The following is a 57,671-nucleotide window of genomic DNA, read 5'->3' as shown; positions in this document are numbered from 1 at the left end:
GCCTCGTCGCGTGCCTCGGCGGCCTCGTCGGGGTCGGACCAGGAGGACTGGGCCGGGTCGCCGACGACGGTCCAGGTGGCGTGCCGGCCGCGACGGCCGACCATGCGCCACTGCATCGGGGTGAGGTCCTGCGCCTCGTCGACGATGACGTGCGCGTACTCGGTCCGCTCCTGGGCGAGCCGCTCGGCGCGCTCGCGCTGTGTCTCCTCGCGCACCGGCATCAGCTCCTCCAGGCCGGTGAGGTGGTCCAGCGGGTCGTACTCGCGCCGTTTGCGGGGGCGGAGCGGGGCGCCGAGGATCGCCTGGAGTTCGTCGAGCATGGCGATGTCGTGCACCGAGCGGCCGTCCCGCTTGAGCGCGCGGGCGACCTTGCGGATCTCGCCCTGGTTGAGGACGCGCCGCGCCCAGCGGCCGAGCCGCCGTTCGTCGGCCATCGCCGTCAGGACCGCCTCCGGGGTCAGCTCGGGCCACCAGGCGTCGAGGAACGCGATGAACGAGTCCTCGGTGGTCACGTCCTCGTCGAAGGAGGAGCGCAGCTCGGCGGCGAGCTCGGGGTCGCTGTGCCGGCCGACCGCGCCTGAGCGCTCCCACAGGGCGTCCAGGAGCAGCTTGCGGGCGCGGGGGCGCAGCAGGTTCACGGGGGCGGTGCCGCTGAGCGCGCTCTGCCGGACGCGGTCCAGGTCCCCGGCCTCCAGCTCCAGGCGGCGGCCGAAGGCGACGACCCGCAGCCGGGTGGGTGTGGCCGGCGGCGCGTGGGTCTCGTCGGGCTCGTCGAGGGTCGGCTGCGCCGGGGCCCGGACACCGCTCTCGAGGGCGCCGCGCGCCGCCCTGCGCAGCACGTTCAGCATCCGGTACGACCCCTTGGCCCGGGCCACCGCCGGGGAGTCGTACAGGGTGGCCTCGGCGCCGTCGACGAGGGAGCCGATGGCACGGATGGCCACCTGGCCCTCCTCGCCGAGCGAGGGCAGCACACCCTCGGTGTACGCCACCAGCAGGGGCGTGGGCGAGACGATCAGGATGCCGCCCGCGTACCGGCGCCGGTCCTGGTAGAGCAGGTAGGCGGCCCGGTGCAGCGCGACGGCGGTCTTTCCGGTGCCGGGGCCGCCCTCGACATAGGTCACGGAGGCGGCGGGGGCGCGGATGACCATGTCCTGCTCGGCCTGGATGGAGGCGACGATGTCGCGCATGGTGTGGCTGCGGGCCTGCCCGAGGGCGGCCATGAGGGCGCCGTCGCCGATGACGGGCAGTTCGTCGCCGTCCAGGACCGCCTTCAGTTCGGGACGCATCAGGTCGTCCTCGACGCCGAGGACGCGACGCCCCTTCGAGCGGATCACCCGGCGCCGCACGACCCGCCCCGGGTCGACCGGGGTGGACCGGTAGAAGGGGGCCGCGGCCGGCGCCCGCCAGTCGATGACCAGCGGGGCGTAGTCGGAGTCGAGGACGCCGATCCGGCCGATGTGGAGCGTTTCGGCGATGTCGGCGGTGTTGTCGGGGCGGACGGCCCCCTCGGCGGGCTCCACGGCGGTGTAGGCGCCGTCCGGGCCCTTCTTGCCGTCCTTGCCGGGGAGGAGGTCGATCCGCCCGAACAGGAAGTCCTCGAACTCGTTGTTGAGCCGGTTGAGGTGGACTCCCGCGCGGAACACCTGCGCGTCCCGCTCGGCGAGGGCGCCGGGCGTGCCGACCTGGCCGCGCTTGGCCGCGTCGCTCATGAGGAACTCGGCCTCGTGGATCTTCTCCTCAAGGCGTCGGTACACCCGGTCGAGGTGTTCCTGTTCGATGCTGATCTCTCGGTCCCGCACCGAATCCGGCGCGGTTTCCTGAACCGATCCGACCGCGGTTTCCTGCTGTGCCTGGACGGCCACCGGGCCCCCTTCTGACGTGCTGGGCAGCCGTCAACCGTACGCGAAGGGGGCCCGCTGAAGGAAGTTACGCGTCGATCTGGACGAGCTTCTTGCCGTCGAAGGTCATGACCTCGAAGTGATCGATCTCGTTGGTCTTGAAAGCGGCGCCGCCCACGACGTACAGCGGGTTCTTGGCCTGCTCGGTCTTGGCTCCGGGGAGGCCGTAGCCCCACTCCGGGACCGACCAGGAGGAGACCGTCTCGCGTTCGCCGTTCTTGCCGACGGCGATCAGCGAGCACTTCTCCGGGCCCGACACGTTCTTCAGCTCGACGCCGATCTCCGTGCCCCACGCCTTCTCGCCCATGGCGACGGTCGCCGAGACCTTGCTCGCGGAGTCGGTCGCGGAGACCCGGTCGGTGAGCGCGGCGAAGGTCGTCTTGGCGGTGTTGGCGGACTTGGTGGCGCTCGCCTCGGTCCCCTTGGTCCCGCTGTCGCCGCCGGTCGCCGCCAGCACGGCGAGCGGACCGCCGATGATCAGCGCGGCCGCTGCCGCCACCAGGAAGAAGGAGCGGCGGCGCTTGACCGCGCGGCGCTCGGACACCTCGTCGACCAGCCGTTCCGCGAGCCGCGGGCTGGGGCGGGCGGAGAGGGACTCGCCGATCGCGGGGGTGCCGGTGCCCGGCAGGTCCGCGAGGGCGGCCAGCATGGGTTCCATGCCGGCGAGCTCGTCGAGCTGCTGGGCGCACCACTCGCAGCCGGCGAGATGCATCTCGAAAGCGGTTGCTTCGGCGTCGTCGAGAATCCCGAGGGCGTAGGCGCCGACGGTCTCGTGTTCGCTCGGGCTCGGAGATCCCGTAGATCCCTGCATGGGTCCAGACATACCCGAACCACCTGCTCCGAATCCCCCGTAAACGCTCATCACGCCGTCACCCCCCGCTCCTCCAGAGCCAGCTTCATCGACCGCAGGGCATAGAAGACCCGTGAGCGCACGGTGCCGCTGGGGATGCCCAGCGTCTCGGCCGCCTCGTTGACGGTACGCCCCTTGAAGTACGTCTCGACGAGCACCTCCCGGTGGGCCGGGGTCAGGTCGTCGAGCGCGTCGGACAGCGTCATCAGCCACAGCGCCTTGTCGATCTCGTCCTCCGCAGGAATGACCTCCAGCGGCGACGGGTCGACCTCCTGCGGCCGGGCCTGCCGGCTGCGGTGGCCGTCGATGACGATGCGGCGTGCGACCGTCACCAGCCAGGGGCGTACAGATCCGGTCGCACGATTGAGCTGACCGGCGTTCTTCCAGGCACGGATGAGCGTCTCCTGCACGACGTCCTCGGCGCGCTGCCGATCTCCGGCAACCAGGCGCAGGACATACGCAAGCAGGGGTCCGGCATGCTCCCGATACAGAGCACGCATCAGCTCCTCGTCAGGTTCCGAGGGCTGGGACATGCGATGTCGGGCCCTCGATCCACGTTCATTGGCCACGGCCGCATCCTTGCGCACGCCCACCTCCGGTGTCCGGGGGATCCCCCAGTCGGTCGCTCGACGACGGGTACGCAGACGGGGTGTTGGGTGTTCAAACCACGGAGACATTTTTCTTCCGGGTGTCATGACGAGGGGGACATGGCGGCACATTCCAACCGCTTTTTCTTTACATTTCCACCACACCGACAAGATCGCGCCGACTGCCCGGGCGGCGGCTCAGGTAAACGGCGTGTAATCGAAATCACTTCGACGGTCGCTCTCCGGCCCCTCCACGAAAGCCGCATACCAGGCAGGGGAGTTACGGCCGTGACGCGAGCGCGGCCCGTCGGCGGTGCCGCGCCACCCGTTCGCGGTTCCCGCACACCTCACTGGAACACCAGCGCCGCCGGCGTCCCCGGGACATGTCCACGTACACGATCGGACAGTTGTCGCCCGCGCACTGCCGCAGCCCTCCCCGGGCGACGGGATCGGTGAGCAGCTCCACCGCGTCCCGGGCCACGGCGGCCAGCAGCGCGGCACACGCCGGCGGCCCGGCCAACTCGCGCACGAGCCCGCCGTCTTCGCCGCGTACGGCACGGGGGGTGGGGGGCGCGGCCCGGGCGGCGTCGTTGACGCGGGCCAGGGCGGGGTCGTACGACCCCGTGTCGTTCCGGGCGAGCCACCCGTGCACCAACCGCCCCGTGTTCCGCCGCAGTTCGCGGAAGGCGGGCGGCCAGGAGGGGTCGGCGTGGGTCAGCGGGGTGCCGGCCGGGACGAGTCCGCACCCGCGGATCCACGCGCACAACGGCGCGACGGCGTCGAGCCGTTCGACGGGGTGCGCGGTCGCGAGCAGGTCGAGACAGATCCGCCCGGCGTCGAACCGGAGCTCGTCCATGCGCGTGTCACCGCCAACCGAGGGGCACTGCTCGGGAAACCGTCCCTTCACAGTGCCAGCGCTGGGTGCCAATATCCAGCCCGTCCGGGGGTGCCCCCTCTGGGGGAGCTCGAGGACGAGGCCGTTTTTTTCAGGCCGTAGCGGGGGGCCGGGGACGGCAGCCCCCGGGAGAAGACGGGCGGGGACGCAGAACCCGCCTAGTCATCCGCGTACTTCGCGTCCGCGGCCGGGTCCAGCGCCAGCCGGTAACCCCGCTTCACCACCGTCTGGATCAGCTTCGGCGCCCCGAGGGCCGTCCGCAGACGGGCCATCGCCGTCTCGACGGCATGTTCGTCCCGCCCGGCGCCTGGCAGCGCCCGCAGCAGATCGGAACGCGGCACGACCCACCCCGGCCGCCGGGTCAGCGCCCGCAGCAACGACATCCCCGCCGGTGGCACCGGCTTCAGACAGCCGTCGACCAGCACCGCGTGCCCCCGGATCTCCACCCGGTGCCCGGCGATCGGCAGCGCCCGGGCCCGCCCCGGCAGCTCCTGGCACAGCAGCTGCACGAGCGGCCCGAGCCGGAACCGCTCCGGGGAGACGGTGTCCACGCCCTGCGCCTGGAGCGGCAGCGCGGTGACCGGCCCGACACAGGCCGGCAGCACGTCGTGGTGGAGGGCGGCGAGCAGCTCCGGGAGCAGTCCGCGCCGCTCCGCGCGCGACAGCAGGGACGCGGCGGCGGGCGCGCTGGTGAAGGTGATCGCGTCAAGGCCGCGCGAGACGGCCGCGTCGAGCAGCCGGTCGAGGGGCGAGACGTCCTCCGGCGGCATCCACCGGTAGACGGGCACCCCCACGACCTCCGCGCCCGCGGCCCGCAGCGACTCCACGAAGCCGGGCAGCGGCTCACCGTGCAGCTGGACGGCGATGCGGCGCCCCTCGACGCCCTCCTCCAGGAGCCGGTCGAGCACCTCGGCCATGGACTCGCTGGACGGCGACCACTCCTCCGTCAGCCCGGCGGCCCGAACGGCGCCCTTGACCTTGGGACCACGGGCGAGCAGCTCGACTCCGCCGAGCCGGGCGAGCAGCTGCTCGCCGAGCCCCCAGCCGTCGGCCGCCTCGATCCAGCCGCGGAACCCGATCGCCGTGGTGGCGACCACGACGTCCGGCGCCTGGTCGATGAGTTCCTTGGTGGCGGCGAGCAGTTCACCGTCGTCGGCGAGCGGCACGATCCGCAGAGCGGGCGCGTGCAGCACCACCGCCCCGCGTCGCTGGAGCAGCGCGCCGAGCTCCTCGGCCCGGCGCGCGGCCGTCACGCCCACGGTGAAGCCCGCGAGGGGGCCGTGTTCGACGCCGCCCTGAGGGCCGGTGTCGGATCGCTGCTGTTGCTCGTACATCACTCTCGTCCCGCTCGAGTCCCGTTCGCACCTACATGCCGACGAGCCTGTCAACGGTGCGTGACAGGCTCGGTTCGGCCACGTGTCGCCGGTGTTACGTCACACCTTGGCGTAGCTGAGCTGCTGCTTCGCCTCGGAGGCGGCACTTCCCGCCGTGGTCCGGCCGGCCGGGCGGCGAAGGTATACGGCCCAGGTGATGCCGAAGCACACCGCGTAGAAGGCGAGGAAGACGACGAAGGCACCGGTTCCGGAGCCGTAGGAGAGGAAGGACTGCCGGAAGGCCAGGTTGATCCCGACTCCGCCGAGCGCGCCGACCGCCCCGATGAGCCCCATGGAGGCGCCGGAGAGACGTCGGCCGTAGGCGGCCGCCTCCTCGCCCGCCAGGCCCTTGGCGACCGCCTTCGCATGGAAGATGCCGGGGATCATCTTGTACGTCGACCCGTTGCCGAGACCGCTGAGCACGAACAGCACCACGAAGACGGAGACGAAGAGGGGCAGCGACTTCTGCATGCTGGCGTAGACCAGGCCGGCGGTGGCGGAGGCCATGCCGACGTAGTTGTACAGGGTGATGCGGGCGCCGCCGTAGCGGTCGGCGAGCCAGCCGCCGACGGGCCGGATGAGGGAGCCGAGCAGCGGGCCGATGAAGGTGAGGTAGGCCGCCTGGAGGGGCGTGCGGCCGAACTGGTTCGTCAGGACCTGGCCGAAGGCGAAGCTGTACCCGATGAACGACCCGAACGTCCCGACGTAGAGGAAGGACATGATCCAGGTGTGGCCGTCCTTCGCCGCGTCGATCGCGGCGCCGGTGTCGTTCTTCACGGAGGCCAGGTTGTCCATGTACAGCGCGGCAAGGGTGGCGGCGACGAGGATCAGCGGGATGTAGATCCCGAGCAGCACGCGCGGTCCGCCGCCTGCGCCGATGACGGCGAGGCCGATCAGCTGGAGGACCGGCACGCCGATGTTGCCGCCGCCCGCGTTGAGCCCGAGCGCCCAGCCCTTCTTACGGAGCGGGAAGAAGGCGTTGATGTTGGTCATCGAGGAGGCGAAGTTGCCGCCGCCGATGCCCGCCAGCAGGCCGACCAGGAGGAACGTGTCGAAGGAGGTCCCCGGCTTCATCACCGTGAACGCGGCGGTCGTGGGGATCAGTAGCAGACCGGCCGAGATGATCGTCCAGTTCCGGCCCCCGAAGATCGCGACGGCGAAGGTGTACGGAACCCGGACTACCGCCCCGACCAGCGTCACCATCGACGTCAGCAGGAACTTGTCGGCCGGGGTGAGGCCGTACTCCGGGCCCATGAAGAGCACCAGCACGGACCACATGGTCCAGATCGAGAAGCCGATGTGCTCGGAGAGGACGGAGAAGAGGAGGTTGCGGCGGGCGATCTTCTCGCCCTTCTCGTTCCAGAAGGCCTCGTTCTCCGGGTCCCACTCCTCGATCCAGCGGCTCCCCTTCTGCACGGGGGACGGGGGTGCGGGGGCTGTGTTCGGGGCTGTCATGACGCCTCCACGGTGCTCCGGGGCTGGGGTGTTTCGGGGGATGAGCGGTGATGAGTCCCGAAGGTAGGGAGGGCGCGTTTCCGTGCTGTGGCTGTGGGTGACCGGAAAGGAACGTTGCTCTCACCTTGCGCGAAGGGCCGGTGAGAGGTTCTGGGGAGGGCTGAGCGCAGAGGCGCCTGATCGTGGGGGCCGGGAGGCGGGGACGGGTACGGGGGCCGGGGCTGCTGCGGTCGGGCCCGAGGCTTGAGCCGTTCACTTACGCCACCGGGGGCTCCCGCACGCTTCCAGCCCCGCGCGTATGCGGTCGACGCGGTTCGGCCTTCCCCCGTACGGGGAGTTGGCCCGGACTGAGTTGCCCGGGACCCGGCCCGTTCCCCCGAGACGTCGCTTTCCGCAGGGACGCGCCCCCCCCGCCCGGCCCTCGGACCGGGGGTGGGGGGGCGCGTCGGACGGGGCGCGGGGCGCCCTTCAGTGGCAGACGAACTCCTTGTTGGCGGTGCTCCCGCTCAACGTGCAGATCGGACCCCGGACTGCGCCGGTCGGGTCGTGAGAGGTGAGGTCCCAGGTCCCCGCGTTGCGGCTCAGGACCGCGTACCCGAAGACCCCACCCTGGGTGATGGAGTGGTTCACGGGCTGCGGCGGCGTCCCGACTGATTTCCCGATCACGGCGGCGTCGTTCGGCCCCTGCTCAAGTGGGTCTCCACCGGATAAGCCCACCGTCAGCTGCGGTGGCCGCGTGGTGTTGAAATCGATCATCTGGTAGAGGTGCGCATGGCCCGACAGCACCATGCGGATGTTGTCCGCCAACCGCCCCAGGGTCGTACCGGCGACGGCCTTGTCGAGGACGGGCGTGAACGTTTGCACCGGAGGGCCGGCCGATCTCACCATCCACACCGGCTTGTGGGTGAGGACGAAGTAGTCGTGACCGGGCTGCTGCCCCGCAGCCCGGTTCACGGCTTCGAACTGCCGGGTGTAGATCGCCTGCTGCATGAGGCTTCCGCTGTCGGCCGGGTCGGCGAACGAGGAGTCCACGGAGAGAAGGTGCAGGACGCCCGCCCTGATCTCCACGGGATCGGGGTAAAGGGAACACGATCCGTTGCTTCGGAGTTCGTCGGCGAGGTAGCGGAACCACGCGGCCCCCGCGCCGCCCGTCGCAGGTGGGGTACGGCAGTCTTCGTGGTTGCCTCGCGTCAACGCGACCGGCGCCACGGCCAGCAGGCTTTCCGCCGGTCTGAAGAAGTCGGCGACCACACAGGCCCAGCTGAATCGGTCTCCCGCGGTCGTGCAGCCCGGATTCGCGGCCGCGTCGGTGGCCTGAGCCGGGTCGTCACGGTAGAGGTAGTCGCCGACATGGACCACGAGATCCGGATGCGTCACCGTGGCCGCACCGTGTGCGATCCGCGGGAACGGCCAGCCGGTTTGGTGGTTGGCGCAGTCCTGGTTGGGACCCGCCGTCGTGACGCGGCAGCCCGTGTCGCCGATCACGCCGATGGTTTCGGGACGTGTGCTCGCGGTCCAGTTCGGCAGGGGAAGCTCACGGTTCGCGGGGTGCACCACGGCCGCGGCGACCGTCGACTGCGCGAGCACCGCGTTACGGGCGCCGAGGGGCACGACCAACTCGCACACCGTGGTGGGGAACTGCGGCAGCATGGGACGGCTCAGCAGCCGCATCCGGTAGGCGGTCCTGAAGGTGCCCACGGTGTACCGCACGGAGGGGCACGTACCGGAGTTGTCGGTGGTCACGTAGCGGATCTGGGTACCCCGACCGGTCAGCTGGGTCCATGCCCATGCCTCACCGCCGGGGGGCCCGGTCCCTGGCGGAGGGGTCGGCCCCGGCGGCTGCGGACCTTCGCCGTAGGGCGGGGTCCCCGGCGGAGGGGTCGACCCCGGCGGCTTCGGCCCTCCGCCTTCGGGCACGGGCCCCGCGAGGGCCGTCCCGACCGAGAGAGCCGCGGCCAGCACTCCCGTCATGGCGAGGACGATCGTCCGGCGCATCGTGCTCACGTTCCTCCATCCCGAGCCCTGGGCTCCGACCCATCCGATTGACGGGCATACCGGGCAATCCTCACCAGGGCTCTCGATGGACGCACTCCGAACGAGGCGAACGGCGTACCGCTGCGTAGACGCGCGCACAGGGTGCTGTTCGGAGCCGAGGGTGTCGTTCAGCCCCGGTGCGTGCCGGCGCCGACCCGGCCGTCCGGCCACAGCCGGGGCCGGCGGCGGGCCGCCAGGTCCTCCACCCAGCCGAAGCAGACGACGCAGAGCGCGGTGAGCAGCCAGATGGCCGGCAGCTGCGGCCACGGACTCTCCAGCACCCACGGGGTGTTGGCCTCCAGCCACGAGATGCCCCACAGGCGGTCCCACAGGGCCTCGACGACTCCGATGCACACGTTGTGCCACAGGTAGATCGTCACGGCACGGGAGTTGAGCAGGGTGATCAGCCGGTCCCAGCGGCGCAGCCGGCCCGGCCACTCGGACCAGGACGGGCTGATGTGCAGAAGCAGCAGGACCGCGGCGAACGACCACAGGGACTGGGCGAACGGCATGTCGTCCAGGTCGTGCCCCTCCTCGAGGTGGTGGGCCAGGGCGTACCAGAGGCCGACCGCCGCCACCGCCGGGGCCAGCGACGGGACCACGTAGCGGGGCAGCCGGCGCAGGATGCCCTCCTGGTGCGCCATCCCCAGCAGCCAGCACGCGCCGAACGCGCCGAAGTCGCTGAGCTGGGCCTCCAGCCGCCAGCCGGGCACCGAGAGCGCGCCGAACTCCAGGGCGGCGGACAGCGCGACGGGCGCGAGGATCGTCGGCCAGGGCAGCCGGCGCAGGGCGCGCAGCAGCAGCGGGGAGAGCAGCACGAACCAGAGGTAGGCGCGGAGGTACCAGAGGGGTACGCCCATGTCGGTGGCCCAGTCGTCGCCGATCAGCCCGTGCACGCCGGGCAGCCCGTCGCCGTACGGCGGGTCGCTGAGCGGCAGGATCCAGTAGCCGAGGTGCAGCCACCACCAGCCGGGGCGCCCGTCCTCGTCCGGGCCCCAGCCCGCCACCAGCATGCCGGTCACACCGATCGCGCCCAGCAGCCACATCGGGGGCAGCAGCCTGCGCAGCCGGCCTCGTACGACTTCCGGCGCGGGGCGTCTGGCCAGCGAGCGGGCCATGAGGTTGCCTGCGAGCGCGAACATCACGCCCATCGAGGGGAAGACGACGGGCAGCCAGGCCCAGCCCATCAGGTGGTAGAGGACGACCCGGAAGAGGGCGATGGCACGCAGGAGGTCGAAGTAGCGGTCGCGTCCGCCGCCCTTCTTCCGCGAGCCCTCCCGACCGGGACCGCTCTGCCCGGAACTCCGCTGTTCAGAACCCCGCTGCCCGGAGCCCTGGTGTTCAGGGCCCTGCTGTTCAGAGCCCTGAACACCAGGGACTTGCTGCCCAGAACGCTCTCGCTCCGTACCCTGCCGCTCCGGCCCGCGGTGCTGGGCCGGCAGCGGGGGCGGGGGCAGTTCGGGCAGCTCGGACGTGGTGTCCGTCGGGTGGGTGCTCATCGGGCCGCTCCTCCGTCCGCGGTCGCCGCCGGCGCACCGGGCGGTGCCGCCACCTGCCCCATCCGGCGGAGTTTCTGCCAGCGCAGGCGGCCGCCGGTGAGGGCGGTGATCCAGGACTGGAGCAGGACGATGTACATCAGCTGGCGGTACAGGATCTGCTGGAGCGGCAGGGAGATGAGGGGGGTGAGGCGTTCGCGGTCCAGGACGAAGGCGTACGCCGCGCAGCCCGCCTGGACGGCGAGGACGCCGAACCAGGCCGCGATCGTCCTACCGGTCGGGCCGAAGAGCAGGCCGTAGACGAGGAAGAGGTCGATGAGCGGGGCGAGCAGCGGGGCGACGACCATGAAGAGGGAGACGAGAGGAAGGCCGACGCGGCCGAAGCGCCCGGAGGGGCCGGTCTCGACCAGCGCCCGGCGGTGCTTCCAGATCGCCTGCATCGTGCCGTAGCACCAGCGGTAGCGCTGGGACCACAGTTGCTGGACGGACTCGGGCGCCTCGGTCCAGGCGCGCGCCTTCTCCGCGTACACGACGTGCCAGCCGTCCCGGTGGATGGCCATGGTGATGTCGGTGTCCTCGGCGAGGGTGTCGTCGCTCATGCCGCCGACCCGCTCGAGCGCGGAGCGGCGGAAGGCACCCACCGCCCCGGGGATGGTCGGCATGCAGCGCAGGACGTCGTACATGCGGCGGTCGAGGTTGAAGCCCATCACGTACTCGATGTGCTGCCAGGCGCCGATGAGGGTGTCCTTGTTGCCCACCTTGGCGTTGCCGGCGACGGCGCCGACCTTCGGGTCGCCGAAGGGCTGCACCAGTTCGCGGACGGTGGCCGGCTCGAAGACCGTGTCGCCGTCCATCATCACGATGAGGTCGTGCCGGGCGTTGGCGATGCCCCGGTTGAGGGCGGCGGGCTTGCCCGCGTTGAGCTGGCGGACGACCCGGACGCCGGGCAGCCGCAGGTCCTCGACGATACGGGCGGTGCCGTCGCTGGAGCCGTCGTCGATGACGACGATCTCGATCGGGTGCTCGCTCTTCATCAGCGAACGCACCGTGCTCTCGATGCACTTGGCCTCGTTGTAGGCCGGAACGAGCACCGAGGCCGGTTCGGTGACGGGCGCGTCGGGCCCCCAGACGAAGCCCTCGCGGCGGGTACGGCGGGTGTGGATCGCGGAGAGCAGGAGCATCAGCCCGAACCGGGCGAAGACCAGGACGCCGATGACGGCGAGGCCGACGACCAGGACGCCGGTGATGTCGTCGGAGGCCTCGACCAGGAAGACCCAGGCCCTGCCCTTCCACAGGTCGATCCCGGTGACGGGGGTGTGCGCGCTCGGGGCGTGCAGGGCCTCGGTGAGGTTCTCGAAGTCGTATCCCTTGCCCTGGAGTTCGGGGAGGTACGTGTCGAGCGCCTGGACCGTCTGGTGGCGGTCGCCGCCGGAGTCGTGCATGAGGACGATCGCGCCCTTGCCGCCCCGCGGTGTGGCGTTGCGGATGATCTGCCGCACACCCGGCTTGCGCCAGTCCTCACTGTCGGCGGTGGTGAAGACGGTGAGATAGCCCCGGGTGCCGACGTACTGCGTGACCGGCCAGGAGGCGTTGTCGAGGGCGTCCGCGCTGGAGGAGTAGGGCGGCCGGAAGAGCGACGTCCGGATGCCCGCGGCTCCCGCCAGGGCCAGCTGGTTCTGGGTGAGCTCCCAGTCGATGCGCTTGTTCGACTGGTAGGAGAGGTCGGGGTGGTTGAAGGTGTGCAGCCCGATCTCGTGCCCCTCGTCCACCATCCGCCGGACCAGGTCCGGGTAACGGGAGGCCATGGTGCCGGTGATGAAGAAGACGGCGTGCACGTGGTGCTTCTTCAGGACGTCGAGGACCTCGGGGGTCCACTTCGGGTCGGGGCCGTCGTCGAAGGTGAGGACGATCCGGTGGTCCGGCACGTCCAGGCTGGTCTGCTGCCCGTGGCGGGTGTCGACGACCGGCCCGCCCCCGAGGACCGACTGCGGCACCTTGTCGGTGGCGGCCTCGGGGCGGATGCGGTAGTCGGCGAGGATCTCGCTGTGCACGTAGCCGCGCAGCATCAGCATCGCCATCATCGCGAGGAGCACGACGAGCGGCAGCAGATGGCGCAGCCGGAGCGAGACCAGCCGCCTGCGTTCGGGAGGGGGCGGCGCGGCGTGCGCGGAGCCGCCGGCGGCGTGGCCCGGCGCTCGGCCCCGCCCCTGCCTCGGGCCGGACCGGCGCCCGGTGGACCGTCGCCCGGCGCTGCGCGGGCCGCCGTCCGACTCACCTCCCGAGGGGTCCCCCGTCGTCGGTGAAGCGGACGCGGCGTGACCGCCGGAAGAGTGCGCGGGCTGCCCGACGGCGGACCGTCGGGTCGAGCGCCGGCTGGTACGTGGTGCCATGAGAGGTCGTTCTCCGGGGACGAGATCGGGCGAAGGTATGCGCCACGAGGCGAGCGGCGAGGAGCGAGCGTCTGGAGCTCGCTGACAAAAGCGGGAGGGCCGAGGCCCTCAGCAGGCCCTGCGGGCCAGAGGCGCGGCGGCCACGGCCGCGACCGGCGAAACGGTGCTGTCGAGGCCGCCGAAGCCGACCACCGACGGCGGTCTCCACCCCACACCGGCACCGGCACCGGCACCGGTGACACCCACGGGGTCGCGGGGCGCGTACGGCCCGTGCGGCCCGACGACACCCACGAGGTCGCGGGACCCATATGGCCCGTGCGGCCCGCGGGGCCCCTGCGGCCCGTACGGCCCGTTGAACCCGTGGAATCCGAGGAGCCCACGGAGGCCTCGCGACCCCTGGGGCCACGGCAGCCTGCGCAGCCCGTTGACACCCACGGGGTCGCGGAACCCATACGGCCCGTTCGGCCCATCGACACCCACGGGGTCGCGGAACCCATACGGCCCGTTCGGCCCATCGACACCCACGAGGCCGCGGAACCCATACGGCCCGTTCGGCCCATCGACACCCACGAGGCCGCGGGGCCCATACGGTCCATACGGCGCATGGGGCCCGTACGGCCCGTTGAACCCGTGGAGCCCTCGGGGACCTTGCGTCCCCTGGGGCCACCGCAGCCTGCGCAGCCCGTGCGGGCCCGTGGGATCCGTGGGGCCCATGGGGCCGTTGCGGGTAGCGGGGCCGTTGCGGGTAGCGGGGCCGTCACAGCCCCAGCGGCTCGCGGAGCCCTGCGCCCACTGGGGCCGGGCCCTGCGACCCCGCAGCGCGTGGGGACCTTGCGACCCCTGGGGCCCGTGGGGGCCCTGCGACCCCCGCAGCCCGTAGGAGCCTTGCGGTCCCTCCAGCCCCTGGGGTCCCTGTGGTCCCTGTGGTCCCCGTGGTCCCCGTGGCTCACAAGCCGACGGGTTCTCCTGGGAACGTTGGTCGGTGGTTGTCACGGGGACGTTCAGGCTGCCGGGCTCGATGCCGCCGGGGCCGGTTCCGGGGGGCCGCCGGCGACCGTGGTCGACGTTCCTCCGGCCGGGGACGGGGAGGAGGCTACCGAGGCAGAGGCCGCTGGCGAGGTCGCCGGTGGCGGTGGCGTGGACGCCGGCGGTGCGATCACCGGGCTGCTGGGGCCGGGGGCCGAGGAGGCCGAGGCCGTCGGGCCGGTGCTGGGCCGCGCGGTGCCGCTCGCCGACGGACGCGCCGCCGGGGACGCCCCCTTCGACGGAGCCGCGCTGCCCGACGCGCCCGGCGCCGTACTCGCTCCCGCTTTGCCCGGCACCGCGGCGGACGCGGTGGCGGTGACGTCCGCGCCGCCCGGCTCACTGTCGCCGGAGCCGCCGTGCCGCCGGCTCGTGGACGCGTCCGGCGTCGACGGGCTGTCCACATTGCCGGCAGCCGGCGTGTCGTCGGCCTGGCCCGGCACGGGAAGCGGCAGCCAGGGCGCGCCCGCGTTGCCGGACAGCAGCGCCGCCACGATGACGACGGCGTACGCCCCGCACGCGGTGCCCACCAGGATGCCGATACGGCGGAACGTCCGGCTGCGCCGGCCCGACTCGTCGACGAACACCGGGACGTCGGAGGCGGCCTCCGGACCGTCGGGCCGCCCCTTCTTCAGGGAGTCGAGCTGGACGGTCACCTCGGCCGGATCGTTCCCTTTCCCGTCCGCGCCGCCGGGCTCCTCTTCCCAGGGATCCCGGAGATCGCTCGACCGTTCGTTTTCGGAAAGACCGTTCGCCGTGTTCGAAGCCGGCAGCAGACCACTTTCTCGCGGTACGTCCAGCAATGACCGGTATCTGGCATTCTCGCCCGCCATGGACGTCAGAGGTTGCCCACCGATCCCGGAGAAGCCCTGCGATCCGGCCCCCGCCAACGGCACGTCCCGGGTCGGCGATGCCGCCGCCGGCCATTCGGGTTGGGCGTCTTCTCGCCAATTATTCATGTGCGCACTTCCCCCCAAGGAACTGTTCCGGGTGCGCCTACGACCCTGAGCGCAGTCGACGGAACCGGGCCCCCACCCAACTCCAGCGCCCCTTTTATCCCATTGCGCTCAGGTCCACGAATCTAGCGCAGGCTTGGGCCCTGTGTTTGCGATGTGTCATTTATGAACACAAGTCATGTTCATGCCTATGTCCCGAAATCACCTCTGCGTGGGCAGCCGCAGTCGCAGTCCGATCGCGTCGATCCGAAAGCGATCACTCGAGGCGCATCGAGGATCGGGAGGATCGAACGCATTTATCACATCGGCGACAGCCGGGGACAAACGGATCGCGTCGGGGGGAGGCCGGCACACCGACTCAGGCATGGCCGAAAACTTCACCCGCCCCGACGCCGGAATGCCCGATTTCCCCACCCGCACCATTGACGCGGCCACATCAGCCACATACGTTCCCCCGTCGAAGCGCTTCGACGTCACCCATCGAATCGATTCGATGGACGCACCGTGACGCCCTCAGAACCATCCGACTCCCCTGGAGGCACAGGATGTTGACGGCACGAAGGCGTGTGATGGCACGGCGGGGAACGGCGTGCGCGGCAGCGGCCGTCGCCGCTTCGCTGCTCCTGGCCTCCTGCGGCGGCTCGGACGGCGGCGGCACCGCCGACGCCAAGACCCTGCGGCTGTGGCACTACGAGGCCCCGAACAGCGCGATGGGCGCGGCCTGGACGGCGGCGATCAAGGAGTTCGAGGCCCAGCACCCGGGCGTGAGGGTGGAGTTCGAGGAGAAGAGCTTCGACCAGATCCAGAAGACCGCCCCGATGGTCCTGAACTCCTCCGACGCGCCCGACCTCATGGAGTACAACAAGGGCAACGCGACGGCGGGCCTGCTCTCCAAGCAGGGACTCCTCACCGATCTGTCCGCCGAGGTGACCAGGCGCGGCTGGGACAAGCTGATCGGCCCCGGTGTGCGCACCACCAGCCAGTACGACGCGAACGGCGTGATGGGATCCGGCAACTGGTACGGCGTGCCCAACTACGCCGAGTACACGATGGTCTACTTCAACAAGGACCTGTTCGCGAAGTACCGCCTCGCCGAGCCGAAGACGTTCGACGACCTGGTCGCGGCGATGGACACCTTCGCCAAGAACAAGATCACCCCGCTCGCCGACTCCGGCGCCGAGTACCTCGCCCAGCAGTACGTCTACCAGCTGGCCCTGTCCAGGGCGGACCGCTCCTGGGTCGACTCCTACGAGCTCTACAAGGGCAAGGCCGACTTCCACGACACGGCCTGGACCCACGCGGCCGAGACCTTCGCCGAGTGGGTGAAGAAGGGATATATCGGCAAGAGCTCCACCAGCGCCAAGGCCGAGGACGCGGGCGTCTCCTTCATCCAGGGCAAGGCGCCGATCCTGTTCTCCGGCAGCTGGTGGTACGGCCGCTTCGAGGACGAGGCGAAGTTCGACTGGGGCACCACGCTGTGGCCCGGCTCGGACCTCTCCCCGGGCTCCGGGGGCAATCTCTGGGTGGTCCCCAAGAGCGCCCACAACAAGGACCTCGCCTACGACTTCATCGACATCACCATGTCGAAGAAGATCCAGAACCTGCTGGGCAACAAGGGCGGCGTCCCGGTCGCGGCGGACCCGGCCGCCATCACCGACCCGAAGGCCAAGGAGCTCATCGCCCACTTCAACACCCTGTCCGGCCGCGACGGCCTGGCCTTCTATCCCGACTGGCCGGTCCCCGGCTTCTACGACGTCCTCGTCTCCGAGACGCAGAAGCTGATCACCGGCAGCGAGAAGCCGGACGGCTACCTGGACGCGTTGCAGAAGGCGTACGACAAGGGCGTACCGAAGACATGACGGTGACCGTCGAACGGGGCGGGCGGGTGACCGGCAAGCAGCACAGGGCCGTTCACCCGCGCCGCGCCCGGAACTCCTACGTACTGTTCCTGCTCCCCGGCGCCCTCGCCTTCTCGGCCGTCGTCGTCGTCCCGTTCCTGATGAACACGGCGGTGAGCCTCACCGACTGGCAGGGGGTGGGCAGCCCCGGGTGGTCCGGGCTCGCCAACTACCGCGAGCTGCTGGACGACGCGGAGTTCTGGGAGAGCTTCCGGCACAGCCTCTTCATGGTCGTCGCGATGGCGGCGCTCCCCACGGCCGTCGGCCTGGTCCTGGCGGCCGCCCTCTTCGACCACGTCGGCAAGCACTTCGGCAGCCGGACGGCGGCCGTCCTGCGCGCCTGCTTCTACCTCCCGCAGGTGCTGCCGATCGCGGTCGCCGGCATCGTCTGGAGCTGGATCCTCGCGCCCGACAACGGCTCACTGAACGAGCTCCTGCGAGCCGTCGGTCTCGGCGCCTGGCGGCAGGACTGGCTCGGCGACCCCGACCTGGCGCTCTACAGCGTCATGGGCGTGATGGTGTGGGTGCAGCTGGGCTTCCCGCTGGTCGTCTTCATGGCGGGCCTGGAACGCGTGGACCCGCAGCTGTACGAGGCGGCCGAGCTGGACGGCGCCGGCTGGTGGCGCCGCTTCCTGCACATCACGCTGCCGCAGATCCGCCCGGAGATCCACGTCGTACTGACCTGGTGCACGATCGCCGCGCTGAAGGTGTTCGGCGCGGTGTACGTCCTGACCAAGGGCGGCCCCGGCGGGGCGACGAACGTCCCCTCCTACTTCTCCTTCACCACGTTGTTCGAGAAGACGCAGGTCGGCTACGGCGCCGCGATCTCCACCGTGCTCACCGTGATCATCCTCGCCCTCTCCCTGGTCGGCCTGCGGCTGCAGACCCGGGCGGAGGACGCGGAGGAAGGACCGCGCACATGAGGGCCGCGCGAGCCCTGCGCCGCTACCCGGTCCTGGTGGCCCTCTGCCTGGCCGCCCTCTTCATGATCGTCCCGTTTCTGGTCGTCGCGGTGAACGCGGTCAAGTCCCCGGCGGAGTACTCCCGCAACGGCCCGCTGAGCCTGCCCGACGGGCTGTACCTGGACGGTCTGAAGGACTTCTGGGAGCGCGTCGACTACAGCCGGAAGCTGCTGAACTCGTTGCTGATCAGCGGGTCGGTGGCGGTGGGAGCGGTGGTCCTGTCGGTGCTGAACGCGTACGCGATCGGCATCGGGCGGATCAGGGGGCGCACCTGGGTACTGGCCTTCTTCGTGCTGGCGAACATGCTCCCGCAGGAGGCCCTGGTCTACCCGGTGTACTACCTGAGCAAGCAGGCCGGCCTGTACGACACCCGGCTCAGCGTGATCATCGTCTTCACCGTGATCCAGGCGGCCTTCGGCACCTACCTGCTCTCCTCCGTGCTGAGCCGGTTCCCGCGCGAGATCATCGAGGCCGCCCGCATCGACGGCGCGAACAGGTGGCAGGTGCTGTGGCGGATCGTCGTCCCGGTCAGCCGCCCCACCCTCGGGGTGCTCCTCGTCTTCTTCTTCGTCTGGACCTGGAACGAGTTCCTGCTCCCGCTGGTCATGCTGATCTCCAACGACAACCAGACCGTGTCGGTGGCTCTCGGCGTCCTCCAGGGGCAGCGCCTGATGGACGCCACGATGACCAACGCGGCCGCCCTCCTCGGCGTGCTCCCGGCCCTCGTCTTCTTCCTCGTCTTCCAGCGGACCCTCACCCGCGGCATCGCCGTGGGCGCCGTGAAGTAGTGAGGACCGAGCAGTAAGGACCCCCCACCCATGAAGTTCACCGACGGTTACTGGCTGCTGCGCGAGGGCGTGACGGCCGCTCACCCGGCCGAGGTCCTCGACGTCACCGAGTCGGACGGCGCCCTGGAGATCCACGCACCGACCCGGCCCATCCGCAGCCGCGGCGACCTGATGACGGGACCGGTCATGACGATCACCGCCCACACCCCGATGCCCGACGTCGTCGGCCTCACCCTCACCCACTTCACCAGTGAACGGCCCCGCGAGCCCGCCTTCGACCTCAACCGGTCGGCGCCCGCCCCGCAGCTCTCCCACGACGACGCGCACGCGACCCTGACCTCCGGCACGCTCTCCGTGAAGGTCGCCCGCTCCGGCCCCTGGCACGTGGAGTTCCTCGCCCACGGCCGGACGCTCACCTCCAGCGGTCCCAAGGGCATGGGCATCATGCGGGACGCGACCACCGGCGGCCACTATCTGCGCGAGCAGCTCAACCTGGGTGTGGGGACCTCCGTCTACGGGCTCGGCGAACGCTTCGGCCCGCTGGTCAAGAACGGTCAGGTCGTCGACATCTGGAACGCCGACGGCGGCACGGCGACCGAACAGGCCTACAAGAACGTGCCGTTCTACCTCACGGACGCCGGCTACGGCGTCTTCGTCGACCACCCGGGCAAGGTGTCCTTCGAGGTCGGCTCGGAGGCGGTGTCGAGGGTCCAGTTCAGCGCCGAGACCCAGGAGCTGACGTACTACGTCATCCACGGCCCCACCCCGAAGGACATCCTGCGCAAGTACACCGCCCTCACCGGCCGCCCCGCCCTCCCGCCCACCTGGTCGTTCGGCCTGTGGCTGTCGACGTCGTTCACCACCTCGTACGACGAGGAGACGGTGACCTCCTTCATCGAGGGTATGCGGGAGCGCGAACTCCCCCTCTCCGTCTTCCACTTCGACTGCTTCTGGATGCGGGAGTTCCACTGGTGCGACTTCCACTGGGACCCACGGGTGTTCCCCGACCCGGAGGGCATGCTGTCCCGGCTGAAGGCGAAGGGGCTGCGCGTCAGCGTGTGGATCAACCCGTACATCGCCCAGCGGTCGCCGCTCTTCGCGGAGGGCAGGGCGCTCGGCCATCTGCTGAGGCGGCCGGACGGGAGTGTCTGGCAGTGGGACCTGTGGCAGCCCGGCATGGCCCTGGTCGACTTCACCAGCGCGGCCGCCCGCGACTGGTACACGGCCAAGCTGGAGGCACTCCTCGCGCAGGGCGTCGACTGCTTCAAGACCGACTTCGGCGAGCGCGTCCCGGTCGACGTGGCCTGGTCCGACGGCTCGGACCCGGAGCGGATGCACAACCACTACACGTACCTCTACAACCGCACCGTCTTCGACGTGCTGCGCAAACACCGGGGCGAGGGCGAGGCGGTCGTCTTCGCGCGGTCCGCGACGACCGGCAGCCAGCAGTTCCCGGTGCACTGGGGCGGCGACTGCGAGGCGACGTACGAGTCGATGGCGGAGTCGCTGCGCGGCGGGCTGTCCCTGGGCCTGTCGGGGTTCGGCTTCTGGAGCCACGACATCGGCGGCTTCGAGGGCACCCCGACACCGGCCCTCTTCAAGCGCTGGCTGGCCTTCGGCCTGCTCTCCTCGCACAGCAGGCTGCACGGCAGCTCCTCCTACCGGGTGCCCTGGCTGTTCGACGAGGAGTCGGTGGACGTGGCCCGTCACTTCACCCGGCTCAAGCTGCGGCTCATGCCCTACCTGTACGAGGCCGCCCGCGTCGCCCACGAGGACGGCACGCCGGTGATGCGGGCGATGGTGCTGGAGTTCCCGGCGGATCCCGGGTGCGCGCACCTGGAACGGCAGTACATGCTCGGTCCGGATCTGCTGGTCGCGCCGGTGTTCAGCGACGCGGGGGACGTGGCGTACTACGTTCCCGAGGGCACCTGGACGCACTACCTCACCGGGCGGACGGTGACCGGGCCGCGCTGGGTGCGTGAGCGCCACGGGTTCCTCAGCGCACCGCTGCTGGTGCGGCCGGGCGCGGTGCTCCCGGTGGGCGCCCACGCCGACCGGCCGGACTACGCGCACGCCGACGGGGTCACCCTGCGCACCTACGGCCTGGAGCGCGGCGCCCAGGTCACGGTGCGGGTCGGGGACGTGACCTTCACCGTCGTACGCGAGGGGGACACGCTGCGGGCGTCCGCGAGCGACCCCTCGGCGCCGTGGGCGCTGGCCGCCGGGGACCGGGTCGCGCGGGCCGCGGCGGGCACCGGGTTCCTGACCCTGGAGACCCCGGACGCGGAGACCCCGGTCCCGCAGACCCCCGTTCTGGACACCCCTGACGACGGGGAGCCGGTCTGATGGTGAAGATCACCGATGTGGCGCGGCAGGCCGGGGTCTCCCCCAGCACGGTGTCCTATGCGCTGAGCGGCAAGCGCCCGATCTCCGAGGAGACCCGGCGGCGGGTCGAGGAGGCCGCCCACGCGCTGGGCTACCGCCCGCATGCCGGCGCCCGGGCGCTGGCCAGCAGCCGCTCGAACGTGCTGGCACTCGTGGTGCCGCTGCGGGCCGGCATCCATGTCCCGGTCGTCATGCGGTTCGCGGTGTCGGTGGTGACGGCGGCCCGGCACCACGACCACGACGTGCTGCTGCTGACCCAGGAGGAGGGCGAGGAGGGACTGCGCAGGGTCGCGGACACGGCCATGGTCGACGCGCTGATCCTGATGGACGTCCAGCTCCACGACCCCCGGCTGCCGTTGCTGCGCTCCCTGGACCGGCCGTCCGTGATGATCGGTTTCCCGCTCGAGGCCGACGGCCTGACCTGCATCGACCTCGACTTCCGGGCGGCGGGCGAGCGGTGTGTGGAGCATCTGGCACAGCTCGGGCACCGGGTGGTCGCCCTGGTCGGGTCACCGCCGGAGGTGTATGTGCGCGGGACGGCCTTCGCGCAGCGCGTGGTCCAGGGGTTCACGGCGGCCGCCGACCGGGCCGGGCTCGCCTCCGCCGTCCACCCGTGCGAGGCGACACCGGGCGCGGCCCGCCGGGTGGCCGAGCGACTCCTGCGCGAGCAACCCGCGCTGACCGGGGTGGTGGTGCACAACGAGGCGGTCCTGGAGCCCCTCGTCGAGGCGTTCGAGGAGCTGGGGCTACGCGTCCCCGGCGACCTGTCGGTGACGGCGATCTGCCCGGACGAGCTCGCCTCGGGGCTCCGGGTGCCCGTCACCTCCGTCGCGCTGCCGTCGGCGGAGGTCGGTGAGCGTGCGGTGGAACTGCTGATGCGCAAACTCGGCGGCGAGGCGGTACCCGAGGCGACTCTGCTGCCTCCGACGCTGACCCGGCGGGCGAGCACGGCGCCTCGGACGGTCAGCCCACGCTGAGCGGATGAGGCGCGGCGGATCGCCCACCGGGCCCGCCCCCTCTCGTCACGCGGGAACCGGTCACCACAAGAACCTGTCACGGAAAGGGCCTGTCACAACAAGAACCCCGCCGCTCGAAAGCGACGGGGTTCTTGTTCACATGGGATGAGTGGAGATGGCGGGAATCGAACCCGCGTCCAACGGTGCAGAATCAGGGCTTCTCCGTGTGCAGTTCGCTGTGATTTTCTCGGCCCCGGTGATCACGCGAACAAGTCGCCGACGGGCCCAGTCACTGTTTGATTTCCCATCGAACCCCGTGACCGGGCTCGATGGTTTAGTCCCCTAAATTATGCCAGGATCCGGATCGGGAACACTTCCGGGCTGACACCCATTATGGGTCCTACACTCACTGCTTATTAGGCAGCGAGGGCGTAGGACTGGGAATCGCTCTTGATATTGGCGATTATTTTTTGCGACATATGGTTTACGAGATCATTGCCGCTTCCTCGACACGCTTCCCCTGCTTCAACAGTCGCTGTCGAAACCGATCATCCCCATGTTGATTTTTCAATCCCTCCGAGGAGGGCCCGTACCCACTGCGGGGCACAAGTGCCATCGTACGTGACCGACGCACGAGGATGCCACTCTGTTCCCGGCGACCCCGCGTGCGGCGGCTACGCGTGCCGCTGCCTCCGCTTCTCCGCCGCGATCACCCGGTCCGTCTCCCGGCGGTCCTGCTGCTCGCGCAGGGTCTGCCGCTTGTCGTACTCCTTCTTGCCGCGCGCCAGCGCGATCTCGGCCTTCGCCCGGCCGTCCTTGAAGTAGATGGCGAGGGGCACGATCGTGTGGCCCGTCTCCTCGGACTTCACCGCCAGCTTGTCGATCTCCTCGCGGTGCAGCAGCAGCTTGCGCTTGCGGCGCGCGGAGTGGTTGGTCCAGCTGCCCTGGAAGTACTCGGGGATGTGGGCGGCGTGCAGCCACGCCTCGTTCCCCTCGATCTGGACGAAGCCGTCGGTCAGCGAGGCGCGGCCCTCACGCAGCGACTTCACCTCGGTGCCCGTGAGCACCAGACCGGCCTCGTAGACGTCGACGATCGCGTAGTCGTGCCGGGCCTTCTTGTTCTGCGCGACGATCTTGCGCTTGCCGTCCTTGACCTTGCCGGACGCGGCCGCCCCGCCCTGCTTCGGCTGGGACTCCTTCGGTACGTACATTCCCTTGCTCATAGTCCGGCCATTTTCGCATCCTGAGGCCCGCTGAGGGAAAGCCGATTACGGAGCCGGTCACCGAGCCCGGTCACGGGCGGCTCGAGGGACCGCTCAGGACACGTCCCCGAGCCCGCTCAGCACGGTCTCGGCCCGCTCCAGCGCCCCGTCGTCCGCCTCCAGGTCGGGGGTGATGCCCCGGCCGTCGACACCGTGGCCGGAGGGGGTGCGGTAGTGCCCGACGGTCAGCTCGGCGACGGAGCCGTCGGGCAGCCGGCTCGGCATCTGGACCGAGCCCTTGCCGAAGGTGCGGGAGCCCACGACGACCGCGCGGCCGCGGTCCTGAAGGGCGCCGGTGAGCAGCTCGGCGGCGCTCATCGTGCCGCCGTCGACGAGGGCGACCAGGGGGCTGCTGGTGTCGCCGCCGCCGTCCGCGTGCAGGGCGCGCTGGTCGCCGTCGACGTCGTAGGTGGCGACCAGGCCGCCGTCGAGGAAGGCGGAGGCGGTGGAGACGGCCTCGGTGACCAGGCCGCCGGAGTTGCCGCGCAGATCCAGGACGATCCCGGCGCCTGCCGGGGCCTTGCGGACGGCGCTGCGCACGCTGTCACCGACCCCCTTGGTGAACGCGGCGACGGTGATGACGGTGGTGTCGTCGGAAAGCCGGTGGACGGTCACGGAGTCCGTGGAGAGCAGCGCCCGTCGCAGGGTCTCGGTCCACGCGCGTGTACCGCGCCCCAGGCCGAGACGGACCGTGGTGCCGGCGGGCGCGTCCGTGGCGTCACCGCGCAGTAAGGAGACGACGTCGGTGACCGGGAGCCCGTCCACGGACCGTCCGTCGACGCTGCGCAGCCGGTCGCCCGCGTGGACCCCGGCGGCGGCCGCGGGCGATCCCGGCTGCACCTTGGTCACCTCGATCCGGCCGCCCCGCTCGCGCCGCGCCTCCAGACCGACGCCGGTGTACCGGCCGTCGAGGGACTTCGCGAACTCCTCGTACTCGCCCTCGGAGTAGACGGCCGCCCAGCGGTCCCCGCTGCGGCTGACGGCGCGCTCGGCGGCCTCCATCGGGGACTTGCCGTCCGCGGCGGCCTCCTCGGCGGCCCGCGTCACGTCCTCGGAGTGACCGGGGGACGCTGTGGCCGGTGCGGCGCCCGAGGCGCTCCGGCCGCCCTCCCCCGGGTCCCCGGGCAGCGATCCGGTGGCGGCGCCGGCGACGAGCACGCTCGCGAACACCAAGGTCAGGGCGGCCCCGCGGCCGAAACGGCGGGGCTGACAGAACAGGTCACGGCCTGACATGGCGGTGAGTCTAGGGGAACGCGAAGGGCCGCACGGTCGGTTGACCGTACGGCCCACGGGGCGTGCGTCACACCTTCAGGTACTTGCGCAGCGCGAAGAACGCGGCCAGCGCGGGCATCAGGAGGCTGGTGGCGAGGATGAGCGGAAGCTTGGTCAACACGGCGTCCCAGCCGATGAAGTTGATCAGATTCAGCTTCTCGGAGAGATCCAGGCCGTGGTCGATGATGAAGTACCGGGCGATGATGAGGAATCCGCAGGCGACCGTGCCCCCGATCAGCCCGGCGACGGCCGCCTCGGCGATGAACGGCGCCTGGATGTAGAAGCCGGAGGCGCCGACCAGCCGCATGATCCCGGTCTCACGCCGACGGCTGAAGGCGGACACCCGCACGGTGTTGACGATCAGCATCAGGGCGACGACCAGCATCAGCGCCATCACGGCCCGCGCCGCCCAGTTCATGCCGTTGAGCAGACCGAACAGGTTGTCCAGGATGCCCTTCTGGTCCTGCACGGACTGCACGCCGTCCCGCCCGTCGAAGGCGGTCGCGATGACCTTGTACTCCTCCGGGTCCTTCAGCTTGATCCGGTAGGACTCCTGCATCTGGTCCGGGGTCAGGGAGCTGGCCAGCGGGGAGTCGCCGAACTGCTCCTTGTAGTGCTTGTACGCGTCGTCCTGCGACTCGTACGTCACCTTCTCGACGACCCCCATCTTGTCGAGGTCGGACTTGATCTGCTTCTTCTGGTCCGCGGTGACCGCGCCCTTGGCGCAGTTCGGGTCGGACGCGGCGTCACTCTTGTTGCAGAGGAACACCGAGACGTTGACCTTGTCGTACCAGTAGCCCTTCATGGTGCTGACCTGGTCGCTCATGAGCAACGACCCACCGAACAGGGCGAGCGACAGGGCCACCGAGACGACGACGGCGAAGGTCATCGTCAGGTTGCGGCGGAGACCGACGCCGATCTCCGACAGTACGAACTGGGCGCGCATGGCGAGTTGTTCAGGCCTTTCCGGGGACGTCCGCGAGGGGGGCGATGGCGGGGGCGGTCAGTGCTGGTAGCCGTAGACGCCGCGCGCCTGGTCGCGGACGAGACGGCCCTGCTCCAGCTCGATGACGCGCTTGCGCATCTGGTCCACGATGTTCTGGTCGTGCGTGGCCATCAGCACGGTCGTGCCCGTCCGGTTGATCCGGTCGAGCAGCTTCATGATGCCGACGGAGGTCTGCGGGTCGAGGTTGCCGGTGGGCTCGTCCGCGATCAGCAGCTTGGGCCGGTTCACGAAGGCGCGCGCGATGGCGACGCGCTGCTGCTCACCGCCGGACAGCTCACCGGGCCTGCGGTCCTCCTTGCCGCCGAGCCCGACGAGGTCGAGCACCTGCGGCACGGACTTGCGGATCTCGCCCTTCGACTTGCCGATGACCTCCTGCGCGAAGGCGACGTTCTCCGCCACCGTCTTGTTCGGCAGCAGCCGGAAGTCCTGGAAGACAGTCCCCAGCTGGCGGCGCATCTGCGGCACCTTCCAGTTGGAGAGGCGCGCGAGGTCCTTGCCCAGGACGTGCACCTGGCCGTGGCTGGTGCGCTCCTCCCGGAGGACCAGCCGCAGGAAGGTGGACTTTCCGGAGCCGGAGGATCCCACGAGGAACACGAACTCGCCCTTCTCCACCTCGAGGGAGACATCCCTGAGTGCGGGGCGGGTCTGCTTGGGGTAGACCTTGGAGACGTTGTCGAATCGGATCACGGGTGCACCACGGGTCGCCGGGGGTAGATGAGCGTGACCATACGCGAACCGGGGAGGGCGGCGCAGGCGTCACGACGGGTTGAGTGGGGCTTGTGCGTTTTTGTACGGGACTTCGTATGTCCCCCGCTCTCCGGGTGGGCCGCGCGGCCCCCTGATGAACCTGGCACAGTGGAGGGGGAACGTTCCCGTTCCCCGAAGCGTTGTGTACGTGGAACCGGTGCAAGGAGGGCGAGCGCATGACGTACGACCGGCTGGTGTGCGCTAACTGCGCCGCGCCCGTGAGCGAAGGCCGGTGCCCCGTGTGCCGCGCGAACCGCGAGCGGCTGCAGCAACAGGGGAACTTCTTCGCGGGACTGAACCCGATGGCGCTGATCGCGCTGCTGGCGGTGCTGGTGGCGGCTCTGGCGCTGCTGGCCCATCAGACCGCCTGACCCGGACGCGCATCGCAAAGGGCCCGGAGCTGATCGCTCCGGGCCCCTTCGCGTGTACGTCACGTACGGGCGCGACTACCCGACGTCAGGCAGTGGCCCCGCCACGGCCGGCCACGAGGCGCGGCAGCAGCCGGAAGCCGACGCCGCCGGCGATCATCGTGGCAGCGCCGATGATCAGGAACGTGGTCTCACCCGCACCGGTCTCGGCGAGCTCCTTGCCACCACCCTGCGCGCTGGTGTCGGCGGCGGCCTCCGAGGTGTCGGTCAGCGCGGAGCTGCCCTCCTCCTGAGTGGAGGTCCCGTCGGTGTCGGTACCACCGGTGGCGGAGCCGCCGGTGGAGGAGCTCGAACCGCCGGTGGTGCCGGAGCCGCCGGTGGAGTCGTCGCCGCCCGTGGTGCCGGAGCCGCCGGTGGTCGAGCTGCCGCCGGTCGTGGTGGAGCCGCCCGAGGTCGAGCTGCCGCCGGTCGTCGTGGAGCCGCCCGAGGTCGAGCTGCCGCCGGTCGTCGTGGAACCGCCCGAGGTCGAGCTGCCACCGGTCGTCGTGGAACCGCCGGTGGAGTCGTCGCCGCCGGTGGTCGAGCTGCCACCGGTCGTGGTGGAGCCACCCGTGGTGGAGTCGCCGCCGGTGGTGGAGTCGCCACCGGTGCTGGACGTTCCACCGACGGAGGCCGTCCCGCCGACGGAGGCCGTCCCACCGGTGGTGGAGTCGCCGCCCGTGGTGGAGTCGCCGCCCGTGGTGGAGTCGCCGCCGGTCGAAGAGTCACCGCCCGTGGAACTCGTGCCGCCGTCGGTGCAGATCCCGATCGGGCAAGGGTCGTCGCCGGTCTGCGGGGTGACCGCGCCGGACGTCGACACCAGGCCGCTGAGGCCACCCTCGTCACCTGCGGCCGAAGCGACGCCCGCCACGGTCAGCGAGGCGCCCGCGGCGATCACGGCGCCCGCGGCTATGCGCGCGACCCGGATCCGCGTCTTGTTGGTCATATAGCTGCTACCCCCAGTAGCTGAATCGTCGATGAGGCCGCGCCCGGGGCCGTGATCGACGGAGGTAGCCGATATGCAGCTGAAGCCCCCGGTTCACATGCGCCCCAGAGATACGCATGCCACACTGCACCATCCCCATTTTTCAAAGCATCGTCAAGGTCGTTGCGTACGCAATGTCCAAGTCAGGGCGCTTTGCACGATGGTGGTGCTGTGAATGTGACATAAAAAGCAACCGCCCCTGATTCAGGGGCGGTTACCTTGTCGACAAAACTACTTCTCCTGCTGCTTGCGCCAGCGAATTCCGGCTTCCAGGAACCCGTCGATCTCACCGTTGAAAACGGCCTCGGGATTACCGACCTCGTACTCGGTGCGCAGGTCCTTGACCATCTGGTACGGGTGCAGGACGTACGAACGCATCTGGTTGCCCCAGGAGTTGCCGCCGTCGCCCTTGAGCGCGTCCATCTTGGCCTGCTCCTCCTGCCGGCGCCGGTCGAGCAGCTTGGCCTGGAGGACGTTCATCGCGGACGCCTTGTTCTGGATCTGCGACCGCTCGTTCTGGCAGGAGACGACGATGCCGGTGGGGAGGTGGGTGAGGCGCACCGCGGAGTCAGTGGTGTTCACGCCCTGGCCGCCGGGACCGGAGGAGCGGTAGACGTCCACCCGCAGCTCGGACTCGTCGATCTCGATGTGGTCGGTGGTCTCCACGACGGGCAGGATCTCGACGCCCGCGAAGGAGGTCTGCCGACGCCCCTGGTTGTCGAAGGGGGAGATACGCACGAGCCGGTGCGTGCCCTGTTCCACGGAGAGCGTGCCGTAGGCGTACGGGATCTGCACGGCGAAGGTGGTCGACTTGATGCCGGCCTCTTCGGCGTACGACGTCTCGTAGATCTCGGTCTTGTAGCCCTTCTGCTCCGCCCACCGCAGGTACATCCGCTGGAGCTTCTCCGCGAAGTCGGCGGCGTCGACGCCACCGGCCTCGGCCCGGATGTTCACGAGCGCCTCGCGGGAGTCGTACTCACCGCTGAGCAGCGTACGGACCTCCATCTCGTCCAGCGCCTTCTTGACGGCCTTCAACTCGGACTCGGCCTCAGCGAGGGTGTCCGGGTCGTCCTCCTCCTCGGCCATCTCGAACAGCACGGAGAGATCGTCGATCCGGCTGCGCAGCGCGTCCGCCTTCCTGACCTCCGCCTGGAGGTGGGACAGCTTGCTGGTGATCTTCTGCGCCTCGTCCGGGTTGTCCCACAGGGACGGCGCGGCCGCCTGCTCCTCGAGCACGGCGATGTCTGCCCTCAGCTTGTCGAGGTCCAGAACGGCCTCGATCGACTCCATGGTCGAGGAGAGGGACTTGAGCTCTTCGGATACATCGACGACTGCCACGCCTCCAGCGTAACGGCTCCGCCAACCGGGGAGCGCCGGGCACCGTCCGCGGCCGGTTCCCGGGGCTCCGCCCCCGGGGTCACGGTGACGGCGGCGCCGAGTTCTTCGTGTCCTGCGGGGTCCCCCCCGCGTCGTCGCCCGAGGTGGCCGCCCATGTTCCGATGCCGGCCGCGGCGACCAGCGCCACCGCCGCCACACCCAGCGTGATCCGCCGCCGCCGGGTGGCGGAACGGTTGCGTGCCGAGCCGGGGCGCGGCGCGCCGGCCGCCCTCGGCACCCGTGCCGTGCCGTGCGCCCCGCCCGCCAGCTCGTCCGGCGCGGGCACCCGCATCGACGTGTGGGTGTCCCGGTTGGAGTCCGGCTTCGCGTTCGGCACCAGCGGGACCGAGCCGCGCCGGACCCGCCCGGAGGGGGCCGCGGGCGAGGAGGCGGAGGGCTCGGCCTCCTCCTGCCCGCCCTCCTCCTGCTCCGGGTCCGGCTCGTCGACGTCCAGCGGCGGCATCCCCGCCAGCGTCGGCAGCTGCTCGCGCAGCCGTGCCGCCAGCTCGGAAGCCCGCAGCCGGGACGCCGGCGCCTTCGCCAGGCACTGCACGAGGAGCTGCCACAGCTCGTCCGTGATGCCGGGGAGGGGGGCGACGGACTCCGTCACATGGCGGCGCAGCACCGCGCCCGGATGGCCGCCGCCGAACGGCGTGAAGCCCGCGAGAAGCTCGTACAGGACGGTCGCCAGGGCGTAGATGTCCACCGAGGCACGCGGCGGCAGGCCCTCCACGATCTCCGGCGCCAGATAGTCCGGCGTACCGATGATCTTCGTGGCGCGGGTCCTTTTGGGGGTGTCGATCAGTTTCGCGACGCCGAAGTCGGTCAGCAGGGCGCGGTGCGAGCCGCCGGGGCCGAGCGGTCCCTGCATGTCCAGCAGGATGTTCTCGGGCTTCACGTCGCGGTGCACGATCCCGGCCGCGTGTGCGGCGGCGAGGCCCTCGGCGATGTCCGCGACGATCGCCACGGCGGCCTCGGGCGCCAGCCGCCGGTCCCGTTCGAGGCGGGTGCGCAGGTCCGTGCCGCGGACGAGGTCCATGACCAGGGCCAGGTCGTTGCCGTCGACCACCAGGTCACGTACGGACACCACGTGCGGGTGCTCCAGGCCGAGCAGTGCCGTGCGCTCCTGCACGAAGCGGCCCACCAGCTCCTCGTCGGAGGCGAGGTCCTCGCGCAGCAGCTTGACGGCGACGGGCCCGTCCGGTCCCTCGCCCAGCCACACCGTGCCGGCGCTGCCCCGTCCCAGGATCTGGTGGGCGGTGTACCGGCTGCCGATCTTCCGTGCCAAGGCTGCTCCTACAGACGCGTGTTGCCCATCAAAGTACGCGTCCGAGGAGCCAACCTTCACCGCGGAGACGGAAATCACCCGCCGGATGTCGACAAGTACACAAACTCGCGGTCCCCAACTCACGGTCAGGACCGGAGCCGGTGCCTCAGCGGTTGCCGTTGTCCGAGTTGCCGTTGTCCGAGTTGCCGGTGTCCCAGTTGCCGGTGCCTCAGTTGCCGGTGCTCGTGCCGCTGCCGCCCGAGTCACTGGTCAGGTCGCCGATCCAGCCGGTGACGTCGTCGAAGAAGCCGCTGATCAGCTGCCAGTAGCTCTTGCCGGTACCGATCCAGTCCTGGAGCGGGCTCAGCTCCCAGATCAGCCACCCGGCCACGAACAGGATGACGATCGTGAACAGACAGCCCTTCAGACAGCCCAACCCGGGGATCTTCATCGGGTTGGCACTGCGCTGCCTGGGCTGCCGGGGTTCCGGCTCGGGCCGCTGCCGCGGCGGCTGCTGCTGGGGCGCCGGCGCGTACCGCTGGGGCTGGTGCTGAGGCTGCTGGTGCTGCGGAGGCGCGTACTGCTGCTGCGGCTGCTGCTGTCCCTGGTACCCGTAGCCGGGCTGCTGCTGCGGGCGCTGCTGAGGCCGTTGTTGCTGCTGAGGCCGCTGCTGTTGCTGGTTCTGCTGCGGATACGGCTGCTGCTGCGGCTGTCGGGAGACCTGCCGCTGGGGGCGCCGGCGCAGCGGGTCCTCACCGGGGTCGAGGTACTGCTGGACCTGCGTCGGCTCGTTGCGGTCGCGGGCGGCCCGCATCTGGTTCTGCCAGGGGTGCGGCTGCTCGGGCTGCTGGCCCGGCTGACCCTGCTGGCCGTGCTGTCCCGGCTGGTGCGGGGGCACCGGCGGCAGGACGGCCGTCGGATCGGCCGCGCCGGCCGGACCGCCCGTGTGCGGCAGGACGGCGGTGGGATCGGCGGCGCCCGCCGGGCCGGCCGTGTGCGGCAGGACGCTCGTCGCGGCGTTCGGGTCGTAGGCGCCGCCCGGCACGGTCGCGGGCGTCGGGTCGGGCGCGAGCAGATGGCCGACGCCGTCGGCGGCGGCGATCTGCATCGAGTTCGCGTGCACCCCGATGCCCTCTGCGACGATCCGCAGCCCGCGCGCGAGGTTCTCGGCGCTCGGCCGGTCGTCGGGGTTCTTGCGCAGGCAGCGCTCGATGACCGTCCAGAGCGGGTCGGGGACCGTGGACGGGCGGCGCGGCTCGGCGTTCAGGTGCTGGTGCAGGACCTCGAGGGCCGAGCCGCCGGAGAACGGCGGCCGCCCGGTGACCAGCTCGTACAGCAGGATGCCGGCGCCGTAGATGTCCACGGCCGAGGTCTGCGGGCGGCCCTCGGCGGACTCCGGCGCGACGTACGCGGGCGTGCCGACGAACTCGCTGGTCCTGGTCAGGCCCGGGGAGTCGGCGAGACGCGCGATGCCGAAGTCGGTGAGCAGCGGGTGCATCTGCCCGCCGTTCTGCATCAGCAGGACGTTGGCCGGCTTCAGGTCGCGGTGCACGACGCCGTCGGCGTGGCTGGCGGCGAGCGCGTCGGCGACCTGGGCGGTGAGCAGTGCGGCGGCGACGGGCGTGAAGGGCCCGTTCTCGCGCAGATAGCGGTGCAGGTCGGGGCCGTCGACGAGGTCCATGACCAACGCCAGCAGATCGCCCTCGACGACCAGGTCGCGGACCCGGACGATGTTCGGGTGGGTCAGGCGCAGCAGCACGGACCGCTCCCGCAGGAAGCGCATCACGACATCCGGGTCGTTCGCGAGCTCCTCCTTGAGGACCTTGATCGCGACGGTCTCCCCGGGCTGGCCGGCAACGGCCGCCTCGGCGCCCGCGGTCTCGCGCTGGCGGGCTCGCCAGACGGTGCCCGTGGCGCCGCGTCCGAGCGGCTCCTCGAGCAGGTACTTGCTGCCGACTGGCCGCACGTCACGCGCTCCCTGCTGCTTGCTTGCCTGTCCTGTCCGTGTTCCGACCCACTGTAGTGCCGGTGTGCGGACACCGGGCTGTCGTCCTTTCCCGAAGGAAAGACGTTCGGCCCGGTCTTCTTGGTTGCCGGGGCCGGACGTGACCGATCTCAACTGATCGCAGGGGACATACTTGTCCGGCACTTTTGCGGGCAGAGCCGACCAATCAAGATCACTTGTCCCCGGGTGTGGGGCGCGTTGTCAGTGACAGGTGCGAGGATGCCTTCAGTACTGGCCGCTGTGCTCGTGTGGGGTGGGGGGAAGTCCGCGCCCGTGCAGAAGGGACCGCTGACGGCGATGCAGATCCGGCTGACCGTCGTAGACCCGACGGGCGCGCCCCTCCCCGCGCCGGGCTCCGCTCGTGCGGGAGCACCTCCGGCGCGGGCCCGCTCCGCGAGCTGCGACGTGCTGGTCACGGCGCCCGCCGGCACCGCCCTGGCCGCGGTGGCGTCCGCGCTGGCCGCGGCGGTCTCCGGGGAGGGCGCCGCGTCGGCCTCCTCCGCGGCGGCGGTCGTGCTCTACGCGGGCGTGGAGCGGCTCGACACCCAGCGCTGCACGCTCGGCGAGCCGCCACTGATCGACGGCGCGGTGCTGTCCCTGGGCGCTCCGGCCGACCCCGAGCCGCATCCCGAGGTCGACGAAGCCCCGGCCCGCCTGCACGTGGTGGCCGGGCCGGACGCGGGCGGGGTCCATCTCCTGCACGGCGGCCAGGTCCGCGTGGGCCGCTCCGCCGACGCGGACGTGCCCCTCGACGACCCGGACGTCTCCCGTCTGCACTGCGCGGTGACGCTCTCCCCCGACGGCCGCGTCTCGGTCGCCGACCTCGGCTCCACCAACGGCACCACCCTGGACGGCGCCCCCGTGCAGGCCCGATCCGTCCGGCTCGCTCCCGGCGCCCTGCTGCGCGTCGGCGAGTCGGCCCTGCGGCTGGCCCCGCCCGGCGGGCCCGGTCCACGGGCGACGACCACGCCGGACGGGGAGGGACACGTCCGGGTGCCCTGCGCGGGCTCGGAGCCGGAGGGCACCGAGCAGGAGGGCACGGGCCCGGCGGCGGGCGGCGGCCCGTCCGTGGACCGCCCCGCCCCGGGTGCGGCACACACACGTGCGGCGGGCGACGGCACGGGTGCCCCACAGGGCCCCTCGGGACCGACCGGCCACGCCTACGGAACGGTGGACTGGAGCGGCTCGCCGCAGACACGGGGCGGGCGCACCCGGGGTGCAGGGGAGACCTCTTCGGTGCCCCCGGTCGTACCGGGCCAGGGCACGGCGCCGCGCATCGAGAGCCGGCACGGCGGCGAGGCCCACACGGCTGACCCCGGGCGCCGGAAGCCGCCGGGGGTTGTGGCCTCCGACGGCGCGCCGGGAGCGGGCGAAGGCTTCCCGGCCACTCACGGCGGCCGCTCGGGCCTCGGCTCGTTCACGGGGGCGTACGACGAGGTGCGCGGGCCGCACGGCTCGCCCGACGAGGCACCCGCCCACGACGACGCCCGCGCCCCACGGGGTCGCTCCGCCGCCGGTCCCGCTCCCGGGTCCGCCTCCACGCCGGCGCCCACGTCCACGCCCCCGCCGTCATCCCTCTCCCCGTCTGCGTCCCCGTCTCTTTCTGCGTCCGCGTCCCCCTACGACGACATCTCCGATGCCGATGCGCGCGTGGGCACCCGCCGCAAGGGCACCCCGCTGCGCGGCACCGACGTCCCTCCGGGCGTACGCAAACGCGGGGGTCTCTCCGCGTGGGCGCGCCGCCTCGCCGGCGGTCGCGGGGACGCCCAGGACACGGACATCCCCGGGCCCTACGACGAGGAGGCGGCCGGAGCGGAGCAGTACCCGTCGGCCACCGCGGCCCCCGCACCCGAGACCTGGCCGGACCCGGCGGCGCTGCTGCTGACGGCGCTGGGCCCGGGCCCCCGGCTGTGGGAACGCGGCCCCGGGCACCCCGAGGCACTCGCCGTGCGGCTGGGCACGGCCGACCGGCCCGCGCCCGACGGCTCGGGCCTGCTGCCCGCCGTGCCGATGACGGCGGGGCTGCGCGAGGTCGGGGCGCTCGGCCTGGCCGGGCCGCGCCCGCGGCTGTCCGGGCTGGCACGCGCGGTGCTGGCCCAGCTCGCCGCGCTGCACTCCCCCGACACCCTGGAAATCGTCCTGATCAGCACGGACCGCGCGCGTTCCGAGGAGGAGCGCGTCGCCGAGTGGTCCTGGCTGGGCTGGCTGCCGCACCTGCGCCCGGGGCACGGCCAGGACTGCCGTCTCCTGCTCGCCTACGACCGTGACCAGGCCACGGCCCGCGCCGACGAACTGCTGCGCCGTCTGGAGGACCATCTCTCCGACAGCGCGGGCGGTACGGGCGGTACGGGACCGGTTCAGGTACCCGCGCCCCGCAACGCCGCCCACCGCCCGTCCTGGGCCGTGGCGGACGAGCCGGGGGACGGCGGCTTCCCCGGCCCCTACACGGTGGTCGTCGTGGACGGCGATCCCGGCGGGGCCGACCTGCGCGAAGCGGTGGCCCGGCTGGCGGTGGCCGGACCGCCCGCCGGGATACACGTCGTCTGCCTGTCCGAGACGCCCGCCGCCTCCCCTTCCTCGCCGGTGACGGAGACGTACGAAGCGGCGTGCGCGGCGGCGCCCACGTTCCGCGCGTGCGGAGCCGTCGCGCTGCTCAGCGGGGACGTCGCGACGGCGCTGAGGCTGCTGCGGGTCGCGCCGGCCGGGGGGCAGACGGAGCGGCCGGGCCCGGTGGGACCCGGCACGGTCGGCGCGGTGGACGCGGTCTCCCCGGCCTGGGCCGAACGCTTCGCGCGGGCTCTGGCGCCGCTGCGCCCGGACGGCGCGGGCGGAAGCGGTGAGCGGCACACGCGTGTGTCCGCGCCGCTGCCCCAGTCGGCCCGCCTCCTGGACAAGCTGGGTCTGGCCCGGGCCACCCCCGCCTCGCTGATGGCCCGCTGGGCGGACGCGGCCGACGACGCCGAGGCGCTCGGCGGGCGGGCGTGGGCCGTGCTCGGCGCCGGTCCGCGCGGCCCGGTCGGTGTGGACCTGGTCGCCGAAGGCCCGCACCTGCTGATCGAGGGACCGGCCGGCAGCGGACGTACGGAGCTGCTGCGGGCGGTCGTCGCCTCGCTGGCCGCCGCCGAGCGACCGGACCGGCTGGGCATCATCCTGCTGGACGGCCGCGACACCGTCGGCAAGGGCGCCGGCCACGGTGACGGCCTGCGGATCTGTACCGACGTACCGCACGTCACCACCCATCTCACCGCCAACGACCCGGTCCGTATGCGGGAGTTCGCGCAGTCGCTGAGCGCCGAGCTGAAGCGGCGGTCCGAGCTGCTGGGCCGTTGCGGCTTCGCGGAGTGGCACACGCAGCGCGCGGTCTCCGGCCGGATCGTCCCGCAGCGCACCCCGAACACACCGTCTCCGGGAACCGGGCCCGGCGGCGGTTCCGCGGGCGGCGCCGCCGACATCGAGTCCCCGCCCAGCGCCACCCTGCGGCTGCGTCCGGGAGCGGCCGCCCGTCAGCGGGCCGAGGCGGCGCCCCCGTTGCCCCGGCTGGTGGTGGTCGTCGACGACCTGGACGCACTGGTCTCCCCCGCTCTCGGCTCGCCGGGCCGGCCGGCCGCGGGCTCGGTGATGCGCGCGCTGGAGGCGGTGGCCCGCGAGGGCGAGCGGCTCGGTGTGCACCTGGTGACGGCGGCGGGCCCCGGAGGCCGTACGGCGGAGTCGGAACCGGCCCGTCTGTCCACCGTTCGGATCACTCTGGAGCCGCCGGGTTCGGGCACGGACGAACCGGCGCCGGGCCGCGGCCGCCTCAAGGGCGCCGACGGCCGCCTCACCCCCTTCCAGGGCGGCCGCGTCACGGGCCGTATCCCCCGCACGGCGACCCAGCGCCCCACGGTGGTCCCCCTGGAGTGGCACCGCATGGGCGACCCCCCGACCCGCCGCCCGGTACGCGAACTGGGCAACGGCCCGACAGACCTGGCCCTCCTGGCCAGCGCCCTGGAAAGAGCGGCCCGCCAGCTCAGCCCCTCCGGCGGCCCCCCGACCGGGGGAGCCTGACCCGGCGGAGAACCTTCGGGCCCTGACCGGGTCCGAGGCGGCCCGGCAGCCGGTCCGATGCGGGCCGGTAGCCGGTCCGATGCGGCTCGGTAGCCGGTCCGATGCGGGCCTTACACAGGCCCGAAGCCGGCCCCGAGCAGGACCGAGGCCGTCGGCGGCAGGCCCATGGCCGGTCCGAGACCGGTCCAGGGCCGGACCAGGGCCGGACCAGGGCCGGACCAGGGCCGATCCCAAACAGACCCGTGGCCGGTCAGAGGCCGTTCCGAGGCGGCCTCGAAGCCGGCCTCAAGCAGGCACGTAGCCGATTCGAGGCAGCATCGAAGCTGGTCTCAAGCAGGTTCGAGGCCGGTCGAGACCGGTTGGAGTCAGGCCCGTGGCCGCTCTGAGGCCGGCCGAGGCCGATCCGAGCGGGCCCATGGCCGCCGCTCCAAGGCGGCCCGACCAGGCTCGAGGCCTCCCACGCAGACCCGAGGCCGATCGCGGGCGGTCCCGGTGCGAGGGGCCGGGGCAGGCGGGCGGTCCAGGCGCGAGCCCGGGGCAAGCGCCGGGGCAGGCGCCCGGAGGTGACGCCCGGAGCAGGCGCCCGGAGATGACGGCCGGAGGCCACGGCGTCGGGGACGTGCCGCATCGGCAAGCGTGCAGCGGTCCGCATCGGGAAACACACGCGTTGCGATCACGACGCGGTCACGATCCCCCGCTTGACGGCCCAGGCGCCCTTGCCGAGCCACAGCACCCGGCGTAGACCAGTGCTCACGGGACAGCGCCCGAACGTTCACGAGTCGACGAGGACGAAGAACGGGGCAGTGATGCGCAGCACGAGCAACACCATCCGGACACGCAGGACCGTGAAAGCGGCCGCCACCTTCCTGGCGGGAGCCCTCGCGCTCTCGCTGACGGCGTGCGGCGGCGACGACGACAAGAGCGGCGGTAGCGACAGCAGCACCGGAACCAAGGAATCCGGCAGCACCCTCAACCTCCCCAAGCTCGACGGCACCACGCTCGAGGTGGCCGCCGTATGGACCGGCACCGAGCAGGCGAACTTCAAGAAGGTCCTCGCCGAGTTCGAGAAACGCACCGGCGCGAAGATCACCTTCGTGCCCGCGCAGGACCCGATCATCAACTTCCTCGGTTCGAAGATCGCGGGCGGCTCACCGCCGGACGTGGCCATGCTGCCGCAGCCCGGCGCCATCAAACAGGCGGCCGACAAGGGCTGGGCCAAACCGCTGGGCGCCGAGGCCCAGGCAGAGCTCGCCAAGAACTACTCGCAGGGCTGGCAGGACATCGGCAAGGCGGACGGCAAGCAGTACGGCGTCTACTACAAGGCCGCGAACAAGTCGCTGATCTGGTACAACGCCAAGGTCTTCGAGAACGCGGGCGCGAGCGAACCCAAGACGTGGAAGGACCTGCTGACGACCGCTCAGACGGTGTACGACTCCGGTGTCACCCCGTTCTCGATCGGCGGCGCCGACGGCTGGACGCTCACCGACTGGTTCGAGAACGTCTATCTCTCCCAGGCGGGCCCGGAGAAGTACGACCAGCTGGCCCAGCACAAGATCAAGTGGACGGACCCCTCCGTGAAGGAGGCCCTGACCACCCTCGCCCAGATCTGGGGCAAGAAGGACTGGGTCGCGGGCGGCGCGAGCGGCGCGCTGCAGACCGAGTTCCCGGCCTCGGTGACCCAGACCTTCACCGGCGGCGACCAGCCGAAGGCGGCCATGGTCTACGAGGGCGACTTCGTGCAGGTCAACATCGCGGACACCAAGTCGAAGGTCGGCACGGACGCCAAGGTCTTCCCGTTCCCGCAGGCCGGTGACACCGCGCCGGTGGTCTCCGGCGGCGACGCGGCCGTCATCCTGAAGGACTCCAAGGGCGCGCAGGCGCTGGCGACCTTCCTGGCGTCGCCGGACGCGGCGGAGATCCAGGCCAAGCTCGGCGGCTACCTCTCGCCGAACAAGAACGTCGACGTCTCCGCGTATCCGAACGAGGTCCAGCGGACGATCGCCAAGGCGCTGGTCGCGGCGGGCGACGACTTCCGCTTCGACATGTCCGACCAGGCCCCGCAGGCCTTCGGCGGCACACCCGGCAAGGGCGAGTGGAAGGACCTCCAGGACTTCCTGAAGAACCCCACGGACGTGGCCGGCATCCAGGCGAAACTGGAGTCGGACGCGGCAGCGGCGTACGGGAACTGACGCGGAGATGGCAACGCCCGCGGCGGCGGGGGCTCCTCGGGCCCCCGCCCCTCCTCGCCGACGCAAGAGTGTGACCGGCACCCGAAGGACCGTGGCCGCGCTGTTCCTGCTGCCCGCCCTGGTGCTGCTCGGCGCACTCGTGGTCTACCCGATCGGGTACTCGGTCGTGCGCAGTTTCTACGACCAGTCCGGCGACGGCTTCGCCGGCGTCGACAACTACAAGGCCCTCTTCACGGACGACGGCATCCGCACCGCCCTGAAGAACAACGTGATCTGGGTGGTGTTCGCTCCGACGGTCGCGACCGCGCTCGGTCTGATCTTCGCGGTACTGACCGAACGGGTGCGCTGGGGCACCGCCTTCAAGCTGGTCGTCTTCATGCCGATGGCGATCTCGATGCTCGCCGCCGGCATCATCTTCCGGCTGGTCTACGACCAGGACCCGGACAAGGGCGTCGCCAACGCGGTGTGGGTGGGCGTCCACGACACGTTCGCCGAGTCGTCGGCGTTCCCGAAGGCCCACCCGGGCCGCGACTCGCCGCTCAGAGCGGAGAACGGCGGCTTCATCACCAAGGCCCCCGTCCACACCGGCGAACCGGTGGGTCTTCCCCTGGTCGGCGTCGCCCCCGACCAGATGCCCGGCGGCGCGGGGAAGGCCGTACAGGCGCGGCCCGAACAGGGCGCGGTCACCGGGACCACCTGGCAGGACTTCACGCGCGGCAAGGGTGTCGGCACGCTCGGCGCGCCCGACCCGTCCGAACTGGGCTACGCCGGGATGCGGATCGAGGCGGTGAAGGACGGCAAGGTGGTGGCGTCGACGAAGGCGGCCGGCGACGGCACCTTCACGCTTCCGGCCGAGGCCGACGGCGCCCTGCTCCGGCTGCCCGCGAGCAACTTCAAGGAGGCGTACAACGGCCTGGACTGGCTGGGCCCGTCGCTGGTCACGCCGGCGATCATCGGCTCGTACATCTGGATGTGGGCGGGCTTCGCGATGGTGCTGATCGCGGCCGGTCTCGCGGGCATCCCGCGGGAGCTGCTCGAAGCGGCCCGGGTGGACGGCGCCAGCGAGTGGCAGGTGTTCCGCCGGGTGACCGTCCCGCTGCTCGCCCCGGTCCTCGCGGTCGTCGCCGTCACCCTGATGATCAACGTGCTGAAGGTCTTCGACCTGGTCTTCATCATCGCCCCGGGCTCCTCGCAGGACGACGCGAACGTGCTCGCCCTGGAGCTGTACCGCAAGGGCTTCTCCGAGGACCAGCCGGGCATCGCCAGCGCCATCGCGGTGTTCCTGCTGCTGCTGGTGGTCCCGGTGATGTGGTTCAACGTACGTCGGCTCAGGCGGGAGGTACGGCGGTGACCGGACGGCTCGCTCGGCTCATGGACAAGCTCAACGGCGGCCTGGTGCGCGCCTTCCTGATCGTCGTCGGCCTGTTCTGGCTGGTGCCGACGATCGGGCTGCTCATCTCCTCCCTCCGCTCCCCCGAGGACATGAGCGCGAACGGCTGGTGGAAGGTGTTCAGCGAGCCCTCCCGACTCACCTTCGACAGCTACCAGAAGCTGCTGGAGAACGGTGACATCACCAGCTCCCTCGTCAACACGATCCTGATCACCGTGCCGGCGACGGTCCTGGTCGTCGTCATCGGCTCGCTCGCGGGCTACGCGTTCGCGTGGATGGAGTTCCCGGGCCGGGACTGGTGGTTCCTGGGCGTGGTGGGACTGCTGGTGGTGCCGGTGCAGGTGGCGCTCATCCCGATCGCCGAACTGTTCGGCAAGATCGGCCTGTTCGGGAACATCGCGGGCGTGATCCTGTTCCATGTCGGGTTCGGACTGCCCTTCGCGGTGTTCCTGCTGCGGAACTTCTTCGCGGAGATCCCGCGCGAACTGCTGGAGGCGGCCCGCCTCGACGGAGCCGGTGAACTGCGGCTGTTCGCACGGGTCGTGATGCCGCTGGGCGGGCCCGCGATCGCGTCCCTGGGCATCTTCCAGTTCCTGTGGGTGTGGAACGACATGCTGGTCGCGCTGGTGTTCACCAACGCCGACAGCCAACCGATCACGGTCGCGCTCCAGACGCAGGTACGGCAGTTCGGCAACAACATCGACGTGCTCGCGCCCGGCGCGTTCATCTCGATGGTGATCCCGCTGGCCGTGTTCTTCGCGTTCCAGCGGCAGTTCGTGTCCGGCGTGATGGCGGGCGCGGTCAAGTAGCCCTGAAAACAGGGGCGGGCCGGGTCATCGGCCCGCCCCTTCCCGTTCACCCGCCGTCCCCCGAATGCCGTACCGAACCGTAACCAATTCACTCCATCGGCCGTTCCCGGGCAAGGCCCTGTCTACCGCCCGCGCCGACCCATGGATGTCCCTTGCCCAGGTTCAGTGTCATCGTCCCCGCGTACAAGGTTCAGGCGTACCTGCACGAGTGCCTCGAATCGGTGCTGTCCCAGTCGTTCACCGACCTCGAACTGATCGTCGTCGACGACCGTTCGCCGGACGCCTGTGGCGAGATCATCGACGAGTTCGCGGCCCGCGACGCGCGCGTGCGTGCCGTGCACCTGCCGGAGAACGGCGGCCTGGGGCGGGCCCGCAACGCCGGTCTGGAGCGGGCGACCGGCGACTACCTGCTGTTCCTGGACTCCGACGACACGCTCACGCCGGACGCGCTGCGCGCGATCGCCGACCGGGTGAAGGAGACGGGCGAGCCGGACGTCCTGGTCTACGACTACGCGAGCACGTACTGGTCGGGCGAGACCGTTCGCAACAAGTTCGCGGAACTGCTCACCGAGGAGGGCCCGGCGCCCTTCCGGCTCCAGGACCGTCCGGGGCTGCTCAGGGTACTGATGGTGGCCTGGAACAAGGCCTACCGGCGGGAGTTCGTCGAGAGCGCGGGCCTGACGTTCCCGCCCGGCTACTACGAGGACACGCCGTGGACCTACCCGGCGCTGATGACGGCGAAGACGCTCGCGACGCTGGACCGGGTCTGTGTGCACTACCGGCAGCGCCGCCGGGGCAACATCCTGTCCACCACGAGCCGGGGGCACTTCGATGTCTTCGAGCAGTACGACCGGGTCTTCGCATTCGTCGAGCAGCGGCCCGAACTCGCGCAGTGGCGACCGGTGTTGTTCCGTCGCATGGTCGACCACCTCTCGACGGTCTTCACCAAGCGCGACCGGCTCCCGCGCGGCTCGCGGGCCGAGTTCCTGCGCAGGGCCCGCGCCCACTACCGCCGTTACCGCACCCCGGGCGCCTCGGTCCCGCTGCGCTCCCGGCTGCGCCACACCCTGGTCCACTTCGGCGTGCACCGCACCTACCGGGCGCTCCAGGTGTCCATGACCGTGCGCCGGCGCACCCTCAAGGCCGTCTCCAAGCTCACCCGCGCCCTGCGGGCGGCCGTCCTCCAGGCCCACTACCGCATCCAGCTGCGGCTGCCGCTGCGGGCCGACCGGGCCGTGTTCGCCGCCTACTGGGGCCGCGGGCACAGCTGCAACCCGGGTGCGCTGGAGGCCGCGTTCCGTACCTTCGCGCCCCAGGTGCGCACGGCGTGGATCGCCCGCCCCGAGCACCTGTCGGCCGTACCGCCCGGCCCCCGCCAGGTGCGCCCCGGGACGGCCGCCTACTGGACGGCACTGGCCCGCTCCAAGTACCTGGTGAACAACGTCAACTTCGACCGGCGGCTGGTCAAGCGCCCCGGCCAGATCTTCGTCCAGACCCAGCACGGCACCCCTCTCAAGCACATGGGCCTCGACCTCCAGGAGCGCCCGGCGGCCGCCCGCGACATGGACTTCGCCGAGCTCCTGAGGGGCGTCGACAAGTGGGACTACGTGCTGTCGGCCAACCGCCACACCACCCTCACCTGGGAGCGGGTCTACCCGGGGAGCTACGAGACCCTCGAGTACGGCTATCCCCGCAACGACGTCTTCCAGCGGGCGACGTCGGCGGACGTGGCCCGGCTGCGCGAGTCCCTCGGCATCCCACCCGACGCGATCGCCGTCCTCTACGCGCCCACGCACCGCGACTACCGCCGCGTCCAGCACTCCCCCCTCGCCCTGGAGCACGTCCTGCGCCGGCTGGGGCCCCGCTTCGTGATCCTGGCCCGCGCCCACTACTGGCAGGAGGCGCCACTCGCCCGGCGGGTGCCCGGTGTCATCGACGTCACCGGCCACCCGAGCGTGGAGTCCCTCTGCCTGGCCTCGGACGCCCTGCTCACGGACTACTCGTCGCTCATGTTCGACTACGCGGGGCTGGACCGTCCGATCGTGATCCACGCCGACGACTGGGAGGCCTACGAGGCGGCCCGGGGCACCTACTTCGACCTGCGCGCCTGTCCGCCGGGCGCGGTCGCGCGCAGCGAGGACGAGCTGATCGACATCTTCGCGACCGGCCACTGGCGCGGCTCCCGCGCGGCCCAGCTGCGGACCGCGTTCCGTGAGCGGTTCTGCCCGCACGACGACGGACGCGCCGCCGAGCGCGTCGTACGGCGGGTCGTGCTGGGCGAGACGCGGCTGCCCGCGGTCGTGCCGCTCGCCGAGCGCCACCCCGTGCCGTCCGCCGCCGCGACGGCGATGCCCGCGGGGCGCCCGGCGCTCGCCCATGTGCCACCGCCCGCCGGCCCGGTCCAGCCCGTCACCGACCGGCGCTGAGCGCCGCTCGCCCTCGGGAGTCGCCATGCCCGCCGGCTCGTCGCGGCCCACCCCGACCCGGCCGTCCACCTGGCGGCCGACCGGACGCCCCGGCCGTACCGCCTGAGGAACCCGCCACGGATCAGTGGACCGCCGGATCAGCAGGTCAGCTGATCAGCAGACCGACAGAGAAAGAGCAGAATGCCCCGCTTCAGCATCATCGTCCCGTCCCATGGGGTCGCGGGCCGGCTGTCCCTGGCGCTGGACTCGGTCCTCGCCCAGTCCTTCGGTGACTTCGAACTGATCCCGGTCAGCGACGCGCCCGACGCCCCGGCCGCGGCCCTCGCAGCCGGGTACGCGCGACGGGACTCCCGGGTGGCCCCGGTCCACTCGCCGCCGTCCGCCGGGCTGAGCGGGGCGCGCAACACCGGGACGCGGGCGGCGAGCGGCACGTATCTGCTGTTCCTCGACGGCGACGACCTCCTCGCCCCGGGCGCCCTGGCGGCCCTGGACGCCAGGCTCTCCGAGACTGGCGACGTCGACGTCCTCTACGCCGAGCACGAGCGCATCCCCTGGTGGGACGGTGAGCCTGCCAACCCGGTCGCCCCGCTGCTGGCGAGGGCACCGAAGGGCGCCTTCCTCCCCGCCGAGGCCCCGCACCTCACCGGCGTGCAGCTGCCCGTCTGGGGCACGGCCTACCGGCGCGCTTTCGTCACCGAGCACCGGCTGGCCTTCCCCGACGGGCACTTCACCGACGTCGGCTTCGGTGGCCTGGTCACCGTGCACGCGGAGCGGGTCGCGGTGCTGCGCTCGGTCGTCGTACGGCATCTGCTGCGGCGGCAGGGCAACCGGCTGAACCTGCCCGGCGACCACCACCCGGAGCTGCTGGACCGGGCCGACGAGGTACTCACCCGGGCGGCCGAACGGGGGCTGTCCGGGGACCGGTCGGGTCCGCTCTTCGAGCAGCTCTTCGCGGCCGTCCTGAAGACCGCCGCGCATCCGGCCCGCCTGACCGGAGGCCGGCGCCGGGCCTTCTTCCGCCGCGCGGGCCGGCTGTACCGGCGCCACCGCCCGGCCGGATTCCGCGGACCCGGCGGCAGCCTGGGGGTGCAGCACCGGCTGCTGGCGACCGGGGCGTACACGGCGTTCCGCGTGCTGGGCGGCGCCAACCGGAAGGCCTCCGGCGCCGTCCACCGGGTCCCCCGCCCCCAGGGTCTGCGGACCCGCCTGTTCTACCGGCGTCAGCTGCGCCGCCGTATCGACCCGAACCTGGCGGTGTACTGCGCCTACTGGGGGCGCGGCTACGCGTGCAGTCCGGCCGCGATCCACGCCAAGGCCGCCGAACTCGCCCCGCACATCCGCTCGGTGTTCCTCGTCGAACCGGACCAGGCGCATGCGATGCCGGCGGGAGTCGACCACGCCGTCATCGGCAGCCGCCGCTACTGGCAGGTCCTGGCCCGCGCCAAGTACCTGGTCAACAACGCCAACTTCGCGGAGGGCGTCGTCAAGCGCGAGGGCAGCGTGCATGTGCAGACGCAGCACGGCACCCCGCTCAAGAAGATGGGCGTCGACCAGTCGACGTACCCGGTCGTCGCCGCCGCGACCGGCTCCTTCACCAGGCTGCTGGGCCGCGTGGACCGCTGGGACTACAACCTCTCCTCCAACACCCACTCCACCCAGATGTGGGAGCGCGCCTTTCCGGGCTCGTACGAGCAGCTGGAGTACGGCTATCCGCGCAACGACGTCTTCTGCACGGCGACCGCGGCCGACGTGGCCAGGGTCCGGCGGGAGCTGGGCGTGCCGGAGGGCAGCACGGCCGTCCTGTACGCGCCCACCCACCGCGACTACCACACCGGTTTCGAGCCGGGACTGGATCTGGAGGCCTTCTGCGAGGCGGCCGGCGAGGACGTGGTCGTGCTGCTGCGGGCGCACTACTTCTACGACCGGGGCGGCGCGCGGAACTCCGGCCGGATCATCGACGTCACCGGGCACCGCTCCTCCGAGGAGGTCTGTCTGGCCGCCGACGCGCTGGTCACCGACTACTCGTCGATCATGTTCGACTACGCCAACCTGGACCGTCCGATCGTCGTGTACGCCGACGACTGGGACGTCTACCGGGAGACCCGGGGCGTCTACTTCGACCTGATGGCGGCCCCGCCCGGACGGGTCGTCCGCACGCCGCAGGAACTGGCGCGGGTGTTCCGCGACGGCTCCTGCGCGGACTCCGGGGCCGCCGCGCTCCGGGCCGCGTTCCGGTCCCGTTTCTGCCAGTTCGACGACGGCCTGGCCGCCGAGCGGGTGGTGCGCCGGGTGCTGCTCGGCGAGCCCCCGGAGTCGATCGCGCCCGTGCGGCCGCTCGCCGGGCGCGTCCCGGCCCCCGCCGCCTCCCCCCTCGTAAGGAGCTGACCCCCGCAGTGCCCCGCTTCAGCATCATCGTCCCGTGTTTCAAGGTGCAGGGCTTCCTGCGCGAGTGCCTCGACTCGGTCCTGGAGCAGTCGTACCGGGACATCGAGGTCATCGCCGTCGACGACCGCTCACCCGACGGCTGCGGCGCGATCCTCGACGAGTACGCGGCCCGCGACGACCGCGTCCGGGTCCTGCACCTGCCGGAGAACGCCGGCCTCGGCCGTGCCCGCAACGCCGGTATGCCGCTCGCGGGCGGCGAATACCTGTTCTTCCTCGACAGCGACGACACCCTCACTCCGGGCGCGCTGGGTGCGATGGCCGACCGGCTCGACGAGGCCGGCGACCCGGACGTACTGGTCTTCGACTACGCGCGCACCTACTGGTGGGGCGGCACCCGCAGGAACGCCCTCGCGCACGTCCTCGCGGAGGCGGCCGACGGCACCTTCACGGCCGTCGAACGCCCGGAGATCCTCGACCTGTTGATGGTCGTGTGGAACAAGGCCTACCGCCGCGACTTCGTCGAGGGGAACGGCTTCACCTTCCCGCCCGGCTACTACGAGGACACGCCCTGGACGTTCCCGGTCATGCTCAGCGCGGAGCGGATCGCCACGCTGGACCGGATCTGCCTCGACTACCGCCAGCGCCGGCAGGGCAACATCCTGTCCACCACCAGCCGCAAGCACTTCGACGTCCACGACCAGTACGAGCGGGTCTTCGCCTTCGTCGGCTCCCGCCCCGCTCTCGCGAGCTGGCGGCCGTACCTGCACCGCAAGATGGGCGAACACTGTCTCGACATCCTCGCCAAGCCGGACCGGCTGCCGCCGCCGGACAAGGGCGAGTTCTTCCGCCGTACGGCCGAGCTGTTCGCCCGCCACAAGCCTGCCGGTGAGCCGGTGCCCGCCGAACTGCGGGTCCTGGAGGGCGGTTACGCCGCCTACCGGATCAAACGGAAGGCGGGGCAGGCGGGCCGGGAGCTCGCCCGGCGCGGCTCGCAGGTGCGCAGGGCGGCGGGCGGCCCGGTACGCCGGGGGCCGGACGCTCTGCACCGGCGCCGCCCCCTGGACCCGGACCTCGTCCTGTACTCGGCGTTCTCGCACCGGGGGGTGCTCGGCGATCCGGGAGCCGTCTACGAGAAGGCGCGGGAGATCGCACCGCGGCTGCGCGGGGTGTGGGTGGTGCGCGACGAGGAGACGGCCGCGCGGCTCCCGGAGGGCGTGGAACACGTGCTGCTCGACTCCCCCGCCTACCGGCGCGTCAGCGCGCGGGCCGGGTTCTTCGTCAACAACGTGAACTGGCCCGGCACCCTGGTCAAGCGGCCGGGCAGCGTCCACATCCACACCCACCAGGGCACCCCGCTGAAGTACATGGCGGCCGACCTGCTCCGGCGGCCCGGCGCCCGGCACGGCGTGGACGTACCGCAGATGCTGCGCCGCGCCGACCGCTGGGACTACAGCCTGGTCGCCAACCCGCACTCGGAACTGGTGTGGGAGCGGGCGTACCCGTGCCACTTCACGTCGGTGCGCAGCGGGAGCCCGCGCAACGACGTGCTGGTGAAAGCCGGTACGCACGGTGATGCCGGGGCGGGTCCCGCGGTCCGCGCGCGGCTCGGGATCCCGGCCGGTCACACGGTCGTGCTGTACGCGCCGACCCGCCGCGACTACGTGCGCGGCGGACACGCCGACCGGCTCGACCTGGCCCGGTTCGCCGCCGACCTCGGCGCGGGCCACACCCTCGTCGTACGGCTGCACCCGTCGCTGGCGACCGGTCCGGCGCGCGGGCTCGGCCTGGCAGACCTGCACCGGCGCGGGGTGCTGGTGGACGCGACGGACGAGCCGCGCGTCGAGGACGTCATGCTCGCCTCCGACGTGCTGGTCACCGACTACTCGGCCCTGATGTTCGACTACGCCAACCTGGACCGGCCGATCGTCGTCCACGCCGACGACTGGCCCGCGTACACGGCGAGCCGGGGTGCCTACTTCGACATCACCGCCGACGCGCCGGGCCATGTCTCGCGCACCTACCGGGAACTGGCCTGGCTGCTGGCCTCCGGCGGCTGGCGTGACGAGGAGTCGGCGCGGTTGCGGGCGGGCTTCCGGGAGCGGTTCTGCGCCTACGACGACGGGCGCGCCGCCGAGCGGGTCGTACGGCGGCTGCTGCTGGGCGAGGAGTTCCCCGAGAGGGCCGCCCTGCCGAAGGTGCCCGGCCCGGCCGGCGCCCGCGATCTGCTCGCGTCGAAGTGAAGGGACCCCTGCGGCCGCGCACCTGGGTGCTGCTCCTGGCCGCCGTGTTCGCGCTGTTCCAGCTCGCGAACGTGACCGGCCGGGACACCCCGGACAGCAAGAACTACCTGTCGTACGCGCTGAGTCTGCGCGGGGAGAGCAAACGCGAGGCGGCCGCCGCGACCATCGACTACGCCTGCGCGGGTGAGGCCTCGACCGCGGCCCGCCGGCAGAGCGTGGACGTGCTGCGCTTCGACGCTCCCGACCCCGGCCGCCGGGTCGCCGCCGAGTGCCGGAGGCGGGAGTGGCGCACCGTGGACGCGCGGCTGAGGGCGGGGCAGACCGGCGGTCACACCGTGCCGTTCATGCCGGAGCGCTTCATGCGGATCTTCGAGGTGCGCCCTGGCTACCCGGTGTTCCTGCTGCCGTTCATCACCCTGTTCGGTGTCACCTGGGGTGTGTGGCTGGCGGGTGTCGCGGTGGCGGCGGCGGGCGGGGTCCTGGTGTTTCTCATCCTGCGCACCCTGCGCGCGCCGACCTCCGTCTGCGCGACCGGGCAGGCCCTGTACTACGTGCTGCCGTGCGGTACGACCGCCATGCGCCCGATGACCGAGGGCCTGATGCTGGCGCTGACGCTGGCGGCGCTGTGGGGGTGCGCGCTGTCCCTGGACGGTGCGGTGCGGGCGGCGGCCTGGCTGGTCCGCGGTTCGCTGGCAGCCCTGTTCACCGTCAAGCACTCGCAGGCGCTGTTCCTCGGGCTGTGTCTGGCGGGTGCGGGCGCGCTGATCGCCGTACGGCGCCGGCGGCGCGGGCGGCCGCCGGGACGGGGGGTGGCCGTGGTGGCCGTCGCCGGCTGTTGCGGGGTGCTGGGCACGTTGGTCCTGGCGAGGCTGCTGCACTATCCGTCCGAGACGGAGAGTCTCCAGGATCTGCTGACCCGCCACTTCGACCGGCCCGACCGCACGCACGCGTGGACGGAGTTCCGGACCCTCCAGGTGAACTTCTGGGTGGAGTGGCTGCGCCGGCAGCTGTGGGAGCCGCTGTTCCTGGCCGCGCTGGCGGCCGGGGCCCTGGGTGTGGCGCGGGGGCGGCGGCGGGCGTTCGGCGTCTTCGTGCTCGGCGCCGCCTGCACCGGGGTCCTCACCCAGGCCGGACACCCGGACATCACCATCTGGGGCGACCGGCTGATCGTGCTGGCGTGGCTGCTGCCGGTGCTGGGGGTGCCGCTGCTGCTCGAACCCGTGCTGCGGGGGCGGGTGGCCCTGCCGATCCAGGAAGGCGCCGATCGGGCTCACTCGATGAGGTGACTTTCGGCAAGACCGTTGACCGGGGCGGGAAGATAGGGCGAATGCCCCTCTTTGCCCAGTTTGCTTACCAATTCCCCCTCGGCGCGATCCCCTTCGGTGCGGTCCGGTTCGGTGCGACCCCCTTCGACGTGACCCTGTCCGCTGCGACCCGCTTCGGTGCGGTCCGTTTCGGTGCGGTCCGGCTTGGTTCGATCGGGTTTGGTTCGATCTGGTTTGGTTCGATCCGGTTCGGTGTGGCCCGGTTCGGTTCGATCCGTTGAGCGCCGGTGTTCTGACCCGGCGGCCCGCGCGCGGTGCGACGGCGCTGCGCGGCGGGCGGGTGTGGCGGCCGACCCCGTTCCAGGTCTTCGGTCTGCTGTTCTGGCTGGTGATGTCGCTGGCGTACTGGCGGGTGCCGCAGTGCTGCGACGCCGGCCAGCACGCGGCGGTCGTCGAACGCCTGAAGGGCAGTCTGCTGCACCCCCGGCACCCGATGGCCGACCTGCCGGGTGCGGGCAGCCCGTACTACTCGCCGTACGCGGTCGCGGAGGGCGTCTTCGCCCGGGTGACCGGGCTGACGGGCTGGGAGGTGCTGCGGGTCGCCGGTCCGGTGAACCTGGTGGTGCTGCTGACCGGCATCTGCCGCTTCACCCGCGTGCTGACACCGAGACCGTGGGCGCCGGTGCTCGGGCTGGCGGCGATGACGCTGCTGTGGGGCACCGAGCGGGCCTGGTGGAGCGGCTACCTCGGCCTGATGTCGATGACCGGCAACCTCGGCTATCCGTCCACCTTCGCCATCGGGCTCACCTTCTGGGCGTGGGCCCTGACGGGTACACGCACGCGTGACGCGCGCCGGGTGCGGTACGTGGGGCCCAGCGGACTGCGCGGCTTCACCGGGTACGTGGCACTGGGCGTGCTGTACGGGGTGATCGTGCTGGTGCATCCGATCACGTCGATCGCGGCGGTGACCGGGGGAGCGGCCTTCGTCGTGGGGTGGCAGCGGGGGTGGCGGTCCGCGGTGACCGCCCGCTGGGCGGTGGCGGTGGCCGCGGCCTTGCCGACGGCCGCGTTCTGGCCGTACTTCGACGTGTTCGCGCTGGCCGGGAACGGCAGCGTGGACGCGATGCACCAGCGGCTGTACGACGGGCCGGCCGGGCACTTCTGGCTGGCACTGGTGGGAGTGCCGGCGTTGTGGGCACGGCGCCGCCGCTCGGCGCGTGACCCACTGGTGCTGATGTTCACCCTGGAGTGCCTGGTGGTGGCGTACGGCTTCGTCAGCGGCCACTACACCTACGGGCGGATCCTCGGGCTCACCCTGGTCCCGCTCCAGTTCGCACTGGCCGTGGAACTGGCGGCGCCCCGGCCCTGGCGGACGGGGCGGCGCGTACTGGGCGCGGTCGCGGCGGGCGCGGCCTGTCTCGGTTTCCTCACCGTCCAGGCGGGGGCGGTCGTGCCGCGTGCGCTGGACCCGGTCGGCTTCGAAGCGCCGCCGCGCTGGCCCGCGTACGACTGGGCCGCGCGGCACATCGGGCCCGGCGAGGTGGTGGTCACCGACGGGTACTACGCGGTCCACGCGATCGCCGGGTACGGGCCGAACCTGGCCGCCCCGGCCTGGCCGGACGCGGCCCTGGACGAGCGGGAGCGGCTCCGGCGGCTCGACGACGTCCGCGCCTACCTCTCCCCCGGGTCGACCCGCGCCGAGCGCATGGGGATCGCCCACCGCTACCGCATCCGCTGGCTGCTCCTGACGCGCCGGCACCCGGTGCCCGAGGAGGCCGTGGTGGTGGCGTGGAGCCGGCGGACGGGGGAGGTGCTGGCGCGGGTCACGGGCCGCTGAACCGCTGGGCGCGGCCCGGGACCAGAGCCGCCCGGGACCACCGGGATCCACTGGGGCTACCGGATCGCAGGACCACCAGGACTACTCGATGACGAGGTCGACCTCGATGTTGCCGCGGGTGGCGTTGGAGTAGGGGCAGACCTGGTGGGCGGTCTCGACCAGCTTGCGGCCGGTCGCCTCGTCCAGGCCCTCGGGCAGCTCGACGCGCAGCGTCACCTTCAGGCCGAAGCCCTCGCCCTGCTTGCCTATGCCGACCTCGGCGGTCACGGCGGCGTCGGTGACGTCGACCTTCGCCTGGCGGCCGACGAGACCGAGGGCGCTGCCGAAACAGGCCGCGTAACCGGCGGCGAACAGCTGCTCCGGGTTGGTGCCCTGACCGTTGCCGCCCAGCTCCACCGGCGGGGCCAGCTGGAGGTCGATCCTGCCGTCGGAGGAGACGGCGCGACCGTCACGGCCGTGGGTGGCGGTGGCGACTGCGGTGTAGAGCGCGTCCATGGATGAACCATCCCTCTCGGAAGTCGTTTTGGGGGGTGGCCGGCCCTCGCGCTGTTCGCGTCCGGACCGCCTCACGGGGATAAGTAGAGCACACAACTCAGTTGCACACAACTAAATGGCTCGCAAGAGCTACCCTGGAGGCATGACCCCGACGCCCGCATCCCCAGCACAGGAGAACGCCGAGGAGGACTGGCTCCGCCTGGACCGCCAGATCTGCTTCTCCCTGCACGCCGCCTCGCGCGCCTTCAACGGCGTCTACCGCGTGATCCTCAAGGAACTCGGACTGACCTACCCCCAGTACCTGGTGCTACTCGTCCTGTGGGAGCACGGCGAGCTGCCCGTCAAGAAGCTCGGCGAACATCTCCGCCTCGACTCCGGCACCCTCTCCCCGCTGCTCAAGCGGCTGGAGTCGGCCGGCCTGGTACGCAGGGAGCGCAGCTCTCGCGACGAGCGCTCGGTGGAGATCCGGCTCACCGAGGAGGGCGTCGCCCTGCGCCGGCAGGCGCTGCGGGTGCCGCGCCGGATCTCGTCGGCGACCGGATTCGACCTGCACGAGATCCGCGAACTGCGCGAACACCTCGACCGGCTCACCCTGGCGCTCGACACGGCGACCCTGGAGGAGGAGCCGGAGCACGCATAGGCGTTTTACTCCGTCAAGCCGGACTTGACCCGCCTTACGATCCGCGAGTGATGAAACGCCGCCGTCTCCTCGCACTCCCCCTCCCAGCCTCCGCCCCTGTCCTCGTCCTCGCTCTCACCTGGCTCACCACCCGTGCCGTGATGCTGTGGCTGCTCGCCCACGACTCGCTGCCGGTGCTCGGCGGCCGTGTCGCGCGCGAGGTGTGGCACGGCTACCACCACTGGTACGGCACCCTGGCGAGCGGCGCCTTCCCCGCGCACGACCCGCTCTGGCAGTACCCGCCGGGGGCCGGCCCGGTGCTGCTGGCGCCGGGGGCGCTGCCCTGGTGGTCGTACCTCCAGGCGTTCGTCGCCCTGACGGTCGCCGCGGACGCGGTGATCGCGGTGACCCTGGTCCGCGCGGGCGGGCGCCCCGGTCGCAGTCTGTACGGCGCCGCGCTGTGGGTGGGCGGGCTGCCCCTGCTGCTGCGCCTTCCGTTCGCCCGCTACGACGTGCAGGTCACGGCCCTGGCCGTCGTCTCCCTACTGGCGCTGTCGCGGTCCACGCGCGTGTGCGGGGCGTTCGTGGCGCTGGGGGCGCTGGTGAAGGTGTGGCCGGCGCTGGTCCTGCTCGGGGTGGAGAGGGGACGGGACACCAGGTCGGTGTGGACGTCGACGGCGGTGACGGGAGCCTCGGCGCTGGCTCTCCTCGCGCTGGCGTTCCGTGATCCCCTGGCCTTCCTGCTCCAGCAGGGCGGCCGAGGCGTACAGATCGAGTCCCTGGGCGGCACGGTGCTCTCCGTCGCCTCGCACGCCGGCTGGCCGGGCGGGGTCCGGTACCGGTACGGCGCGATGGAGTTCACCGGCCCCTACGTCCCGGCCGTCGCCCACCTCTCCCTGGCCCTCACCGCGGCGGCCTTCGGCCTCCTGCTGCTGTGGCGGTTCCGGGCCCGCCGCTGGACGGAGGCGACGCCGTACGACGCCGCGCTGAGCGCCGTACTGCTGTTCACCGTCACCAGCCGGGTGATCAGCCCGCAGTACATGGTCTGGCTGCTGGGGCTGGCCGGCGTCTGCCTGACCTCACGGGACACCACCCAGCGCCCGGTCGCGGCGCTGGTCCTGGCGGCGACCGCGGTCAGCTCGGTGATCTTCCCCCTGCACTACCCGGAGGTCATCGACCGCACCTGGACCGGCACGACGCTCATGCTCGTACGCAACGGCCTGCTGACCACGGCCGCCGCCCTGTCCTTCACCCGCCTGTGGCGCTCCGGCACGGTCCGTGCCGTGCCCGGCGCGAAGGACCGCGCGCAGACCCTGCCCAGGAGCCGGACACCCGCTTCACCGGTAGACGCCCGAGGCGCCGGCGGGCGGTCTCGTAGGCTGCCCGGATGACCGATCCCGTGTCTGCCGATCCCGTGTCTGCCGAGTCCCCGTCTGCCGATCCCGTGTCTGCCGACGACCGCGCGGTCGGCTGTGTCGTCGGCTCCGCCGTGGGGGACGCGCTGGGCGCTCCCTTCGAGTTCGGACCGGAGGGCGCCTTCAGCGAGCGGTTCCCGGCAGCCGGACAGGGTGGCGAGATGTGCGGGGGCGGCGGCTGGGACCCGGGCGAGGCGACCGACGACACGCAGATGGCCGTCCTGGTCGGGGAGTCCCTGCTGGAGCACGGCGGGCTGGAACCGGCGGACGTCTTCCTGCGGTTCCGACGCTGGGCCGCCGCCGGTCCCAAGGACATCGGCCTGCAGACCGAGGCGGTCCTCAGCAGCGGCGACCCCTGGGACCTCGCCGCCGCCCTGCATTATCAGACCAGCCAACGAGCGGCGGGCAACGGGGCGTTGATGCGGGCCACGACCTCCGCGGTGTACTTCGCGTCCCGCGGCCGTACCGCCACCATGGACGCGGCCCGCCGCCTCGCCGCCCTCACCCACGGGGACCGCGCGGCCTGGGAGGGCACGGCCGTCTTCCATGAGCTGGTACGGATCGCCCTCACCGGCGCCGACCCGCTGGCCGCGCTCCCGGAGACCCTCGCCGAGGTCCACCCCGGCCATCGCGAGCGCTACGGAGCCGTCCTCGCCCCGGACTGGCATCCGGACCTGGCCACCGAGTTCAACGGCGCCGTCTGGCCGTGCCTCGGCTCCGCCGTCTGGGCGCTGCGCACCACGTCCCGCTTCGAGGACGCCGTCCGCGCCGCCGTCGACCTCGGCGGCGACACGGACACCGTCGCGGCGGTGACGGGCGGCCTCGCCGGGGCCGTGTACGGCATCGGTGGCATCCCGCGGCGGTGGACGGCCGCGCTGCACGTACCGCTGCCGGGCTGGGGCGACCGGGTGCTGCGGCTGCCAGGACTCACCGGCCTGGCACTCCGGTCGGCGACGGCCTGAGCGCGGCGGCCGGCCCGGGGCAGGCGTTGGGTCAGACGTTGTTCAGGTACGCCAGCACGGCCAGTACCCGCCGGTGTCCGCTGTCGCTCACGGGCAGGCTCAGCTTCAGGAACACGTTGCCGATGTGCTTGCTGACGGACCGTTCGGTGATGACGAGGGTGTGGGCGATGGTCGTGTTGTCGCGGCCCTCGGCCATGAGCTTCAGCACCTCGCGCTCGCGCGGCGTCAGCGAGTCCAGCGGCGAGTCGCGGCGGCGGGTCAGCAGTTCGGTCACGACCTCGGGGTCGAGGGCCGTACCGCCGGACGCGACCCGCTCCAGCGCGTCGAGGAACTCGTCCACCCGGCCCACCCGGTCCTTCAGCAGATAGCCGACCCCGCTCGCACCCCCGCCCAGCAGTTCGGCGGCGTAGGACTCCTCGACGTACTGGGAGAGCACCAGCACCGGCAGGCCGGGGATCTTCTCGCGGGCATCCAGGGCGGCCCGCAGCCCCTCGTCACGGAAGTCCGGCGGCATCCGCACGTCGAGCACGGCCACGTCCGGCCGGTGCTTCAGGAGCGCCGGAAGGACCTCGGGGCCGGAGCCGGCGACGGCCACCACCTCGTGCCCGGCCGATGTCAGCAGCAGGACCAGGCCCTCCCTGAGCAGGGCGTTGTCCTCGGCCATCACGACTCTCATGCCAGCTCGACTCCCGTCACAGCGCCCGCAGGCCTCCGGCTGCCTACAGCGCCTTGATCGCCTCGGTGGTCGCCCGGGCCAGCGCGCCCAGATAGCCCTTGGGCAGCTTCGGGCTGCGGATCACCACCGAACGCCAGTAAAGCGGACCCGAGATCAGATCGAGCGCCAGTTCCTCGTTCAGCCCTTCGCGGATCTCGCCGCGCCGCGCCGCCGCCGCCACGATCTTCAGGGCGACCTCCTCCTGACCCTCTTTCAGCGCCTTCTGCAACGCGTCGGCGATCTCGGGATTGCGGGCCGCCTCGGCCTGGAGATCGGGGATGATCTGCGACGCCACCGGGTGTCGCAGGGCCCGGGACGTCACCTCGTAGAGCATGCGCAGGTCGCCCTCCAGGCTGCCCGTCTCCGGGGCCGGCAGCCCCTGCACGGCGATCACCGAGACTATGTCGAGGACGAGGTGCAGCTTGGAACGCCAGCGCCGGTAGACGGCGGTCTTGCCCACACCGGCGCGGCGGGCGATGCCCTCGATGGACATCCGCGCGTAGCCGACGGTCGCGAGCTCCTCGAACACGGCGCCCCGGATGGCTTCCGTCACATCCTCGCGCAGCACGGCCGCGCCCGCGGGGGCCCGGCGGCGCGGTCGCACCTGGGGTCCATCGGCGTTCGTCGCGTTCGTCGTCATGCGGACCAGCATAGGGCGTTACGACGAAACGGTTGCGTTCCGACGTCAGATCGGCCTACTCTCACGTTGCGACGATACGGTCCCGTCCCGACGTAAGAAAAAGTAAAGAAAAGCGTAAGAAAAACGTCGGGCAGCCGCGGAAACGCCGCCAGCACCCTTCCCCCGAGTGAAAGCAGCGGATGTGAGTCAGGTTCTCCACACACCGCCCACGACACAGGCCGCCCCCCACGGCGACCTCGCGGCCCTGGCCGCCCGTCACGGCCTCACGGTCAGCGGTGCCCGCCCGTCCCTGCCCGAGTACATCCGCCAGCTCTGGGCACGCCGCCACTTCATCACCGCGTTCGCCACGGCCAAACTCACCGCCCAGTACAGCCAGGCGAAGCTGGGCCAGGTCTGGCAGGTGATGACCCCGCTGCTGAACGCGGCGGTGTACTACTTCATCTTCGGCGTCCTGCTGGAGACGAAGAAGGGCGTGGCGGACTTCATCCCGTTCCTGGTCACCGGCGTGTTCGTCTGGACGTTCACCCAGAGCTCGATCATGGCGGGCACCCGGGCCATCGGCGGCAGCATCGGCCTGGTGCGGGCTCTGCACTTCCCCCGGGCCGCGCTGCCGATCTCGTTCTGCCTCCAGCAGCTCCAGCAGCTGCTGTTCTCGATGGCCGCCCTGCTGATCATCCTGTTCGCCGTGGGCGTGCCGCCGGCGCTGTCCTGGGTCCTGGTCATTCCGGCCCTGGCGCTCCAGTTCGTGTTCAACGCGGGCGTCTCGATGATCCTGGCCCGGCTCGGCGCGAACACGCCGGACATCTCCCAGCTGATGCCGTTCATCCTGCGCACCTGGATGTACATCTCGGGTGTGATGTGGAGCATCGACAACCTGATCGACAAGCACCACGGCATGCCGCCCTGGGTCGCCGACGTGCTGCGGGCCAACCCCGCCGCCGTCTACATCGACCTGATGCGCTTCGCGCTGATCGACAGCTTCCACGCGAGCCAGCTGCCGCCCCACGTGTGGCTGGTCGCGACCGGCTGGGCGCTGGTCGCCGGCGTCGGCGGCTTCATCTACTTCTGGAAGGCTGAGGAGACGTACGGCCGTGGCTGACAACGCAACGCGCACCGCGCCCACCACACCCACCGAGCCCTTCGACGAGCGGGCCCCCACCGTCATCGCGGACGGCGTCGACATCGTCTACCGGATCAACGGCACCGGCAGCGGCCGGGGCAGCGCGACGGCGGCCCTCAACCGCATCCTGCGCCCCAAGCAGGCCCAGAAGGCCGCCGGCATGCGCACGGTGCACGCCGTCAAGAACGTCAGCTTCGTCGCGTACAAGGGCGAGGCGATCGGCCTGATCGGCACCAACGGCTCCGGCAAGTCGACCCTGCTCAAGGGGATCGCGGGCCTCCAGCCGGTGGAGAACGGCAAGATCTACACCGACGGGCAGCCCTCCCTCCTCGGCGTCAACGCGGCGCTGATGGGCGACCTGACCGGCGAACGCAACGTCTACCTCGGCGGCCTCGCCATGGGCATGACGCGCGAGCAGATCAAGGAGCGCTACCAGGAGATCGTCGACTTCTCGGGCATCAACGAGAAGGGCGACTTCATCTCCCTGCCGATGCGCACCTACTCCTCCGGCATGGGCTCCCGGCTGCGCTTCTCCATCGCCGCCGCCAAGGACCACGACGTGCTGCTCATCGACGAGGCGCTGTCGACCGGCGACGCGCGGTTCCAGGCGCGTTCGGCCGAACGCATCCAGGAGATGCGGGCGCACGCCGGCACGGTCTTCCTGGTCAGCCACAGCAACGCCGCGATCCGCGACACCTGCGACCGGGTGCTGTGGCTGGAACGCGGTGAACTGCGCATGGACGGCCTGACGGAAGAGGTCCTGGAGGCGTACGAGGCGTTCACCGGCGACAAGAAGAAGCCCAAGCCGAAGCCCGCCTCCTGACGGAACGACAGACAGACGGGGGC

At 71.6% G+C, this 57,671-nt stretch carries 43 protein-coding genes and 1 other RNA gene (1 of these 44 running past the window's edge); 22 read left to right on the top strand and 22 right to left on the bottom strand.

Annotated elements, in window-relative coordinates; all coding sequences use genetic code 11:
- From ACFWBB_RS29290 to ACFWBB_RS29245, 10 genes are all read right to left on the bottom strand, one after another.
- Nucleotides 1-1,862: the 5' portion of a HelD family protein gene (locus ACFWBB_RS29290; RefSeq protein ID WP_385278300.1), read on the bottom strand. Its footprint begins 505 nt before the window's first position; only the first 1,862 of its 2,367 coding nucleotides appear in the window; it begins with the start codon at nt 1,860-1,862; its stop codon lies off the left edge, out of view.
- A 64-nt stretch (nt 1,863-1,926) separates the two neighbouring features.
- Nucleotides 1,927-2,709 (bottom strand): anti-sigma factor family protein, encoded by a 783-nt coding sequence (locus ACFWBB_RS29285; RefSeq protein WP_385278298.1) that lies wholly within the window; start codon nt 2,707-2,709, stop codon nt 1,927-1,929.
- Nucleotides 2,710-2,759: 50 nt separating this feature from the next.
- Complete coding sequence (locus ACFWBB_RS29280; RefSeq protein WP_010039908.1) at nt 2,760-3,281, bottom strand: sigma-70 family RNA polymerase sigma factor; 522 nt, start codon at nt 3,279-3,281, stop codon at nt 2,760-2,762.
- 334 nt (nt 3,282-3,615) lie between these two features.
- Complete coding sequence (locus ACFWBB_RS29275; RefSeq protein ID WP_385278296.1) at nt 3,616-4,191, bottom strand: CGNR zinc finger domain-containing protein; 576 nt, start codon at nt 4,189-4,191, stop codon at nt 3,616-3,618.
- A gap of 197 nt (nt 4,192-4,388) precedes the next feature.
- Nucleotides 4,389-5,564: a uroporphyrinogen-III synthase gene (locus tag ACFWBB_RS29270; RefSeq protein ID WP_385278294.1), complete on the bottom strand. Its 1,176-nt coding sequence runs from the start codon at nt 5,562-5,564 to the stop codon at nt 4,389-4,391.
- Nucleotides 5,565-5,663: 99 nt separating this feature from the next.
- Nucleotides 5,664-7,058: a nitrate/nitrite transporter gene (locus tag ACFWBB_RS29265; RefSeq protein WP_385278292.1), complete on the bottom strand. Its 1,395-nt coding sequence runs from the start codon at nt 7,056-7,058 to the stop codon at nt 5,664-5,666.
- Nucleotides 7,059-7,526: 468 nt separating this feature from the next.
- On the bottom strand, nt 7,527-8,801 hold the full coding sequence (locus tag ACFWBB_RS29260; RefSeq protein ID WP_385278290.1) for a metallophosphoesterase: 1,275 nt from the start codon (nt 8,799-8,801) through the stop codon (nt 7,527-7,529).
- A gap of 419 nt (nt 8,802-9,220) precedes the next feature.
- Nucleotides 9,221-10,591 (bottom strand): acyltransferase, encoded by a 1,371-nt coding sequence (locus tag ACFWBB_RS29255; protein WP_385278288.1) that lies wholly within the window; start codon nt 10,589-10,591, stop codon nt 9,221-9,223.
- On the bottom strand, nt 10,588-12,669 hold the full coding sequence (locus ACFWBB_RS29250; protein ID WP_385278308.1) for a bifunctional polysaccharide deacetylase/glycosyltransferase family 2 protein: 2,082 nt from the start codon (nt 12,667-12,669) through the stop codon (nt 10,588-10,590). The genes ACFWBB_RS29255 and ACFWBB_RS29250 overlap by 4 nt, the downstream gene beginning before the upstream one ends.
- A gap of 1,310 nt (nt 12,670-13,979) precedes the next feature.
- Entirely contained in the window at nt 13,980-14,657 is a 678-nt protein-coding gene (locus tag ACFWBB_RS29245) for a hypothetical protein (protein WP_385278286.1), read from the bottom strand.
- Between the two features lie 664 nt (nt 14,658-15,321).
- On the opposite strand from ACFWBB_RS29245, the gene ACFWBB_RS29240 reads away from it, so the two are divergent.
- From ACFWBB_RS29240 to ACFWBB_RS29215, 6 genes are all read left to right on the top strand, one after another.
- Complete coding sequence (locus ACFWBB_RS29240; RefSeq protein WP_385278284.1) at nt 15,322-15,465, top strand: hypothetical protein; 144 nt, start codon at nt 15,322-15,324, stop codon at nt 15,463-15,465.
- 61 nt (nt 15,466-15,526) lie between these two features.
- A complete protein-coding gene (locus tag ACFWBB_RS29235; RefSeq protein WP_385278282.1) occupies nt 15,527-16,816 on the top strand; it encodes an ABC transporter substrate-binding protein in 1,290 nt (429 codons plus the stop codon).
- The gene (locus tag ACFWBB_RS29230; RefSeq protein ID WP_385278280.1) at nt 16,813-17,778 is read left to right on the top strand and encodes a carbohydrate ABC transporter permease; all 966 of its coding nucleotides are present in this window, start codon (nt 16,813-16,815) and stop codon (nt 17,776-17,778) included. Before ACFWBB_RS29235 ends, ACFWBB_RS29230 begins: the two co-directional genes overlap by 4 nt.
- The gene (locus ACFWBB_RS29225) at nt 17,775-18,605 is read left to right on the top strand and encodes a carbohydrate ABC transporter permease (RefSeq protein ID WP_385278278.1); all 831 of its coding nucleotides are present in this window, start codon (nt 17,775-17,777) and stop codon (nt 18,603-18,605) included. The genes ACFWBB_RS29230 and ACFWBB_RS29225 overlap by 4 nt, the downstream gene beginning before the upstream one ends.
- A 30-nt stretch (nt 18,606-18,635) precedes the next feature.
- Nucleotides 18,636-20,951 carry an alpha-xylosidase gene (yicI, locus tag ACFWBB_RS29220; RefSeq protein WP_385278276.1) on the top strand — a complete coding sequence of 772 codons (2,316 nt, stop codon included), beginning with the start codon at nt 18,636-18,638 and terminating at the stop codon, nt 20,949-20,951.
- On the top strand, nt 20,951-21,967 hold the full coding sequence (locus ACFWBB_RS29215; protein WP_385278274.1) for a LacI family DNA-binding transcriptional regulator: 1,017 nt from the start codon (nt 20,951-20,953) through the stop codon (nt 21,965-21,967). Before yicI ends, ACFWBB_RS29215 begins: the two co-directional genes overlap by 1 nt.
- Nucleotides 21,968-22,113: 146 nt before the next feature.
- Here the strand turns inward: ACFWBB_RS29215 and ssrA are convergent.
- The 5 genes from ssrA to ftsE form a co-directional block, all read right to left on the bottom strand.
- Nucleotides 22,114-22,502, bottom strand: a transfer-messenger RNA (tmRNA) gene (gene ssrA / locus ACFWBB_RS29210).
- Between the two features lie 118 nt (nt 22,503-22,620).
- Nucleotides 22,621-23,169, bottom strand: coding sequence for an SsrA-binding protein SmpB (gene smpB, locus ACFWBB_RS29205; RefSeq protein WP_385278272.1), 549 nt, complete (start codon nt 23,167-23,169; stop codon nt 22,621-22,623).
- 93 nt (nt 23,170-23,262) lie between these two features.
- A complete protein-coding gene (locus tag ACFWBB_RS29200) occupies nt 23,263-24,441 on the bottom strand; it encodes a S41 family peptidase (RefSeq protein WP_385278270.1) in 1,179 nt (392 codons plus the stop codon).
- Between the two features lie 67 nt (nt 24,442-24,508).
- A complete protein-coding gene (gene ftsX / locus ACFWBB_RS29195; RefSeq protein WP_385278268.1) occupies nt 24,509-25,426 on the bottom strand; it encodes a permease-like cell division protein FtsX in 918 nt (305 codons plus the stop codon).
- Nucleotides 25,427-25,483: 57 nt separating this feature from the next.
- A complete protein-coding gene (ftsE, locus tag ACFWBB_RS29190) occupies nt 25,484-26,173 on the bottom strand; it encodes a cell division ATP-binding protein FtsE (protein ID WP_069774015.1) in 690 nt (229 codons plus the stop codon).
- Nucleotides 26,174-26,409: 236 nt separating this feature from the next.
- On the opposite strand from ftsE, the gene ACFWBB_RS29185 reads away from it, so the two are divergent.
- Nucleotides 26,410-26,604, top strand: coding sequence for a hypothetical protein (locus tag ACFWBB_RS29185; RefSeq protein ID WP_385278266.1), 195 nt, complete (start codon nt 26,410-26,412; stop codon nt 26,602-26,604).
- Nucleotides 26,605-26,689: 85 nt separating this feature from the next.
- On the opposite strand, the gene ACFWBB_RS29180 is transcribed toward ACFWBB_RS29185, so the two are convergent.
- The 4 genes from ACFWBB_RS29180 to ACFWBB_RS29165 all read right to left on the bottom strand — a co-directional run bounded on the left by ACFWBB_RS29180 (nt 26,690) and on the right by ACFWBB_RS29165 (nt 32,235).
- Nucleotides 26,690-27,586 carry a hypothetical protein gene (locus ACFWBB_RS29180; protein ID WP_385278264.1) on the bottom strand — a complete coding sequence of 299 codons (897 nt, stop codon included), beginning with the start codon at nt 27,584-27,586 and terminating at the stop codon, nt 26,690-26,692.
- Between the two features lie 270 nt (nt 27,587-27,856).
- Nucleotides 27,857-28,963, bottom strand: a complete 1,107-nt coding sequence (gene prfB, locus ACFWBB_RS29175; RefSeq protein ID WP_385278262.1) for a peptide chain release factor 2 — start codon at nt 28,961-28,963, stop codon at nt 27,857-27,859.
- 79 nt (nt 28,964-29,042) lie between these two features.
- Nucleotides 29,043-30,290 carry a serine/threonine-protein kinase gene (locus ACFWBB_RS29170; protein ID WP_385278259.1) on the bottom strand — a complete coding sequence of 416 codons (1,248 nt, stop codon included), beginning with the start codon at nt 30,288-30,290 and terminating at the stop codon, nt 29,043-29,045.
- A gap of 208 nt (nt 30,291-30,498) precedes the next feature.
- Nucleotides 30,499-32,235, bottom strand: coding sequence for a serine/threonine-protein kinase (locus tag ACFWBB_RS29165; RefSeq protein ID WP_385278257.1), 1,737 nt, complete (start codon nt 32,233-32,235; stop codon nt 30,499-30,501).
- A gap of 336 nt (nt 32,236-32,571) precedes the next feature.
- Here ACFWBB_RS29165 and ACFWBB_RS29160 point away from each other — a divergent pair, with 336 nt between their 5' ends.
- The 10 genes from ACFWBB_RS29160 (at nt 32,572) to ACFWBB_RS29115 (ending at nt 50,859) form a co-directional block, all read left to right on the top strand.
- Nucleotides 32,572-36,318 carry an FHA domain-containing protein gene (locus ACFWBB_RS29160; protein WP_385278307.1) on the top strand — a complete coding sequence of 1,249 codons (3,747 nt, stop codon included), beginning with the start codon at nt 32,572-32,574 and terminating at the stop codon, nt 36,316-36,318.
- Between the two features lie 806 nt (nt 36,319-37,124).
- Nucleotides 37,125-38,507, top strand: a complete 1,383-nt coding sequence (locus tag ACFWBB_RS29155) for an ABC transporter substrate-binding protein (protein ID WP_385278255.1) — start codon at nt 37,125-37,127, stop codon at nt 38,505-38,507.
- Nucleotides 38,508-38,577: 70 nt separating this feature from the next.
- On the top strand, nt 38,578-39,858 hold the full coding sequence (locus ACFWBB_RS29150; protein WP_385278253.1) for a carbohydrate ABC transporter permease: 1,281 nt from the start codon (nt 38,578-38,580) through the stop codon (nt 39,856-39,858).
- A 20-nt stretch (nt 39,859-39,878) separates the two neighbouring features.
- Entirely contained in the window at nt 39,879-40,706 is an 828-nt protein-coding gene (locus tag ACFWBB_RS29145) for a carbohydrate ABC transporter permease (protein WP_385278306.1), read from the top strand.
- Between the two features lie 152 nt (nt 40,707-40,858).
- Nucleotides 40,859-43,132 (top strand): CDP-glycerol glycerophosphotransferase family protein, encoded by a 2,274-nt coding sequence (locus ACFWBB_RS29140; RefSeq protein ID WP_385278251.1) that lies wholly within the window; start codon nt 40,859-40,861, stop codon nt 43,130-43,132.
- Between the two features lie 180 nt (nt 43,133-43,312).
- Nucleotides 43,313-45,517 (top strand): CDP-glycerol glycerophosphotransferase family protein, encoded by a 2,205-nt coding sequence (locus tag ACFWBB_RS29135; protein WP_385278249.1) that lies wholly within the window; start codon nt 43,313-43,315, stop codon nt 45,515-45,517.
- A gap of 8 nt (nt 45,518-45,525) precedes the next feature.
- Nucleotides 45,526-47,757, top strand: coding sequence for a CDP-glycerol glycerophosphotransferase family protein (locus tag ACFWBB_RS29130; RefSeq protein WP_385278247.1), 2,232 nt, complete (start codon nt 45,526-45,528; stop codon nt 47,755-47,757).
- An 8-nt stretch (nt 47,758-47,765) separates the two neighbouring features.
- Nucleotides 47,766-49,043, top strand: coding sequence for a hypothetical protein (locus ACFWBB_RS29125; RefSeq protein ID WP_385278304.1), 1,278 nt, complete (start codon nt 47,766-47,768; stop codon nt 49,041-49,043).
- Nucleotides 49,040-49,303: a hypothetical protein gene (locus tag ACFWBB_RS29120; protein WP_385278245.1), complete on the top strand. Its 264-nt coding sequence runs from the start codon at nt 49,040-49,042 to the stop codon at nt 49,301-49,303. Before ACFWBB_RS29125 ends, ACFWBB_RS29120 begins: the two co-directional genes overlap by 4 nt.
- Complete coding sequence (locus ACFWBB_RS29115; protein ID WP_385278243.1) at nt 49,300-50,859, top strand: hypothetical protein; 1,560 nt, start codon at nt 49,300-49,302, stop codon at nt 50,857-50,859. Before ACFWBB_RS29120 ends, ACFWBB_RS29115 begins: the two co-directional genes overlap by 4 nt.
- An 81-nt stretch (nt 50,860-50,940) precedes the next feature.
- Here the strand turns inward: ACFWBB_RS29115 and ACFWBB_RS29110 are convergent, their stop codons facing one another.
- Nucleotides 50,941-51,354 carry an organic hydroperoxide resistance protein gene (locus ACFWBB_RS29110; RefSeq protein WP_020132372.1) on the bottom strand — a complete coding sequence of 138 codons (414 nt, stop codon included), beginning with the start codon at nt 51,352-51,354 and terminating at the stop codon, nt 50,941-50,943.
- Between the two features lie 142 nt (nt 51,355-51,496).
- On the opposite strand from ACFWBB_RS29110, the gene ACFWBB_RS29105 reads away from it, so the two are divergent.
- From ACFWBB_RS29105 to ACFWBB_RS29095, 3 genes are read left to right on the top strand one after another with little or no spacing between them, the layout of a single operon-like run.
- Complete coding sequence (locus ACFWBB_RS29105; RefSeq protein ID WP_385278240.1) at nt 51,497-51,994, top strand: MarR family winged helix-turn-helix transcriptional regulator; 498 nt, start codon at nt 51,497-51,499, stop codon at nt 51,992-51,994.
- Nucleotides 51,995-52,044: 50 nt separating this feature from the next.
- Complete coding sequence (locus ACFWBB_RS29100) at nt 52,045-53,364, top strand: glycosyltransferase family 87 protein (RefSeq protein WP_385278238.1); 1,320 nt, start codon at nt 52,045-52,047, stop codon at nt 53,362-53,364.
- Between the two features lie 53 nt (nt 53,365-53,417).
- The gene (locus ACFWBB_RS29095) at nt 53,418-54,350 is read left to right on the top strand and encodes an ADP-ribosylglycohydrolase family protein (RefSeq protein WP_385278236.1); all 933 of its coding nucleotides are present in this window, start codon (nt 53,418-53,420) and stop codon (nt 54,348-54,350) included.
- Nucleotides 54,351-54,381: 31 nt separating this feature from the next.
- On the opposite strand, the gene ACFWBB_RS29090 is transcribed toward ACFWBB_RS29095, so the two are convergent.
- Both ACFWBB_RS29090 and ACFWBB_RS29085 read right to left on the bottom strand, forming a co-directional pair.
- The gene (locus ACFWBB_RS29090; protein ID WP_385278234.1) at nt 54,382-55,026 is read right to left on the bottom strand and encodes a LuxR C-terminal-related transcriptional regulator; all 645 of its coding nucleotides are present in this window, start codon (nt 55,024-55,026) and stop codon (nt 54,382-54,384) included.
- 43 nt (nt 55,027-55,069) lie between these two features.
- On the bottom strand, nt 55,070-55,717 hold the full coding sequence (locus tag ACFWBB_RS29085; RefSeq protein ID WP_385278232.1) for a TetR/AcrR family transcriptional regulator: 648 nt from the start codon (nt 55,715-55,717) through the stop codon (nt 55,070-55,072).
- A 169-nt stretch (nt 55,718-55,886) separates the two neighbouring features.
- Here ACFWBB_RS29085 and ACFWBB_RS29080 point away from each other — a divergent pair, with 169 nt between their 5' ends.
- Entirely contained in the window at nt 55,887-56,804 is a 918-nt protein-coding gene (locus tag ACFWBB_RS29080; RefSeq protein ID WP_385278230.1) for an ABC transporter permease, read from the top strand.
- Entirely contained in the window at nt 56,797-57,648 is an 852-nt protein-coding gene (locus tag ACFWBB_RS29075; RefSeq protein WP_385278228.1) for an ABC transporter ATP-binding protein, read from the top strand. The genes ACFWBB_RS29080 and ACFWBB_RS29075 overlap by 8 nt, the downstream gene beginning before the upstream one ends.
- Nucleotides 57,649-57,671 lie beyond the last annotated feature (23 nt).

This window comes from Streptomyces sp. NPDC060000 (assembly GCF_042737375.1).
GTDB lineage: Bacteria > Actinomycetota > Actinomycetes > Streptomycetales > Streptomycetaceae > Streptomyces.
This window is presented reverse-complemented; position numbering and strand designations above follow the sequence as displayed.

Excerpts from the sequence above, each read along its gene's own strand:
- ACFWBB_RS29270 (WP_385278294.1), bottom strand. The coding sequence starts at position 5,564 with ATGTACGAGCAACAGCAGCGATCCGACACCGGCCCTCAGGGCGGCGTC.
- ACFWBB_RS29185 (WP_385278266.1), top strand. The coding sequence starts at position 26,410 with ATGACGTACGACCGGCTGGTGTGCGCTAACTGCGCCGCGCCCGTGAGC.
- ACFWBB_RS29145 (WP_385278306.1), top strand. The coding sequence starts at position 39,879 with ATGGACAAGCTCAACGGCGGCCTGGTGCGCGCCTTCCTGATCGTCGTC.
- ACFWBB_RS29085 (WP_385278232.1), bottom strand. The coding sequence starts at position 55,717 with ATGCTGGTCCGCATGACGACGAACGCGACGAACGCCGATGGACCCCAG.
- ACFWBB_RS29240 (WP_385278284.1), top strand. The coding sequence starts at position 15,322 with ATGGCCGAAAACTTCACCCGCCCCGACGCCGGAATGCCCGATTTCCCC.
- ACFWBB_RS29235 (WP_385278282.1), top strand. The coding sequence starts at position 15,527 with ATGGCACGGCGGGGAACGGCGTGCGCGGCAGCGGCCGTCGCCGCTTCG.
- ACFWBB_RS29200 (WP_385278270.1), bottom strand. The coding sequence starts at position 24,441 with ATGTCAGGCCGTGACCTGTTCTGTCAGCCCCGCCGTTTCGGCCGCGGG.
- ftsX (WP_385278268.1), bottom strand. The coding sequence starts at position 25,426 with ATGCGCGCCCAGTTCGTACTGTCGGAGATCGGCGTCGGTCTCCGCCGC.
- ACFWBB_RS29105 (WP_385278240.1), top strand. The coding sequence starts at position 51,497 with ATGACCCCGACGCCCGCATCCCCAGCACAGGAGAACGCCGAGGAGGAC.
- ACFWBB_RS29285 (WP_385278298.1), bottom strand. The coding sequence starts at position 2,709 with ATGCAGGGATCTACGGGATCTCCGAGCCCGAGCGAACACGAGACCGTC.
- ACFWBB_RS29180 (WP_385278264.1), bottom strand. The coding sequence starts at position 27,586 with ATGACCAACAAGACGCGGATCCGGGTCGCGCGCATAGCCGCGGGCGCC.
- smpB (WP_385278272.1), bottom strand. The coding sequence starts at position 23,169 with ATGAGCAAGGGAATGTACGTACCGAAGGAGTCCCAGCCGAAGCAGGGC.
- ACFWBB_RS29155 (WP_385278255.1), top strand. The coding sequence starts at position 37,125 with ATGCGCAGCACGAGCAACACCATCCGGACACGCAGGACCGTGAAAGCG.
- ACFWBB_RS29135 (WP_385278249.1), top strand. The coding sequence starts at position 43,313 with ATGCCCCGCTTCAGCATCATCGTCCCGTCCCATGGGGTCGCGGGCCGG.
- ACFWBB_RS29160 (WP_385278307.1), top strand. The coding sequence starts at position 32,572 with ATGCAGATCCGGCTGACCGTCGTAGACCCGACGGGCGCGCCCCTCCCC.
- ACFWBB_RS29100 (WP_385278238.1), top strand. The coding sequence starts at position 52,045 with ATGAAACGCCGCCGTCTCCTCGCACTCCCCCTCCCAGCCTCCGCCCCT.
- ACFWBB_RS29265 (WP_385278292.1), bottom strand. The coding sequence starts at position 7,058 with ATGACAGCCCCGAACACAGCCCCCGCACCCCCGTCCCCCGTGCAGAAG.
- ACFWBB_RS29255 (WP_385278288.1), bottom strand. The coding sequence starts at position 10,591 with ATGAGCACCCACCCGACGGACACCACGTCCGAGCTGCCCGAACTGCCC.
- ACFWBB_RS29275 (WP_385278296.1), bottom strand. The coding sequence starts at position 4,191 with ATGGACGAGCTCCGGTTCGACGCCGGGCGGATCTGTCTCGACCTGCTC.
- ACFWBB_RS29230 (WP_385278280.1), top strand. The coding sequence starts at position 16,813 with ATGACGGTGACCGTCGAACGGGGCGGGCGGGTGACCGGCAAGCAGCAC.
- ACFWBB_RS29215 (WP_385278274.1), top strand. The coding sequence starts at position 20,951 with ATGGTGAAGATCACCGATGTGGCGCGGCAGGCCGGGGTCTCCCCCAGC.
- ACFWBB_RS29280 (WP_010039908.1), bottom strand. The coding sequence starts at position 3,281 with ATGTCCCAGCCCTCGGAACCTGACGAGGAGCTGATGCGTGCTCTGTAT.
- ACFWBB_RS29110 (WP_020132372.1), bottom strand. The coding sequence starts at position 51,354 with ATGGACGCGCTCTACACCGCAGTCGCCACCGCCACCCACGGCCGTGAC.
- ACFWBB_RS29225 (WP_385278278.1), top strand. The coding sequence starts at position 17,775 with ATGAGGGCCGCGCGAGCCCTGCGCCGCTACCCGGTCCTGGTGGCCCTC.
- ACFWBB_RS29250 (WP_385278308.1), bottom strand. The coding sequence starts at position 12,669 with ATGATGGCGATGCTGATGCTGCGCGGCTACGTGCACAGCGAGATCCTC.
- ACFWBB_RS29090 (WP_385278234.1), bottom strand. The coding sequence starts at position 55,026 with ATGAGAGTCGTGATGGCCGAGGACAACGCCCTGCTCAGGGAGGGCCTG.
- yicI (WP_385278276.1), top strand. The coding sequence starts at position 18,636 with ATGAAGTTCACCGACGGTTACTGGCTGCTGCGCGAGGGCGTGACGGCC.